Raw genomic sequence first — 57,671 nt, 5'->3', positions numbered from 1 at the left:
ACCTATTATTCGCTCTCTTGTCATAACTGCCCTGATGTTGTTCAGGCATTAAACTTAATGGCGATTTTAAATCCGAAGATCACACATACTGCGATCGACGGAGGCATGTTCCAAAATGAAATTCAGGAACGTAATATTATGGGCGTTCCTGCTGTATTCTTAAATGGTAACGAGTTTGGTCAAGGTCGTATGACTTTAGCTGAAATTGTTAACAAAGTAGACAGCAATGCAGAAAAACGTACTGCGGAATTGTTAAACCAAAAAGATGCATTTGATGTATTAATTGTGGGGAGTGGTCCTGCGGGTGCATCAGCAGCTGTTTATTCAGCTCGTAAAGGTTTAAATACAGGCCTTATTGGCGAACGTTTTGGTGGTCAAGTTCTTGATACTGTTGATATTGAAAACTACATCTCAGTACCGAAAACTGAAGGTGCAAAACTTGCAGGTGCATTAAAAGCTCACGTTGATGATTACCAAGTGGACGTGATTGATAGTCAAACTGTTAGTCGTTTAATTCCGGGCGCATCAGAAGGGGCGTTACATCAAATTGAAACAGCATCAGGCGCAATTTTAAAAACCCGTAGCCTAATTATTGCAACAGGTGCTCGCTGGAGAAATATGAATGTTCCCGGTGAAAATGAATACCGTACTCGAGGTGTAACTTATTGTCCACACTGTGATGGCCCACTGTTTAAAGGCAAAAGAGTCGCTGTTATTGGTGGCGGTAACTCCGGTGTTGAAGCTGCGATTGACTTAGCGGGTTTAGTTGAACACGTAACAGTATTAGAATTCGCTCCAGAAATGAGAGCTGATGCGGTATTACAGAAAAAATTACGTAGCTTAAGCAATGTAGAAGTTATCTTAAATGCGCAAACGACAGAAGTATATGGTGATGGCACTAAGTTAACCGGTTTAAAATATAAAGATCGTACTAATGATTCTATGCATGATATTGCATTAGCAGGTATTTTTGTTCAAATCGGTTTATTACCAAATACACAGTGGTTAGAAGGTACTGTTGAGCGTAATAAGATCGGTGAAATTGTTGTTGATGCCCGTGGTGAAACTAATATCAAAGGTGTGTTTGCTGCAGGTGACTGTACAACCGTTCCTTATAAGCAAATCATTATCGCTGCCGGTGAAGGAGCAAAAGCCTCACTTAGCGCTTTCGATTACTTGATTCGCACAACGGCAAAATAAGCAAATCAAAGATAATCAATAGGTTATAGAGAAAGGCATCTTTTTTAAGATGCCTTTTTTTGTACATAAAATCATCAAAAAGGGCTGAAAAGTGCCCTTAAGTGTTCAAGTGTGGACAATATGTGGACACTCTAAACCAGTAATTCTGTGCTACCTTTCAAAGGGTTATATTGAATGGCATCTTGTAAGAAGTCTGGCGCGAAGTGTGCATAGGTCAACGTTTGTTGCAAATTAGTGTGTCCTAAGATGCGTTGTAACGTAATAATACTTCCGCCGTTCATCATAAAATGGGTGGCGAATGTATGGCGCAATGCGTGGGTTGCCTGACCTAATGCCATACTGGGCTTCACTTTTTTAATTGCTCTACGAAACATGTGATAAGACGTTTCAGTAAAGAGCAATCCTGATTTCTTTGTACAAATACAATGTGTTGTCTTTAGCCGCGGGCGACTTGGTAAACCTGAGTGTGCAGGTGATTAATTTTTTATTACCGAAGTCGGTTATGCCCGATTCCCAAGCGAATTAACCACCAATGAACTGGCGGCAGATATTGCCGTCATTTTTCATTGGTCACCGGCAGATACCGGCAAAATGAGCCTTTCAGAATTATTGTCATGGCGCTATCAAGCGGCGAAACGGTGCGGACAACAGGATGAGTAATAACTTAAAATTACAAGTTGTACTGAGTGCGGTTGATAAATTAACCGCACCGTTTCGCAGTGCACAAGAAAGTAATAAACGATTGGCGTCCGCTGTGCGCCAGTCACGTGACTCGTTAAAAACCCTTAATCAGCAAGCCTCACAAATTGACGGCTTTCGTAAAATTAAACAGCAGTTAACCTCCACACAGCAAGCGTACCAATCCGCCACGCAACGTGTTGCCACTCTCGCCAAAGAAATTACCAACAGTGAAAACCCTACTAAAAAACAGTTAGAGGCGTTTAAAAAAGCGCAACGGGAAGCGGGACAACTCAAAACCAAATATGAGCAATTACAGCAGTCGGCACAGCGACAGCGCTCGGCATTACAAGCCAATGGCATTTCTACTAATCAACTCGGTCAAGCGCAACGGCGACTTAATGGTGATATTGAACGCACCACGCAACAACTCCGCCGGCAAGAAAACCAGTTAAGGCGCAGTGCCGAACAAGAGCGTCGCATGGCGGCGGCTAAATCGCAGTATCAAAAGACACTTGATGTGCGAAATAAAATGGCGGGAGCCGGTGCTACCATGACAGCAACTGGTGCCGGTATGTTGTATTCCGCGAAACAAACCTTAATGCCGGGGTATGAGTTTAATGTCGGTATGTCAAAAGTGCAGGCATTAACGCGCTTAGATAAAAACTCCGATGAATTTAAGATGTTGCGTGAGCAAGCGCGAGAACTGGGCGCAACCACGGCATTTACCGCCAACCAAGTGGCGCAAGGTCAGGCATTCTACGCAATGGCGGGTTTTAAGCCTGAGCAAATTAAAAATGCCATGCCCGGAACGCTGGCAATGTCACTGGCGGGTGATATTGATTTAGGTACCACGGCAGATATCGGTTCTAATATTTTAACCGGCTTTAAGCTCGACTCGGATCAGATGGGGCGAGTGAGTGATGTGTTAGTCGGTGCCTTTACCCGTTCAAATACCAGTCTGACTATGCTTGGCGACACGATGAAATACATTGCACCGGTGGCGTCAGGGTTAGGCGTTGATTTAGAAACGGCTGCCGCCGCAACGGGTAAGTTAGGGGATGCGGGTATTCAAGGCTCAATGGCGGGTACGTCATTACGAGCTATCTTAGGGCGTCTTGCTGAACCGCCGAAAATGGCCGCCAAAGCATTAGAAGAACTTGGCATTAAAACACGAGATGCAAAAGGAAACTTACGCGACTTTCCTGAGTTATTAGCCGAATTGGATAAGAAAACCGCCAATATGGGTAATGCGCAGCGGGCAGGATTCTTTAAACATATTGCCGGTGAAGAAGCCTTCTCCGCGTTATCGGTGCTTGCCGAACAAGCAGGAAAAGGAGAATTACAGAAGTTTGTAGATGAATTAAAAAAAGCTAAAGGCGAAGCCCAAAATGTCGCGGGTACTATGACGGATAACCTTGATGGTGATATGAAAAATCTAACATCAGCGTGGGAAGCTTTAGGCATAAAAATATTTGATGGAATTGATAAGCCATTACGTCAAATTTCTCAAAGTATTACAAAGGCAATATCAAAGGTTGAATCATGGGTAAAGGCTAACCCTGAACTGGCTAAAACGCTGACTATGGTTGGCTTAGCGATAGCCGGCATTATTACCACGCTCGGTATTCTCTCGTTATCCATTGCTGCCATGTTGGGGCCATTAGCCGCCGCGAAATTAAGCCTATCAATTTTAGGCATTAAAGGCGGTGGCGCGTTAACACTGTTATTAAAACCCATTAAATTATTAGGCAGTGCATTTTTAGGATTGGGTAAAGCCATGTTAGCTAACCCTATTTTGTTGGCTATTGCTGTTATTGCGGGTGCTATTTATCTGATTTATAAAAATTGGGATAAGATTGAGCCGTATGTCACCAAGGTGTGGGAGTCTGTTAAACAGCGCACCGCTATTGCATGGCAAGCATTGAAAGACACCATTTTAAAAGTATGGGAAGGGATTAAATACATCTTCTTTAACTGGGCGATACCGGGCTTAATTGCAAAACATTGGGATAGTATTGTCGGCTATACCAAAACCGCATGGGCGTCTGTTAAATCTGTAATTTCAGGTATCTGGGAAGGAATAAAAACCTTTTTCATGACACAAACTTTACCGGGGATTATTTATAGCAATTGGGATCAAATTGTTAAGTACACCCAAGAAAAATGGGAGTTCCTTAAAACAACGATTTCCACTAAATGGGATGAAATTGTCGAAGACACCAAAGCGTTACCGGCTAAATTTTTACAGTTCGGTAGTGACCTGATTGATTCCATTATTCAGGGAATAAAAAACAAATGGACGGACTTTAAAAATAGTATTGGTGAATTGGCAACCGCCGCGAAAGAAGCACTGACCCCTGAGTTTGCTAAAACCTCCGATCCGAAAGTGCAGTCTGCATTAGATTCTTACAATAGCAACTTTGCCGGAATGTATGATTCAGGCGGTTATATCCCGCGTGGTCAGTTTGGTATTGTCGGCGAAAATGGCCCTGAAATTGTTGAAGGCCCTGCGAACATCACCAGTCGTAAACATACTGCCATGTTAGCAACAGCTGCATTATCGTTAGGCAGTGCCTTTTCATTACAGGCACAAAATGCCCCGTTGCACCCGCACAGTTTGCCGGTTGAAAACTATCGCCCGGCACCGGCTAACGTGAACATTCAACAACAGCGTTATCAAGGCGCGCCGGCACATTATGAAATTAATATTCATCCTCAACCGAATCAATCTGCGCAAGATATCGCACAGCTTGTTATCGCGGAAATCGAACGCCGTGAGCGTGACAAGAAAGCACGATTAAATAGCCGTTATCAAGACAGTGAGGTGTGGTAATGATGGCAGCACTTGGGGTATTTGTGTTTGAGTTACGCACCGTACCTTATCAATCCCTACAAAAACAACAAACGTGGCGACATGGTTTTACTCAACGTGTCGCACGCCGACCGGCACAACAATTTATTGGCCCTGATACTGATGTGATCACTTTATCGGGAGCGCTTTATCCCTCATTAACCGGCGGTAAAGTGTCGTTGCTGGCTCTAGAGTTAATGGCGGATAGTGGTAAAGCGTGGTCGTTTATTGATGGTACGGGCACCATTCACGGCATGTTTGTGATCACCGATTTACAACGCACCCATACCGAATTTTTCCAAGACGGCGCCGCCAGAAAAATTGATTTCTCTCTGACATTAAAACGGGTGGATGACTCCATCAGTCAGATGTTGGGAGATTTAAGCGACCAATTAGGCATGATGGCCAATGGTGCCGGTGAAGCGATAAAAGGGGTTTTATCATAATGTTACCAGAAATGCTCACCGGTAAAAGTAGCACGCCAGCTTTCGTGTTAATTGCCGGTGATGAAGATATCAGCACCAAAATTCAAGGGCGATTAATTTCACTTTCATTAACGGACAATCGGGGCTTTGAAGCTGACCGGCTTGATATTGAGTTAGATGATTCTGACGGCGCATTAATGATGCCAAAGCGGGGTGAGGTGTTAACCTTACATCTTGGTTGGCAGGGTGAAAATCTTATTCATAAAGGCTCGTTTACGGTCGATGAGATAGAGCATTCAGGTGTACCGGATAAAATGACATTGCGCGCTCGTAGTGCGGATTTTAGGGCAACACTCAATGTTCGCCGTGAAATGTCTTACCATCAAAAAACATTAGGGGATATCGTCAGAACCATTGCAGGGCGTAATAATGTCACGGCGGTGGTTGATCCTGGTCTTGATACGGTGAAGATTGAACATATCGACCAGACCAATGAGTCAGACGGCAGTTTTTTAACGCGCTTAGGGCAATTAAACGGTGCCACCGCTTGTGTTAAAAACGGCAATTTGCTGTTTATGGTGCAAGGGGGCAATACCACCGCCAGTGGTCAAGCATTACCTTTAGTGCAAATCACTCGTAGTGTGGGGGATGGGCACCGTTTTTCATTGGTAGATAGAGGCGCTTATACTGGCGTGACAGCCAATTATTTAAACACTCGTAAACCGCAAGAGAAAACACAATCACAAATTCGTCGTAGAAAACCCACTACTGATAAACCGAAAAAAGAAGAAGAGAAACAAGGGGAGTACCTCGTCGGTGAAGAGGGTAATGTGATGGTGTTGTCTCATACTTACGCGAGTAAAACCAATGTCGAACGTGCTGCTAAAGCCGCATGGGAAAAAATACAGCGAGGCGTTGCTTCATTTAGTATTACGCTAGCGAAAGGGCGCGCGGATCTCTTTCCTGAATTGCCAGTACAAGTGAGCGGATTTAAGCCAGAGATTGATAATGCCTATTGGACGTTGGTCACGGTGAGCCATTCCCTGAACAATAGCGGATTTACCACCTCGTTAGAATTAGAAGTCAAAAGCAGTGAGATAGATATGGATAAGGAATAGTGCCTGTGTATAATTACAGGTAATTTCCACATCATAAAGAGGTAACCCGTTTATGATGATTTGTCCTGTTTGTGGTCATGCCGCGCATACTCGTAGTAGTCAGCAAATATCTTCCGATACCAAAGAACGTTATAACCAGTGCCAGAATATCAATTGTGGCGCGACGTTCGTCAGCCATGAAACCGTAACGCGGTTTATTTCAAAGCCTCAATTGATTGAACGGGTAGAGCCACATCTTGATAAATATTGCCAACAGGCATTAGCGATTTAATGAAAGCTTGGAAAGATACGGAAATAGGTAGCAATCTAAGATATTTGGTTATGTAGTTATGTTAGACTACATAGAATCTAGCATTAATATGTAAAAATTCTACCGTCATAGTTAAAAATAATTTATTTAAATTAGTAAGATATATAATTTAAATAATATTTGTGTGCTATTGAAAATAAGAGACAATATAGATGCCTTTTTTAGAATATATATCAGATGAAAATTTAATCAGAGAAGTCAAATATCTTTTAGATAAAGCGGTACAGAAAAGACAAGATGCTGAAAAATCATTTAACAAAAATGTTATAGATCCATTTGGTGCTTTGTTTGAAGCTTCTGATTTCAAAAGTCATGAAGAATGGCGTAACTCTGAAATGGCACGCCAATGCCAAAAAACTATTCAAAACCATGTAGGAACTTTCCATCAACGCGTATTAGGTTATGTAGATGGTTGGGAAGATATGGGCACTGGTGGTATTGTTGATTTGGTTAACCGTGAAAAGAAAATTATTGCTGAATCAAAAAATAAATTTAATACAGTAACTGGGGGTAGCCTTTCTGGTGTATATCATTCACTAGATGCTCAAGTCTCTCCTAAACATAGTCAATTCAAAGGTTTTACTGCATATTTTGTCAATATTATTCCTAAAAAACCTATTCGTTATAATGATCCTTTTACCCCATCAAATAAAGATACAGGAGCAAAATGCCCTGAAAATCCTCTAATTAGAATTATTGATGGTGCAAGCTTTTATCATATCGTAACTGAACGAGTTGATGCGTTAAAAGAGCTACATAAAGTATTGCCTAAAGTTATTGAACATGTGTATCAAGAATATTATGGGAAAAAAGATTTTGTAATTCCAGATATTGATATGTTTATGAGCTATTTTTCTGTTGCGTATGAAAAATAACCATGATCAACGTTTGACATTTAATATGACTATATATACAGTTGTAACCATGATCAAGATTATCAGGAATTATGAATATGCTACAAGATGAATTTTCTATCGCTGAAGTTGCAGATTTGCTAGGTGTAACAAAAGAAACATTAAGGCGCTGGGATTCTACTAAAAAATTAAAATCCAAACGTAATCCTGATAATAATTATCGTTACTACGAGAAAGAACAGCTTATGCAATTTGAAGAAATCCAAGCACTTTATAAAAGTAATTGGGAAACTGAATTGCAAACTAAACCAATAAAAAAATTTACTGTGTTGGAGCTATTTGCTGGTGCCGGTGGTATGGCATTAGGTTTAGAAAAAGCGGGTTTGTCTGCTGTCATGTTAAATGAAATAGATAAGCATGCTTGTAATACGTTACGTTTAAACAGACCAAAATGGAATGTTATTGAAGGGGATGTTGCTGGTATCGATTTTTCTGAATATAAAGGTAAAGTTGATGTTTTAGCAGGCGGTTTCCCCTGTCAGGCTTTTTCTTACGCGGGAAAAAAAATGGGGTTTGAAGATACACGAGGAACTCTATTTTTTGAATTTGCAAGAGCAGTACAGGAAGTACAACCTAAAATATTATTAGCAGAAAATGTTCGAGGTTTACTCAATCATGATGATGGTAAAACGTTAGAAACCATAGCTAACATAATTGACGAGATTGGATATTCTCTTATAACACCAAAGGTATTGAAGGCTATTTTCTACCAAGTACCTCAAAAAAGAGAGCGGTTAATACTAATTGCGATCCGTAAAGATTTAGTTAATTCAATAAATTATACTTGGCCATCACCTTATCATAAAGTGATGACAATGCGTGATGCGTTGAAAGCTGGAGAATTATTTGAAACAGATGTTCCTAAATCTGAAGGGCAAAAATACCCTAAGAGAAAACAAGAAATTTTATCTTTGGTGCCTCAAGGTGGATATTGGCGTGATCTTCCTGAAGAGCTTCAGAAAGAATATATGCAAAAAAGCTATTATTTAGGTGGTGGTAAAACGGGCATGGCAAGACGTTTATCATGGGATGAACCAAGTTTAACATTGACTTGTGCCCCAGCTCAAAAACAAACTGAACGCTGTCATCCAGAAGAAACTCGCCCCTTGGCGGTAAGGGAATATGCTCGTATCCAAACATTCCCAGATGATTGGGAATTTTCAGGACCGATTACCGCTAAATATAAGCAAATAGGTAATGCTGTTCCTGTTAATCTTTCTTATGCTATCGGACGTTCTTTAGTTCGTGTTCTTAATGAGTTAGAGCAAAAAGAAACAAAAGGTTATAACGGAAACGAGCTTCTTTCTGCATAATATATAGATTATTGATAATTCATATGCCGCCATTAAATATGGCGGTATTTTTTTATTCTCATGTTATTTGTTAAAGATAATAAATTTAAGGATTAAATCATTTTTATAAAAAGCCTCTCTTTCAAGAGGCTTTCCGAAATGTGGTCAATATGTGGACATTGACACTAATCAAATCCTTTTATATCAGTATGTTAGGTTGATCTTAAAAGCCTCATTAAGCGCATTTGATTACTTAATTCGCACGACTACAAAATAAATAAATTATTGTTAAAAAGATTAATTATTTTATGTTGTTTAAAGCATCTCAATCGAGATGCTTTTTTTTCTGCATTAGTTCCTACTTACCTTAAAATCCTATTCATCACCCCAAAACAACCTATGCTATTATCACGCAAAATTAATAACCTATAGGGAAGTTGATATGAATATAAATAAAATGTGTTTTAGACAAGTTGTTCCTGCGCTATTTTTTTCCCTGCTATGTGCGAGTTCTTTTTCTGTCAACGCAGATATTGAAGTTCGTGATGAAACTTTATATGAAGCGCATCAGCGCTTTAAAACCGAAATTATAAACGACAGTTTTGATAATATTGATCCGCCTTGGGAAGCACCACCTGAAATATTCAATGTGATTAAATATCCGGCAAAACCGGGAGATATGTATGCCTATTTAACACCACCTCCAACAAATAAAAAAACGAAATTACCTGCTGTGATCTGGTTAAATGGGGGCTACGGCGGAATTGGTGGTGATGACTATTTTTGGCAACCTAAACCAGTTGATAATGACCAAACGGGAGCTACTTTTCGTGATCCCAATATGGTGTTGATGATCCCATCCTTTCGAGGTGAAAATACTAATCCTGGTCGTTATGAAATGTTTTATGGCGAATTAGAAGATTTAGAATCAGCGAGAGAATATTTAGCATCACTGCCTTATATTGACTCCAAACGTATCTATGTCGTTGGACATAGTACGGGGGGAACTAGAGCATTATTAGCGAGTGAATATAGTGATAAATTTAGAGCTATTTTCTCCTTGGGTGGAATACCTGATCTTAAATTAAGAGCTGAAGGGGATATGATAGTTGAATTGCCTTTTGATAGAAATAAAGAAGAAGAATTTAATGTTCGTTCTTTTTATCGTTATATTAAATCAATAAAAACACCAACGTTCTATTTTGAAGGTCGAGATTATTTTTGGAGTGAGTTTAATGAATTACGTGGTGTTGCAATGGTGCATGATATTCCATTAAAAATATACAGTATTAAAAATGGGGACCATTTCAATATTATTGTTCCTGTCAGTAAATTAATTAAAGATAAAATCTTGTTAGATACCGATACGACAAAAGAAAGTAATATTCGATTCACTAATGAAGAGATTAAATGGATCAATAAGCAGGTTAGATAATTATTGATGGTTTTATTTTCCTTTTAAGTGAAGTATTTTAATAATGATATCTGCTCTTTTATTTAATCGATAAAAGAGTGGTTTTTTCATTTTAAAACTAACACATTATTTTGAGAAAGATATTAATTGTATTATGATAAAAAGATGACCATTTAAAAAATGAAGGGATTTATTATGCAAGCTAAACTTGCTTATCAATGGAAACAACAAAGACGTGGGAGACTCTCTTTTTTAGGCTTAGAAGTTGCTTGGTCAATTTTCTTTTTTATTGCAGAAAATTTAGCAGATCGATGGTACATGGAACTTTATCCTGAAAAAACAGAGTTAATTGCTGAAAGTTATTTTTACTATCAATTTTCTTTTACATCATATGGTCTAATGGAAATAGTGTTTTTAATAGTACAAGTCTATATATTTACACTTATTTTATCTCAACGAATAAGAGATATAGGTATAGGTTATCCTGTTATTATTTCACTTATTTTAACGGCTAGTCCTATTTTATTAACACCATACTTGTTATTTAATGCACCATCCATGTTCATAGTGTTGATTTCTATTTTATTAATAACTGGGCTGATCGCCTTACTTGCACCATCAGCCAATAAAGTCGATATCAATAAAGGCTCAAAATAGAAAGAAAATAATAATAAAATAATCAGTTAAAAAGTGAGTAAATTAAGCAGAAAAAGCATCTTTTAGATGTTTTTTCTGCTTAATAGGCATTATTTATCTAATAATCAAGATAAGATCTCTATAATACCTTTTTGTCCATTCTTTAATATATTTAGGACATTACGTACACCCATTACTGTGGGTAATCCTAATTCTCTAGCAGTAACCGCACCATGAGATAATGGTCCACCACTTTCTGTAATAATGCCAGATGCACGATAAAAGAGAACGGTCCAAGCAGGGTTAGTTGTTCTTGCTACTAAAATGGCATTCTGCGGAAATTCGGCAAAATTCTCTGGACCATAAACCAGATAAACTTCACCTTCAACAATACCAGCACTACCCGCAAGCCCCTTTAATTGATATTCATTTGTATTTAGTGTATTACAACTATCCTCACCATAGATCCATTGTGGTGTGACTGATTTTGCTTTTAGATATCCCGCCTTATTTTGATATATATGATGGCGTAACTGATTCCAGTCAGTGGGATTATCTGCAAGAATTGCATCAGCTAAAGGTTTTTCATTAGCAAAATAAATATCCATTGGGCAATCTAATACGCTACGAATAACCAATCGTTCTCCTAATGCTTTTAATCCGCGACGCATAATGTGTATTTTTAGCTTGAGATCCACTATGGTAAATAAGTGAAATTTTGGAAAAGTAGATTTCTCTAATTGTACTAGAGATAAATTGATAATAAAAAGGAAGTGGAGACCCCGCAACAAAAGAGGCGTTTTTTTTATTGGTGAAGGTAATATTGAATTAGGCATAAGATTTCCTTACATTATTCCTTCTTCAAAAACATATCACGGTCTTAAAAAAGTGACACTAAAAAATTAAAATTTAAAAAGTATTATTAGAATAAATTATTTCACTAACTTGAGGCTCTTAATTCTACTGAATAAGATGAAAATGAGTATGATTCAACTTAGACTCGCTGAACCACAGGAAGCTAAAAGGTTGTGGTATTTACGAAATCAAGCACTGCGATTTGGTTGTGAGAATGTTTATCCATCAGAGATTTTAGCCGCTTGGACTCCTGATGAGATGCCTGAGGGGTATCGGCAAGCTATTATTGATAATCCATTTTATGTGATTGATTATCAAGAATACAATATTCCTGTTGCTTCGGGTTTTTTAGATGTTAAAACAGGTTTTGCTGAAGCCATTTTTACATTACCTGAATACATGGGAAAAGGATATGCCGGATTAATTTTAAAGCAGCTGAAACATGAGGCAATTAAGAGAGGGCAATCCAAATTGTTTTTAGATGCAACACCCAATGCCGTATTATTTTATTTAAAACAGGGTTTTAAAGCATTAGAAGAACGTGATTATTATTCTGATTTAGCGAAATCAAATTTGCATTGTTACCGCATGTGCATTGATTTAGATTAATTGTTTGTATTTTAACCATCTTAAAAGATGTTTTTTATAATAGATAAAGAATAAAAAAGCTATTCTTAAAATGCGGTATAGATTTATTTTTATCATTTTTTGAATTAGCTTTTATATTAATAGTATAAAATAGCAATTCACAGGATGTTGCGATATTGTGAAGTATCGCGATATCTCTAGGATAAATATTATGCAAAATGTGTTATTAACGTTATGGCCATTATTTGCGTTAATTGCGCTAGGTGCAATTTTAAGAAGAAACAAAACATTTGAACCCGCATTTTGGGTAGGGGCTGAAAAGCTTAACTATTTTTTACTTTTTCCTGCCTTATTGATTAATAGTTTGGCAAATGCACCTTTATCTGATCCTCAATTACCCCACCTAGCTGGGGCTATTTTTTCTGTAGTCATTATTATCACTATCTTGTGTGTTATTTTGAAAAAAATAACAGGTTGGTCTTCTGGTCGTTTTGGAGCGATCGTTCAAGGCAATATTCGATTTAACACTTATTTAGGTTTAGCCATTGTCGCTGATTTATTTGGAGTTGAAGGTTTGGGAATCGCCGCTTTGATATTAGCAACACTCGTTCCTCTATCAAATGTGACTTCAGTGCTTTGTTTAACCGCTGGGCAAAATGTAACTTTGCGTCAACTCATACTACCTATCATAAAAAACCCTTTAATTCTCTCTTGTGTTATTGGGATCATAATAAATCTGTCAGGAATTGGGCTTCCTTTCGGTAGCGATCAATTTCTTAAATTGTTAGCTGCAACTAGTTTACCTTTGGGACTGATTTGCATTGGTGCTGCATTACATTTATCAACACTAAAAGCAGAAAGTAAAATGATTAGTATTAATACGGTTACTCGTTTACTTATTGTGCCAACAACCGCCTATAGTGTTGCCTATTTTTTAGGTTTATCACCACTTGTTACAATACTTCTCGTTATTTTCTTTTCTATTCCAACTGCGCCAACTTCATATATTTTAACCCGACAATTAGGGGGCGATTCTGAACTAATGGCAGGGATCATTACTTCCCAAACCATGTTTGCAGCTATTACTTTGCCGATCATATTAGGTTTTTTAATTCCATAAATTTAAAGGAAATACGACTAATATGATTTATATTGGGTGATTTTTTATAGAATAGTTTCAATAAAAATGTTCTTCTCTTAAATATAATTTTAATTATTATATAGTTGATTTAAGAGGAAGTTATGATGAGTGTGAAAATTGATCGAAATGATATTTCTACTTCACAAATATTAAAAATATCACAAGGAAAAAAAACAAAAGATGTTATGTCATTATGGGCTAAAATAAAAGATTGGTTCCAATCAAACAAAAGAGAAAAAGCACTAAAAATAATTGAGAATATTGTATCTAAAGAGCAAATTGATGATAAAAATCATTTTGAAATGGCATATCATGTTTTAATGCTAAAATCTATGGCCTCAGATGCATATAAAGAAAGAATAAAAATTACTATTGATGATAGTTTAGGCAATCCGAATAATAAAGATATTACGATTTTAATCGATGATTATAATATTTTTATGAAGGATATAGACAATAAACAGCTTAATAAAATATCAACAATAATTAATGTGTTTAATCGACATTCATCAGTTTTTTCCAATGAAACCGCATTAAAATGTCTATATGAAAAGCTAGAACAAAATGAGAGCAAAAGTAATGATCTGCTTTTTGCTGAGTTATATCTTGAATTAGATAAGAAAATAAGTTCTGGTGAAATAGACTTAGAGCTGAATAAAAGTAACTTTAATCAAGTTGACTTTTATGCAATAAGCCAGCGCGTAAACGAGGCTGTAGATGAAAGTAATACTAATTTAGATATAAAAAGGGCACTAAGAAAAGATATAAATAGAGATACTTATATTGTTAATGGTGAAAAAATAAAAAGTAAAAATCAAGAAGAGGCAATGCAACAATTTGAATCTTTGATCAAAGATCTCTCAGAGAAAAATAAAAAGGCAATCTACTATTTACTCAATCAAGAAGGTATCACCTTAATTAAATCATATAATAATGCTTTTGATTACTACACATTGACAACATCTTTTTCAGGCGACAATATTGTTAAGCAAGAAAAAATTTATAGTATAAAGAGCCTTTCAGATGCTTTAATTGAAGTAAAGATAAAATACTTCAAAAAAAGTAGCGATAAAATAAATCATGATATTACTTTGGCTAGACCATTTGAAAGTAAGTTATATAATTTTATGTATGACATGGTGGTGACTAATAATAATCTCGAACTAAATGATGATAAAAACTTAAATAAAAAGATCAAAGAGATAAAAAAACACCTAGATGAGAAAGAACCAAATCTAGGTGATAAGTTTCTCGATCTATTGTATAGAGATAAAATCATTAATGAAGATAATATTGATATTACGTTAAAACTAAATAAAGGAGAATTAGTCTCATTAGATGGAGAATGTTCATATAGATTTTATTAATCTTATCCTTTGGTCAAAACAGAGCTTCTTGCTATGATATAAAAAATGAGAATAAGTAAGGGGCTCTTTTATGTCACAACCTCACAACCCAGAAATTCAAAAAATTATTAATGAGTTAAAGCAGCAATATCAAAATGCTGTTGATGCATTACGCAATGCAATTATTGATTATGCCCAAGATGGAAAATTACCAGATATAAAACAAAGAGCTGAAGGTATATTTGCTTATCCTCAATTAACTGTACATTGGTATGGTGAAGTTAAAACAGAAGATAAAACACGCGCTTATGGTCGATTATCAAAATCAGGTAATTATTCTACCACGATTACTAATCCTGCCTTATTTGAAGATTACTTATCAGAACAACTGCAACTTATTGCTGATGCTTATCATGCCACGTTTGAAGTAACCGCTTCAAAACAAGAAATTCCTTATCCTTTTGTGATTGATGGAACCGGTATCGGCTTTGATAGAAAGATGAGTGCCTCTTTAGCAAAATATTTTCCTACTACTGATTTATCTAAAATCGGTGATGAAATTACCGACGGTTTAATTTGTGATAGGGAAATATTGCCACTTTCTCATTTTGATGCATTACGTACTGATTTCTCATTAGCACGTTTAAAACATTATACGGGTACATTACCTGAAGACGTTCAGCCCTATATTTTATATACGAATTATAATCGTTATGTTGATGAGTTTGTTCGTTGGGCTTGCGATCAAGTTGCGGATAAAAATAGTCCATATTGTGCACTTTCTTGTGCTGGGTTTCAGCGAATTACAGCAGAAACCGTTGATCCTGAAAAGTTAATATCTGATTTAACTTGGAAGAAATATCAAATGCCGGCCTATCATTTAATTGCTAAAGAAGGTCCCGGAATAACATTAGTTAATATTGGTGTTGGCCCTTCAAATGCAAAAACAATCTGCGATCACTTAGCGGTTCTACGCCCACATGTTTGGTTAATGATTGGTCATTGTGGCGGATTACGTGAAAGCCAACAACTTGGTGATTATGTTTTGGCGCATGCTTATTTACGTGATGATCATATTTTAGATGACGTTTTACCTCCTGATATTCCTATCCCAAATATTGCTGAAGTACAACGTGCACTTTATGATGCTACGAAAATGATCAGCGGTAAACCAGGGCATGAAATAAAACAAAGGTTAAGAACAGGAACGGTTGTTACGACGGATGATCGTAACTGGGAATTACGGTTTTCGGTTTCAGCAAGAAGATTTAACTTAAGTCGTGCTGTCGCTGTTGATATGGAAAGTGCCACAATTGCTGCTCAAGGTTATCGTTTTCGCGTCCCTTATGGCACTTTATTGTGTGTATCAGATAAACCATTACATGGTGAAATTAAATTACCCGGTCAGGCTAATCATTTTTATGAAGGTGCAGTATCAGAACATCTGCAAATTGGTATTCAAGCGATTGAGCTATTAAAAGAAGAAGAAGATAAATTGCATTCTCGCAAGTTAAGAACGTTTAATGAACCACCTTTCAGATAAACTACAATAAAATAACAGCAAAATAGCATGTTTAAAAAATAAGCTTAATTTAAATACCCAATTTAATTTATTAAATTGGGTATTTTTCAGAATAGAAACTTAAAAACGTAAATGTCTCGCTGCTTTTCTTAAACGATCATCTCCACGTCTATCATAACGTTGAGTCGTCATAATACTGGCATGTCCCATTGCATCTTTTACCGTGACAATATCTTCACCATTATCAAGCATAGCAGAGGCAAATGTTCTTCTTAGATCATGAGGCGCAAATCTATCAATACCACTTTCTTGTTGTCGGTTTTCCAAAATATAGTAAATGGCCTGATCAGTGATCCGTTCATCCGTGACATCATCAAATCGACGAATGCGAGTGAAAAGAGGACCATCTTGTGTGCCTCTTATTTCATCAATCCATAATTGAACACGATCCCAAGTATCATCAGGCATATAAGACATTCGTTCTTTATTACCTTTACCTCTCACAAGAAAAGCTTGATCGCGAAATTGAATATGTTCGTAATTAATAGCCACTATTTCTGAGCGACGTAATCCACAACCCAATAACACACTTAATATTGCGGCATCTCTTAAACCTTTCGATGAATTGTCTTTTTCACAACTACGAAATAGAGCACGAATTTCACTTCCTGTTAATGCACGACCTTTGGGTAATCGGCTACCTCTTACTGATTTTACTTGGCGGATATGCTGATAACTTTCAGTATCCATTTGTTTCATTGCCCATGCTTCTAATGCAACACCTTTTAATGCAGCAAGATAAGTATTGATCGTTGCAGGGGCTTTATTGGCATCAGATAACATATCAATAATAGCTTGAATATGATGACGACGAAGTGCTCCCCATTGACAATTTTTAAGCGAAGAAAAACCGATCATCTTAGCAACAATAGTGAGAAATGATCCCATTGTTTGACGACTACGTTTTGAACCTAAACTCATTAAATATGCCATTGCAGGATTAGTGTGAGTCGGCGAGGTGAATGTTGCATTCAGATCCAATATTGCTTGTTTTTCAGGCAAGACTAACGATGTTTCAGGTGTTAGATCCTGATCGTCGTGGTGAAGTTCCACTGTGATTTCCTTATTAAATCAACATAACCATGATGAATATTCTAACAGATCCAAAAAAGAAAAAAGCTACTTTTTCAAAGGATCATTTTAATAAGTAGAAGCGATCTTGTCTGTTTTATCATCGAAAGGGTTGTTTTATGCGCTTTTTTAGGGCGAATAACAGCCAAGTCCAGTTAAGGAAAAATGAGGTAAATCGCGCTAAGAAAAAGAGTAGAGAATAAGAAGAAAAGGAAAAGGGCATTTATATCGTTTTCGCACCCATGATTTTGACCTTTTATCATCTTAAAAATAACGAAGATAACGGCAAAATTTGGGTGCGAAATAATCAATAGTTATTTAAATTACTCTTTATAAATTGCGACAATAGGTTTTCCATCATTACCAATAGTGCCTCGATACATGCCTTCAGAATTAAAACTCATTGTGTAGTTACCTGTTTTATCCAATACGATAACTCCGCCACTACCGTTAATCGCTTTAACTTCATCAAGTGCATTTTGAGCTGCTTCTTCTAAAGATAAATTTTTATATTTAACTTGGGCTGCGATATTGAAAGCGGTTAATGTTCTGATAAACATTTCGCCAGATCCAGTTGCAGATACAGCAACGGTTTCATTATCAGCATAATTACCCGCACCAATAATTGGTGAATCCCCAACTCGGCCATAACGTTTGTTTGTCATTCCTCCCGTAGAAGTTCCCGCTGCCAAGTTGCCATGCTGGTCAAGAGCAACGGCACCCACAGTGCCATATTTATAATCATACATCATAGGATCAACAAAAAGAGCGGCTGTTTTACCATCATGGTCTAAAACGACTTGTTCTTTTTCTATTGCTTTTTGAAGCTGCTGCCAACGATGTTCAGTTTTAAAATAGGAGGGATCAACAATAGTAAGTCCTTGTTCTTTAGCAAAAAGATCAGCACCATTAGAAACCATCATAACATGTGGGCTTTTTTCCATCACAGCAATGGCGGCGTTAATTGGATTTTTAACCGTAGTTACACCCGCAACCGCGCCAGCTTTACGGGTTTTGCCATCCATAATAGAAGCATCAAGTTCATTACGACCATCATGGGTAAAAACGGCACCTTTTCCCGCATTAAATAAAGGAGAATCTTCCATGACATTAATGGATTTTTGAACTGCTTCTATGCTGGTGCCTCCACTATTTAAAACAGCATATCCAGCATTTAATGCTTCGGTTAGTTTTTCTTTATATTCTTTTTCTTGTTCTGGCGTGATGGTGTCTTTAGTGATTGTTCCTGCACCACCATGAATGACAAGGCGAATAGGGGAATTAGTATTTGCGAAAACCGAGGTGGCAAACAGAGTGCAAAGTGTCATTGTGGCGAGTTTATACTTAATATTATTCATATAACCCTTCTTGTTTTTAATTAAAATTGATGTGGTATTATCATATGGATTTTACGATCTTGAACTTAAATTCTAATTAATTACATCAACGTACTTTGATAACTAACTGCAATAATCACTATATAAAAAGTTTAAGGTATAAGTGGTCTGAACACCCAGTTTTCTTTTTAATTTATCGATCTTCATCATGTAATCGTCTGTTTCTATTATTTTATTGTTTTTATCTTTAAACAATAGAAAAATCAAAGCATTGTATGTTTTTAATATTTCTGGGTTTAATAAAGAGAATAAATAAAAAATGTAGCTAATCGTATTTTTTTAAAAACAAAAATAATAATGCTATTTTTACTTTTTGTTTTTATTTTATATGATTAAATTTAAAATATTAATTTTATTAAATTATAGAGTAAATACAATTTTTGATGATTTTTAAATTATGGAATAACTTAATTATGAATTGAGTTTTTTATCAAAAAATTAAGTGAGGCGTTAATATTGATATTATTTTATAACTCTTTGTTATTATTTCATTTGTATTTTAATGTAACGAAAACGGGTTTTCTATATACAATTTGTGTGTTTCCTCGAATAATCAAAAATAGATGGTGGATTATGTGATAAAAGTACTACATTAATTTGAGTTAAGGCTCTATTATAATAACATAACATTTATAATTCATAAGGTTAGCATCTAATATTTTGTTTTTTTATAGTGAGTGCATTAGCTTTATCAATACAAATGAACTATTTTTAAATAGATATAAAATAAAAATTAATACGCTTCATTATTTAACTATTTTCTTACATACAGCGGATAAACATATTTTTGGTATTCTTTTATGGCGAAAGGAAGGTTAAATAATTTATATGAAAAATCAAAAAAAGAGTCGTTTTTTTGTTTATAGCATTATTCTCGTCGCGGTTGCTGCAGCGGGAATTTTTTGGTGGAAATCTCAAGCACCGACACTTCCTTCAGGATTTGCTCAAAGTAATGGGAGAATAGAAGCAACAGAAATTGATATTTCAACGAAGAGTCCAGGAAGAATAGACTCAATTTTAGTTCAAGAAGGTGATTTTGTTAAAGCGGGTGAAGTATTAGCAAACATGGACACTCGAACCCTTAAAGAACAACTTCATGAAGTTCAAGCTCAATTAAACCAAGCAAAAAGCAGTGTGGTCACTGCACAATCTGCATTATCACAGCGTAAAAGTGAACAGCTTGCAGCCCAAGCCGTTGTTCGTCAACGTATTGCTGAACTTGATGCTGCACAAAAAAGACTTAATCGTTCTCGTGCATTAGTAAAAACTAATGCCATTTCTATTCAACAATTAGATGATGATATTGCAAGAACAGAAGGAGCTAGAGCGGCAGTTGAAGCGGCTAAAGCTCAAGAAACCGCAACCATCGCAGCAATAGAATCAGCTAAAGCGGGGATCATTCAAGCGAATACCAAAGTGGATGCAGCAACGGCAACCGAAAGACGCATTTTGGCGGAATTGGATGACAGCATTTTAAAAGCGCCGCGTAATGGTCGCGTTCAGTATCGTGTCGCAGAGCCCGGTGAAGTTTTAGGTGCTGGCGGTCGTGTATTAAATATGGTCGATCTCAGTGATGTTTATATGACTTTCTTTTTACCAACAGAAGCTGCTGGTAAAGCTGCATTAGGAAGTGACGTTCATATTATTTTAGATGCGGCACCTCATATCGTTATTCCTGCCAAAACAACCTACGTTGCGAGTGTCGCTCAATTTACTCCCAAAACGGTTGAAACTGATAATGAACGATTAAAACTTATGTTCCGTGTAAGAGCGCGTATTGCACCTGAATTACTTGAAAAACATCTTGAATATGTAAAAACAGGTTTGCCGGGTCGTGCTTATATTCGCTTAGATAACAACCAATCTTGGCCAACTGATTTAGAGGTGAAATTACCGCAATGAGTCAAACAATGAGAACGCAAAACCATTCTCATATCATTGAATTGACTCATGTATCCCAACATTATGGCGATACCAAAGCGCTTGATGATGTGACATTGGCTATTCCAGCTGGAAAAATGGTCGGATTAATTGGCCCTGATGGTGTAGGGAAATCGAGCTTGATCTCGCTTATTTCTGGCGCAAGAGAAATCCAAACTGGGCAAGTAATTGTTTTAAATGGTGATATGAATGATGTCGAACACCGAAGAGCCGTTTGTCCTCGCATTGCTTATATGCCTCAAGGATTAGGTAAAAACCTTTATCACACACTTTCTGTTTTTGAAAACGTTGACTTCTTTGGCCGTTTATTTGGTCAATCAAAACAAGAGCGGGCAGAACGCATACATGATTTACTTGAAAGTACCGGTTTAGCTCCATTCCGTGATAGACCTGCGGGTAAACTTTCTGGAGGAATGAAACAAAAACTGGGTTTATGTTGTGCGCTTATTCATGATCCAGAATTACTTATTCTTGATGAACCTACTACAGGGGTTGACCCATTATCACGAGCACAATTTTGGGAATTAATTAATCGTATACGTAAGCGTCAAAAAAATATGAGTGTATTAGTGGCGACCGCTTATATGGAAGAAGCTGAGCGTTTTGATTGGTTAGTGGCTATGGATGCAGGAAAAATATTAGCAACAGGTCACGCTGATGAATTAAAAGTCCAAACTCATACTGATGAACTCGAAGCTGCTTTTATCGAGTTATTGCCAGAAGAGAAAAAGAAAGATCACCAAAAAGTGATTATCCCACCAAGAGACAAAAGTGACGATGATACTATCGCCATTGAAGCACAAGATTTAACCATGCGTTTTGGGCAATTTGTTGCCGTAGACCATGTAAGCTTTCGTATTCCTAAAGGAGAAATTTTTGGATTCTTAGGATCGAATGGTTGTGGTAAATCAACCACCATGAAAATGCTAACAGGTTTACTCGAAGCGAGTGAAGGGCGTGCTTGGTTATTTGGTCAAGAGGTTGATCCTAAAGATATCGAAACTCGTCGTCGTGTTGGCTATATGTCTCAGGCATTTTCACTTTATAGTGAATTGACTGTACGACAAAACCTTGAATTACACGCTAAGCTTTTTCATATTCCAGAAGAGGAAATTCCTCAACGTGTTAAGGAAATGAGTGAGCGTTTTAATTTAACTGATGTTGAAGAAATGATGCCCGATGGTTTGCCATTAGGTATTCGTCAGCGTTTGTCGCTCGCAGTCGCGGTTATTCATAAACCTGAAATGTTGATATTAGATGAACCAACTTCAGGGGTTGACCCCATTGCGCGAGATATGTTCTGGAACTTGATGGTTGACCTATCGAGACGTGACGGTGTCACTATTTTTATCTCAACTCACTTTATGAATGAAGCGGCACGTTGTGATCGAATGTCACTGATGCATGCTGGTAAAGTATTAGTCACAGATACCCCTGCAAATTTAGTTAAAAATAGCCAATTTGATACGCTTGAAGAAGTCTTTATTGATTATCTTAAAAAGGCATCTGGTGAACAAGAAGCACCTGAACTTGATGAAAAAAGTCTACAACTTCCTGTATCTAGTGGTGAAAGTGCGGAAAAAGCGTTAAAACAACGATTTAGTTTACGGCGTTTATTTAGTTATAGTATTCGTGAAGGTATGGAATTACGCCGAGATCCAGTACGTCTTACGTTAGCGCTATTAGGTACAGTGATCCTGATGTTTATTATGGGTTACGGTATTAGTTTGGATGTCGAGAATTTACGCTTTGGTATTATGGATAGAGATAATACAGGGTTAAGTCAGGCATATAGCCAAAACCTTTCAGGCTCTCGTTATTTTATTGAAAAGGCACCCATCACAGATTATGACCAACTGGAAAAGCGGCTGCGTAGTGGTGATATTACAGTTGCGATTGAAATTCCACCTAACTTTGCGCGGGATGTTGCCAAAGGCCACACTGTAAAAATCGGTGTTTGGATTGATGGTGCAATGCCTAATCGGGCTGAAACTGTTCGAGGTTATATTCAGGCAATGCATTTAACATGGATGCTTGACATGGCTATGCGTCAACCCACTAATGTGGTTGATAAATTGTCACCTATTAATATAGAAACCCGCTATCGTTATAATCCAGATGTAAAAAGTTTACCCGCCATTGTACCTGCAGTTATTCCTCTTTTACTCATGATGATCCCCGCAATGTTAAGTGCGTTAAGCGTCGTTCGTGAAAAAGAGTTGGGTTCTATTATCAACCTTTATGTTACACCTGTCACCAAAGCAGAGTTTTTGTTAGGTAAGCAATTTCCTTATATCTTATTGGGTATGTTTAACTTTTTTATGCTCTGCGCGCTTTCGGTCTTTGTGTTTGGGGTGAGTTTTAAAGGAAGTATGTTAACGCTTTCATTAGGCGCATTACTCTATATCACTATTGCCACTGGCATGGGATTACTCATCTCTTGCTTTATGAAAAGCCAGATTGCCGCTATTTTTGGGACTTCAATTATTACCTTAATTCCAGCAACACAATTTTCAGGAATGATTGACCCTGTTTCGTCACTGGAAGGTATAGGTAAATGGATAGGGCATATTTATCCTACATCGCATTTTTTAACTATCACAAGAGGGACATTCTCTAAGGGATTAAACCTTTTTGATTTACCTTGGTCTTTTATTCCTTTGCTTATCACAATCCCAATTGTTATTGGGTTGAGTGTCTTTTTCTTGAAAAAGCAGGAGGCTTAAATGTGGCAAACAATCCAAAATGTATTTAATTTAGGTGTAAAAGAGCTACGCAGTCTCTCTCGTGATAAAGCGATGTTGGCGTTAATTGTGTTTGCTTTTACGATATCAATTTACTCATCAGCGACTGTTACACCCGGCTCGTTACATCACGCACCGATAGCCGTGGCTGATCAGGATAAATCACAGTTATCTGCACGTATTGTAAATAGTTTTTATATGCCTTATTTCTTACCTCCTGCCGATATTACTCCTGAACAAATTGATGGTTTTTTAGATAGAGGAACTTATACCTTTGCACTTGATATTCCGCCTAATTTTCAGCGTGATCTCTTAGCGGGTCGAAAACCTGAAATACAAGTTAATATTGATGCAACGAGAATGAGCCAAGCTTTCTTAGGTAATAGCTATATTCAAAATATTGTAATGGGTGAAGCAAAAACCTTTTTGGCGAAAAATAGAACCAACGATCCACTGCCTGTTGATTTGGAAGTTAGAATGAGTTTTAACCCGAATCTGACACAATCTTGGTTTGGTTCTGTTATGGCAATTATCAATAATATCACTATGTTAGCGATAGTATTAACAGGGGCTGCATTAATAAGAGAGCGAGAGCATGGCACTATTGAGCACTTATTGGTTATGCCTGTAACTCCCTTTGAAATAATGCTTTCTAAGATATGGTCAATGGGATTGGTTGTATTATTGGCATCAGCCATGTCATTGATATTAGTCGTGAAATCTTTACTTCATGTGCCTATTGAAGGTTCTATTTTATTGTTTATGTGTGGTGTTGCTTTAAGCTTATTTGCGACAACCTCGATAGGCATTTTTTTAGGAACAATGGCTCGTTCAATGCCTCAATTTGGTTTATTGATGATTATGGTATTGTTACCATTAATTATGTTATCAGGAGGGATGACATCACGAGAAAGTATGCCTCAGTTTGTGCAGGATGTAATGCAAACAATGCCAACTACACACTTTGTTAGTTTAGCTCAAGCTATTTTATATCGTGGTGCTGACTTCTCGATTGTGTGGCCACAATTCATTGTCTTGATTGTTATTGGCTCGGTGTTTTTTTCATTAGCACTATTACGTTTTAGAAAGACTATTTCGGCGATGGCTTAATGTTATAGAAAATATCAAGGCATAAATCGATAGCCGATCCCCGTTTCTGTCATTAAATGCACTGGACATGCGGGATCGGTTTCTAGTTTTTGGCGTAAATGTCCCATATAAATGCGCAAATAATGACTATGTTCAACGAAATTAGGTCCCCAAACATGTTGCATCAAATGCCGTTGAGTAAGCACCTTTCCGCTGTTATTAACCAATTCGCTTAGCAAACGAAATTCAGTTGGCGTTAAATGAACAGGTTCATTTTGACGAGTAACAATACGATTAACCCAATCAATCGTAATATCGCCAAACGTAAATTGTGTACTCTGCGTTTCTTGTTTAACAAAACGGCGTAGTGATGCTCTGACTCTGGCTAGAAGTTCACTAATACCAAAGGGTTTAGTCAGATAGTCATCCGCGCCTGCATCAAGCGCTTTTACTTTATCTTGTTCTGAGTCTCGTGCTGAAAGTACGATAATGGGCGTACTACTCCATTGGCGAAAGTCTTGAATAAAATAGAGACCATCTTTATCCGGCAAACCAAGGTCAAGAATAACTAAATCAGGTTTTCTTGATGCGGCTTCAATTAATCCTCGTTGGCATTCATTGGCTTCATAAACACGAAATCCTTCGTTCTCTAAAGCAAGCCGAACAAAGCGTAAGATCTCTTTTTCATCTTCAATAATTAAAATGTTGTATGGAGTCACTATTTTATTTCAATCTCATCAATATCAGGGAGTGATTTTAAAGGTAAAACAAAGTGGAAACTTGCTCCACCTTTTTTATGGTTTTCAGAAAAATTATTGTTTTCAGACAAATTAAGGTTTTCAGCCCAAATTTCACCTTCATGTAAGCGAATAATCGCGCTACATATTGCTAGACCTAATCCAACACCAGGAATTGCGGATTCTTTTACTGCGCGTGAAAATTTATTAAAAATAAGTTGTAGTTGATCCGTTGGAATACCATTGCCTTCATCCCACACTTCAACATGAATTTTAGGGGCGTCAACATAGGCTCTTACTCCGATTTTTGTGCTTGATGTCGTATATTTCACTGCGTTTTCAAGTAAGTTTGTGATAACTCGTTCAATTAAATTACCATCGCAATAAACCAATAAATCAGCGGAAATATCAATTTGTAATGGATGTTTATCAAGTAAATAAGAGAGAGAACGAATAGCATTTCCTGTCATTTCTTGTAGCGAATTCCATTGTAAATTTACTTGAATGCCGCCAGATTGAATACGTGCCATATCAAGCAAATTATTGACTAACCGTGAGGTTGTAAGGATCTGTTGTCGAATTTGGTTAACTTGTTCTGTATGGGATGAACCTTCCTCGCTTAAATCGAGAAGTAAAATTTCTGATTGTCCAAAAAGCACAGTAAGCGGTGTTTTTAAATCATGAGAAAGTGCGGCTAATAGTGCATTTCTTAATTGTTCTCGTTCGATATTAATTCGAGATTGTTCTGCAATTTCGGCCTGTTGTAATCGCTCAAGCGCATTAGCAATTAAACCGTTAAAAGTTTGCAATAGCTGCTGTTGCTCAGGGATAAGCAGTTGGCGAAGATTATTTGGTTCAATCGCTAAAATTGCTAAAACTTGTTGAGAGGCGGTAATCGGATGTAACTGGTAAGGCACACTTGGCAGAGTATCTGTGCCTGCACCAGCAATTTGGTCTTTATCACAACACCAGCGTGCAATCGCATTATCAATAGGTAAATGCCCCATACCTTGCGCATGAAAAGGCGTTAACTCACTTTGTTTGTTGGGAAGCAATAAGCAAACTTTGGCATCAAATGCACTTGATAAAAAATGGTAACTGGTACGCACAACATCTTGTAGCGTTACTGCGCGGCCTAGTTCTCTCGTCATTTCAAATAAGTGGCGAGTGCGTTGCTCTCGATAACGGGCGACGCGAGTTTGATAACGCATGCCCGCAGTTAAATTACCGACCACTAACCCTACAATAAGCATGACTGTAAAAGTGATCAAATATTGCATGTCGAGTACGGCGAGCGAAAAGTGCGGCTGTACAAAAAATAAGTCAAAACTAATAACATTGATTAATGCCGCAAAAATAGAAGGGCGACGGCCAAAAAAGAGTGCAATTAATACAACACCCAGTAAATAAAGTGTCACTAAATTGGCTTTATCAAGTGCTAATAGAAATGTGCGAGAGAATAAGGTGATCGCTAAACATAATCCAATCGCGGTGAAATAGCCTTTTATCTCTTGTCGCCATTTATCATTTTGCAGTGGTGCTGTTTTGGTTTTATAACGAATGTCCTCATCATTGAGAGCAACACTGATAACATGGAGTTCGGGCGCATAGCGTGCTAATTTTTCTGCAAAACGCATCCGTATCCAGCGTTTTAACCATTGCCATTTTTGGTAAGCTCGTTGACCAATAATCACTTTCCCAAGATTATGTTCTCTTGCATAACGGATCACCGCCTTTTCAGCTTGGTTATCAGAAAGGATCGCGGTTCTTGCCCCTAGATGTTGTGCCAGTTTTAGTGAGTGCAAAATAGTTCGGCGTTTATGCTCTCCAATTTGATGAAGCTTAGGCGTTTCAACATAAATAGCATGCCATTGGCAACCAAAGGCGGCAGCATAACGCGCTGCCGTGCGAACTAATTTATCGTTACCGCCATGAGCGCCAAGGCATACCATCAGACTATCTGTGGTGTGCCAAACCGGCGCCGTTCCTTGGCTATCACGAAACTCTTTAACTTGTGTATCAACTCTGTCTGCCATACGGCGTAAAGCTAATTCGCGTAATGCGATTAAATTCCCTTTACGAAAAAAATGTTCGATGGCGCGTTCTGCTTGTCCGGCTAGATATACTTTGCCTTCATGCAAACGCTGTTGTAGATCATCGGGTGGTAAATCCACCATAACCACTTCATCAGCACTATCAAAAATATAGTCGGGGATCGTCTCTTGAACACGAATTCCTGTAATGCTTCCCACGATATCATTAAGGCTTTCAATGTGTTGTACATTTATTGTGGCAAGTACATCAATACCGGCATCCAACAGTTCTTCCACATCTTGCCAACGTTTAGGATGCCGGCATTTATGAGGATTACTAAATGCCAATTCATCCATTAAGATCACCGCCGGATGTCTGGCTAATGCGGCATCTAAATCAAACGCGACCAGCTTTCTACCATGATGATGAATACGTTGTGGCGGTAATAACGGTAATCCGTGAAGTAACGCCGTTGTTTCTTGCCTTTGGTGCGTTTCAACAACACCCGCAAGCACATCAATACCTTGCTGGTGGAGGCGTTGAGCTTCTTGCAACATGGCGTAAGTTTTCCCCACACCCGCACAAGCACCAAAAAATATTTTTAGTCGCCCACGCGTTGTTGTTCGCGTTGAAGCGAGTAAATCATCGGGTGAGGGGCGTTGCCATTGCTGATCGAGTTCCATTTTATTGAGTGCTCACTTTTTGCTGTTTTTCTGCACTTAATTTATCAAGTGCCTGATTTAGCATAAACACATTCACAACAGGTTCACCCATAAATGACATTAGTGGTGATGTTGTATTGTCTTTTATTAATTGCTCAATTTCATTTTTAGTGAGTTGGCGAGAATATGCAATATTTTCAATTTGATAATAAGCGGCTTGTAATGAAATATGAGGATCAAGCCCGCTCCCTGACGCGGTCACTAAATCAACAGGAACAACATGTTGATTGTGCGTTATTTTTTTCCATATTTGGATCCGTTTAGTTATCTCATTAAGAAGTAATGGATTTGATGTTGCTAGTTGGCTAGCACCTGACGCCATGCTGTTATAGGGCATTTCTGATGTTACTGATGGACGACTTTTAAAATAATCATTCCGCGTAAATTGTTGCCCAATCAGTTCAGATCCAATAAGTTTATTATCTTGATAAATTCGTGAACCGTTCGCTTGCCATGGAAAAATCAGGTTGGCTAATCCTGTTACAAGTAAAGGATAGGCAAGACCAGTTATTAGTGTGAGTAATAATAACATTACTAATGATGAGCGAAATAGATGCATATAGAACTCCTTAAAACCCAATAAACGCTAAGATCATATCGATGATTTTAATACCAATAAAAGGCACTAATAATCCGCTAATCCCGTATAAAGAGAGGTTCCGGCGCAATAATGAGTGTGCGGATACAGGGCGATAATGAACACCTTTAAGGGCAAGAGGGATCAAAAAGACAATAATTAAGGCATTAAAAATAACCGCAGATAGCATTGCTGATGCGGGTGAATGTAAGTTCATGACATTAAGCATGTTGAGTTGCGGGTAAGTGACAGCGAAAGCGGCAGGAATAATGGCAAAGTATTTAGCAATATCGTTGGAAATACTAAAGGTCGTTAAAGCCCCTCGAGTCATTAGCATTTGTTTACCAATATGCACAACTTCGATTAATTTAGTTGGATTAGAGTCTAAATCGACCATATTTCCCGCTTCTTTGGCAGCCTGAGTACCTGAATTCATCGCAACAGCGACATCGGCTTGCGCCAATGCTGGAGCATCATTAGTACCGTCACCCGTCATTGCGACTAATCGACCTTCTGATTGATATTGACGAATTAATGCTAGTTTTGCTTCAGGTGTTGCTTCAGCCAGAAAATCATCAACACCAGATTCTGCTGCGATAGCCGCCGCCGTAAGATGATTATCACCCGTGATCATGACGGTTTTTATACCCATTTGGCGAAGTTGAGCAAAGCGCTCTTTAATTCCACCTTTCACAATATCTTTAAGTTCAACAACACCTAAGATTTTCTGATTTTCAACCACCACCAGCGGTGTTCCTCCCGTTCTAGCGACTTGCTCAACTATCGCGGTGACTTCATCAGGAAAATGGCCGTGACTGACTTCAATATGGCGGCGAATAGCATCAACAGAGCCTTTGCGGATCAATCGCTCACCTAAATTGACACCACTCATTCTTGTCATTGCAGAGAAGGGAATAAAAGAAGCCCCAATTGATGCTAAATCACGTTCGCGCAAATTAAAACGTTGTTTAGCGAGGATCACAATGCTTCTGCCTTCAGGCGTTTCATCTGCAAGGGAGCTTAACTGTGCGGCATCTGCAAGCTGTTTTTCACTAATACCCGAAAGAGGGATAAAACGAGAAGCTTGACGATTACCGAGCGTAATTGTGCCTGTTTTATCAAGAAGTAAGACATCCACATCACCGGCAGCTTCAACAGCACGTCCACTGGTTGCAATCACATTGGCATCAAGCATTCGGCTCATACCCGCCACTCCAATTGATGAAAGTAAGCCGCCAATTGTTGTGGGAATAAGGCACACCAACAAAGCAATTAACGTCACAACTGAAATCACATCGCCATGCCCTTGAAATTCGACAGCAAACACACTGAATGGATAAAGGGTAATGCAAGCCAAGAAGAAAATAAGTGTCAGAGCGGTTAATAAGATAGTTAAAGCAACTTCATTCGGCGTCTTTCTACGTTTTGCGCCTTCTACCATTCCAATCATGCGGTCGAGAAATGAATTGCCAGCTTCAGCAGTACAACGAATAATCAGCCAATCTGACAATACTCGAGTTCCACCAGTTACAGAAGAAAAGTCACCACCTGATTCACGGATCACGGGGGCTGATTCACCCGTAATCGCGCTTTCATCAACAGAGGCGCCACCTTCAATGACGTCTCCATCACAAGGAATAACGTCGCCTGCATTGACTAAAACGATATCACCTTTATGTAATGAGAAAGAGTCAACGATTTCTTTCGGGGCATTAATGTCTGCGTGATGTAAACGCATCGCTTTGGATTGTTGCTTAGCTCCACGTAAGCTAGCCGCTTGTGCTTTGCTTCTGCTTTCTGCTAATGATTCCGCGAAATTGGCAAATAGCAATGTCACCCACAACCAAAACATCACCTGTGAAGTAAAGTGATTATCATCAGGAAGATAACCGAACAGCGAAGCAATCCAAATTCCGGTCGTTAAAAGCGCACCAATATAAACAATAAACATGACGGGATTACGCCATTGTGCTTGAGGCGTACATTTTTTTATCGCATCAAAGAAAGCCGATATCATCGTTTTTCTGTCAAATAATTGGGTTGTTTTCATGATACGTTTCCTTATTTAGCCCAAAACAGCTGTAAGTGTTCTGCAATAGGGCCAAGTGCTAATGCCGGAACAAAAGTCAAAGCGCCGATCATTAATACAGTGAGGATCAATAACAAAATAAATAGTGGTGAAGTGGTAGAGAGAGTTGCCAAGCTTTCTGGCTGACGCTTTTTCACGGCTAAACTACCTGCGATAGCTAAAACAGGTAACATGACACCAAAGCGACCAATCAACATGGAAAGCCCTAATAATAGATTGTAAAAAAGTGAGCTGGCGTTAAGCCCAGCAAAAGCACTACCGTTATTATTAGCAGCAGAAGTAAAGGCATATAACACTTCGCTAAAGCCATGAGGGCCAGGGTTTAAAATAGCTTCACGACCAACATCAGTAAATAAAGCAAGGGTTGTACCTAATAAAATAACGGTAGGAGAAATTAAAATAGCAACGGCTACCCATTTCATTTCGGCAACACCAATCTTTTTACCAAGATATTCAGGTGCTCGACCAACCATTAATCCAGCGATAAACACAGCTAATAATACATAGAGGATCATGCCGTAAAACCCTGATCCCACACCGCCAAATACCACTTCTCCTGTTTGCATTAACCACATTGGCACCATACCGCCTAAAGCGGTTAATGAGTCATGCATGGCATTAACAGCACCACAAGATGCCGCGGTTGTGACCGCAACAAAAATAGCGCTACCGATTATGCCAAAGCGCGTTTCTTTGCCTTCCATATTCAGCGAGCTATCCGTACCCGCAAAGATAAATTCAGGGTTTCCTTGCCATTCAGCCCAAGTGATCACAGAAACTGCAACAATGAAAATTAATGTCATGGACCAAAGTAAGGTATGACCTTGGCGTTGCGTTCCACTTAAACGACCAAAGGCAAAACATAAGGCGGTAGGAATAAGAAATATGGCAAGTATCTGTAAGAAATTACTTAATGATGTTGGGTTTTCGTAAGGATGGGCAGAGTTTGCCGCAAAATAGCCACCGCCATTTGTACCCAATAGCTTTATTGCTTCTTGAGACGCCACTGGCCCCATTGGTAACCATTGTTGTTGACCATCAAGACCTTGGCTTAATACTGCGGGATGAAAGTTTTGTATTACCCCTTGGCTGACAAATAACAGTGACCACACAATTGATAAAGGGAGTAAGACATATAATGTAATGCGCCCGATATCGATCCATGCATTCCCTAATGAGGTACAAGAGGATTGTGTTAGCGCTCTAATTAAAACAAAAGCGACAGCAATACCGGTTGTTGCAGATAAGAAGTTTTGTACTGCAAGCCCCGTCATTTGGCTTAAATAACTCACTGCGGTTTCACCACTATAAGCTTGCCAATTCGTATTAGTGATAAAGCTAATTGTGGTATTTAACGCTAAATCCCAACTCATATTAGGGGCAAGTTGAGGATTTAAGGGTAAATAGCCTTGGTTGAGCAATATGACAAATAATAGAATTGCGCCCATTAAATTAAACATAAGTAAGGCGAGCATATAGTGATACCAGCTCATCGGTTGGATAGTTTTTCCTGCGGGCTTAAAACCACAACAACGCCAAATAACATGTTCGGATTGAGTAACCCAATGAGGTAAATCACCTTCGATAAGGCGAGCTAAATAATGCCCAAGCATTTTCCCCATCACAAATAATGTGATCAGAAAAACAGCAAGATAGATCAACATCGTTGTTGCCATTTTTAAAATGCCTCTGCGTTAAATAACACATAGATAAGATAAGCCGTGAGCAAAACAATTAACGTCACAGCACCAAATATCAGCATCAGAATAATCCTTTTACTATTTAGATTGAGTGAGCGTACTGAATGGGCTGTAAAGATGTTGATAAAAGAGACGTGATAAGTGTAAAAAAAGTATAAAAATGCAGGTATAACAATGATATAGAAAAGAAATTATCACAAATGAATTTTAATAATTCACTTAATATAAAATTATGGATAATTAACAATTAACTGGGCGTTATTAGATAAAAGAGATTATAAAGATACAATGTGTAAACTTGTCTGTATGGCGGAGTGTTTTTCCTCTGACACTGTTCTTTTTTCAGTATTTATGTAAAAGATACTAATATGGAAAGTGTTGGGGCAATATGAATTTAACTATAATCTGAAATAATATCATAAAAAAACCAGCCATTAAGGCTGGTCTATTAATCACGCTATTTTGTTATTCGCAAAACAGTTATTAGCAAAACAATTGCTTTTCAGCGGGGGTGACATTTAACAAAGATTGCCAGTTTTTTAATGTTAATGTCGCCAGCATGGCTAAACCTTCATAATAAGGAAATGCACCTTGCAGAGATAACTTTTCTAAATAACGATAAGCCCACGGCAGAAGATGTTCTGCTAATAGCTCATTTAATTTTTCAGGGCGAGTTTCTGCAATCCATGCCACCATCATCACCATTAAACCAAAGTGATCTTCTGGCTCATTTTGAGTTAACGCAATATCAATGCCATTCTCTAGCATCCATTCACGTAAATCTAATGTTGAGTTACCGAATAATACATTTTCATGATCAAGGTAAACAGAGCCCCAAGGCGGCGCAGGTAGTGCGTAAGGGCCGACAAATAAACGTTGATATGCCTGTGCTAAAGTTTCTTCTGCTAATGTGGTTTGTGAAAGAAGGCTAGCAATACGTTGCTTTTCTTCATCACTGCCATAAGGCCATTCTTCAACCCACTTTTGACTAGACAGCAGCTCGACAATGTCACTTTTCTCAGTCGGTGCGTAATAAAACGCAGCGCCTAAAATACGGGCAGTGAGAGAAATATCAATAATAAGTTGTTGTTCCATAATATTTTTATAATCCGCTTAGATTTATTGTCTTTACTATATGCGATTTTCTATCTAAACATAATGACGAAGATTAAAAAAGAGCGATACCGTAATATAAAAGGAAAACCGCCATAACAGATAAAAAGAGTGAGCTTTTTAACTATTACAGCGGTTTAGAAGGGTGAGACGTTAATTAACCAACGACTGCCATGCCGACCGTCATATGTAAACCATAGAACACACCGCGTCCTATAAACTCACCCGCAAACACTAAAATAAAGCCTAATGCTAACAAAGCAACAGAAGGGTTATTTTTGCGTAACAGTGGCACAATCCAGCAACTTAAGCCTAGGACTAAAGTCACTAATTTAATTCCCATTAAAGCACCATAATTAGGAACTAAATCCACCGCTTTTTGTACAGAGGTTTGAATAGAGCCTAATTCAAAACCTTGTGACGTTGCCACAATAGCACTCACAACAACGGCGATAACACTAAGTAATGGTAATGCACTCACGCAGTTGAGGTTAAAGCCGGCAATACGCATTAAGAGTGCCGCTAGAATCGGGCCACCGATAAAGGCTGTCAGTACAAAATTAAATGTGGTATAGCCGTTATACCAAGTCGGAACAGTATCAATTTGGTATACACGAGAGATCGCCGTAATAAATAATGCGGCTAATACCATAACCAGTGCGATCCATAATTTGCCTAATGCAGCAGGCATTTTATTAAGTACAGCCAGTAACCAGTAAATCCCCCCCAGCGCAAAGAAAATTGAACCACTGGCAATTTCATTACTTAGTGATGAGTGACCAAGACGAAGTAATGAGTTAAAGGCGCGTAATGGGGTTCCCATATGCATCATGGATAATAAGAAACCAATTCCCATTAATGCCCAGAGTCCAAACATGCTGTAATGCACTTTTCGGTTCATTTCTGCAGACAGCTTACCCGAAAGAATAGCGCATCCCATAATAATAAAGGCGCCAGCAACACTTTGACCGATAACGGTAAAAAACATTAGTGGCCATTCATGCAATCCCACCATCTTACACCTCCTCTGGGTTTGCCAGATGACCAGTGGTATCACCCACAGGACGGCTATTGGCATTTAATTTAAGGACAATATTTGGCTTGGTGTATTTTGCTGAAGGAAGTGGGGCGATTTCAGCTAAATCACCATATTTAGCGCGTAACTCTTCAATCGGTGCCATATCTAATGCACGCAGTGGGCAAGATTCGACACAAATTGGTTTTTTGCCTTCGGCAACACGCTCATAGCAACCATCACATTTGGTCATATGACCTTTAACTTCATCAAATTGCGGTGCGCCATAAGGACAAGCCATATGACAATAACGACAACCAATACAAATATCTTCATTAACAACGACAAAGCCGTCTTCACGTTTATGCATTGCACCACTTGGGCAAACTTTGGCACAAGCCGGATCGTCACAGTGGTTACATGAAATAGATAAGTAATAAGCAAAAACGTTCTGTGTATAAACGCCATCTTGCTCAGTCCAATCGCCACCTGCATATTCATAAATACGACGGAAATTGACTTCAGGGGATAAATTTTTAAAATCCTTGCACGCCAGTTCACAGGTTTTGCAGCCGGTGCAACGACTTGAATCAATATAAAAACCATATTGCGTTGACATAACCAGACTCCTTACGCCTTGACGACTTCAACAAGATTACTGTGAGAAGGATTACCCTTAGCGAGAGGTGAAGGGCGTTGTGTCGTTAACACGTTAATACTACCTGCGTGATCAATACGGTTGCTATCTGGGTTATACCAAGCACCTTCACTTAAACCGACAACGCCCGGTAAAATGCGAGGTGTGACTTTCGCATTAATCCGAACTTCACCACGATCGTTATAAATACGCACTAAATCACCGTGTTTGATGCCGCGTTTAGAAGCATCCACAGGGTTAATCCACATTTCTTGAGGGCAAGCGGCTTTTAAGACATCCACGTTGCCATACGTTGAGTGAGTGCGTGATTTATAGTGGAATCCAGTCATTTGTAATGGGTATTTTTCCATTGCCGGATCGCCATAGCTTTCAAAGCCAGCGGAATAGATTGGCAGTGGATCAATTACATCGTCAGACGCGAGTTCCCATGTTGCTTTAATGTCGGCAAGTTGAGAAGAATAAATCTCAATTTTACCTGATGGTGTTGTTAATGGGTTGTTTTCAGGATCTTCGCGGAATTTGCGATAAGCAACGTGATGGCCTTCAGGGTCGCGTTTTTTGAAGATACCTTGAGCACGGAATTCTTCAAAAGTCGGCAATTCAGGTAAGTTTTGACGAGATTGTTCGTAAAGATGACGTAGCCACTCTTCTTGAGTGCGGTTTTCAGTGAATTTTTCACCCACACCCATACGTTTTGCTATTTCGCTTGTCATTTCATAGATATTACGGCTTTCAAAGCGAGGTTTGATTGCCTGATCAGCAAAAATAACGTAAGCCATATTACCTGCGGATGCATCCATACAGAAATCCATCTGCTCTGATGCTGTGCAATCAGGCAGTAGAATATCGGCATATTTAGCAGAGGCTGTCATATGGTTATCGATCACCACAATCATTTCGCATTTTTTATCGTCTTGCAAAATGTCATGGGTACGATTGATTTCAGAATGTTGGTTTACTAAGCAGTTGCCCGCGTAGTTCCATACCATTTTGATGGGGACATCAAGTTTGTCTTTACCACGAACACCATCACGAGTTGCCGTCATTTCTGGACCACGTAAAATGGCATCCGTCCACATAAACATAGAAATGCTGGTGGTGACTGGGTTAGTTAGAGTTGGCATACGAACAAAAGGAATACTGTAAGAGCCTTCACGAGCACCAGTATTACCGCCGTTAATGCCCACATTACCCGTTAAAATAGAGAGCATTGCAATAGCACGAGAAGTAAGCTCACCGTTAGAACGACGTTGAGGGCCCCAGCCTTGTGTAATATAAGCGGGTTTCGCTGTTGCGATTTCACGAGCTAATTTAACAATGTGGGAAGCAGGAATACCGGTGATCTGCGCTGCCCATTCAGGCGTTTTGGGCTGACCATCTGCACCATTACCTAAAATATAGGCTTTATAGTGACCATTTTTTGGCGCACCCTCTGGCAGAGTGGTTTCATCGTAACCAACACAATATTTATCTAAGAAAGGCTTATCAACTAAGTCTTCTTTGATCATGACATAAGCTAATGCATTAACTAATGCAGCATCTGTTCCTGGGCGAATTGGGATCCATTCATCTTCACGACCCGCACCCGTATCGGTATAGCGAGGATCGATAATAATCATTCGTGCATCAGATTTTTCACGCGCTTGTTCAACGTAATAGGTGACACCGCCACCACTCATACGGGTTTCACCCGGATTATTACCGAACATCACGACAAGTTTGGTGTTTTCAATATCTGAAGGGCTATTACCATCTGCCCAACCACCATAAGTATAATTTAAGCCCGCTGCGATTTGCGCCGTACTATAGTCACCATAGTGATTAAGATAACCACCACAACAATTCATTAAACGTGCAATTAATGTTGCACCCGGTGGCCAAGACTTCGTCATTGTGCCACCTAATGTACCCGTACCATAGTTTAGATAAATAGATTCATTGCCATAATCTTTTATTAAACGTTTCATGGTATCTGAAATCGTATCAAACGCTTCATCCCATGAAATACGTTCAAATTTACCTTCACCACGTTTACCTACACGCTTCATTGGGTAACGTAAACGGTCTGGATTGTAAACACGGCGACGCATAGAACGACCACGTAAACAGGCTCGAACTTGGTGTAATTCTTCGTAGACATCATTGCCCGTGTTGTCAGTTTCAACGTACTTAATTTCGCCATCAACCACATGCATTCGTAATGGGCAACGACTACCGCAGTTTACCGTACAGGCGCTCCACACGACTTTTTCACTATTGGTTGTTGGTTTTGTTTCTGAGGCAACGGCTTGATGAAAGGGGAGTGATAATCCACCTGCGGTTATCGCTAAACCACCCGCTGCACCTGTTTTTACAAAACGACGGCGAGATAAGGGAGTGGAAAGTAACGCCATCTCTTTGATGTTTTTCATACATTACTCACTTGATTATTTACATTTTAAGAAAAAACAGAAGCTAACAAGCTTATAAAGAAATAATTATTGTTATCGTTGTTAAAAAATAAGCACTTTAACGTAGGTAATAAGACCCAACTGTTAATGTGGATACTACGTATTTTCTAAAAGTTGTAGTTGCTTTACATCAAAGAAAAGTGATTTATTACAAGTGTTATCAGTTTTTAAGCCCATCTTAAGTTTTTGTATTGGTTGAATTTAATCATTTGATTAAATGCTTTATATAAATAAATATATAACGATTGGTTAAGTGTTTTGATGTTATCAGTAACATTTTTTGAGCCTGTTTACTTGTATCTATCTATATGATTTTGTTAGTTCAATAGTTATTTTTATTAATACTTAACTGTCATTTTTAGAAGCTATAATTATCTAACAACTGATTAACGCGTTAAGCTAAACAAAAAATTAAACTTTGTTTAGCTTGTCGTTATTTTTAATTATTTAAACAGTCAAAATATGATTAATAAATGTGCTTTTTTGTAATTAAGATCACAATTAAGCGCCCTTTATCTGCGTTTTTATTGCTATCTTGAACTGATTTTTATTTAATCTAATTGTTAGCTAAACCGGTTTAGTTTGTGTAATTAAACTAAATACTCGCTACATAAATAAAAAAGAATGACAGAGGCTATGATGAATATTGAAAAAATTGCTCACCAGCTTGTGCCTTTATTAGGTGGTGCAGAAAACATCGCAAGTGCAGCACATTGCGCTACGCGTTTAAGACTTGTTCTTGTTGATGATTCAAAAGCAGATAAAGAAGCAATAAACAAATTAGAGGGTGTAAAAGGGTGTTTTAGTAATGCAGGTCAAATTCAGGTTATCTTTGGTACTGGATTAGTCAATAAAGTACATGCCGCATTTATTGCTGCAGCGGGTATTGGTGAATCAAGCAAATCTGAAGCAGCCAATATTGCAGCGAAAAAACTCAATCCATTTCAGCGAATAGCAAGACTACTTTCTAATATTTTTGTACCCATTATTCCTGCCATTGTGGCGTCAGGTCTATTAATGGGATTATTGGGATTAATGAAAACTAACCAGTGGGTAAGTCCTGATAATGCACTCTATATCATGCTGGATATGTGTAGCTCCGCAGCATTTATTATTTTACCTATATTAATTGGCTTTACTGCGGCAAAAGAGTTTGGTGGAAACCCTTATCTTGGTGCGACACTCGGCGGTATTTTAACTCACCCAGCATTAACTAATGCATGGGGTGTTGCTGCTGGCTTTAACACCATGAATTTCTTTGGATTAGAAGTTGCCATGATTGGTTATCAAGGCACTGTTTTCCCTGTGTTACTTGCCGTTTGGTTTATGAGTGTACTGGAAAAACAATTACGTAAAGTTGTTCCTAATGCCCTTGATCTAATTATAACGCCATTTTTAACCGTTATTATTTCAGGTTTTGTCGCGTTATTAGTAATAGGCCCTGTCGGGCGTCTTTTAGGTGATGGTATTTCATTAATACTCAGTACGTTAATTACACAAGCAGGTTGGATTGCAGGACTTATTTTTGGTGGGCTTTATTCTGTGATTGTTATTACAGGAATACATCATAGTTTCCATGCGGTCGAAGCGGGATTATTAGGTAATCCGAATATTGGGGTTAATTTCTTATTGCCCATTTGGGCAATGGCTAATATTGCTCAAGGTGGTGCTTGTATGGCTGTTTGGTTTAAAACCAACGATGCGAAAATTAAAGCGATCACGATCCCATCGGGTTTCTCTGCAATGTTAGGTATCACAGAAGCGGCAATTTTCGGGATTAATTTACGTTATGGAAAACCTTTCATTGCTGCATTAATTGGAGGTGCGGCTGGAGGCGCTTGGGTTGTGGGCTCTCATGTTTATATGACAGCCGTTGGTCTTACCGCGATCCCAGGTATCGCGATTGTACAAGCGGGTTCAATTATTAATTATATTATTGGTTTAGTGATTGCATTTTTAACCGCTTTTGTTCTTTCTCTTTTACTGAAGTATAAAGTGGAGTCTGCATAAATGACAAAAAGCGAAGGGTTGTCTGCAATTTTACACGCGGTTATGTGTAATAGTGCTAAAGCTGTAAAAGATAAATACTATCCATGTTGGCATTTAGCACCAGTAACGGGATTATTAAATGATCCCAATGGGTTTTGCTTTGATGGTGAATATTATCATCTATTTTATCAGTGGAACCCTTTGTCTTGTGAGCATAAAAATAAATGTTGGGGGCACTGGCGCTCAAAAGATCTTATTACTTGGCAACATCAGCCCATTGCTTTATTGCCTGATGAATTTTATGACAAAGATGGCTGTTATTCTGGCAGTGCAGTGATCTATCAAGGACAATTAACCCTCTGTTATACCGGTAATGTAAAATTCCAAGATGGGACTCGTACGGCTTGGCAATGTTTAGCCGTAGAAAATAAGCAGGGTGGTTTTGATAAATTAGGGCCTGTTTTAGGGCTTCCTGAAGGTTACAGTGGCCATGTTCGTGATCCCAAAATCTGGCAACACAACGATATATGGTACATGGTGTTAGGCGCACAAACTTTAGATAAACAAGGTAAGGTTTTACTCTATCGCGCATCTCACTTATATCAGTGGCAATCAGTGGGTGAGTTAGCCGGAAGTCATTTAGGTGGCTTAAATGATGCGGGTTATATGTGGGAATGCCCAGATCTCTTTGAACTTGATGGACACTTTATCTTATTAGCTTGTCCTCAAGGCATAAAAAAGGAGCAACATCGATTTTTAAATTCGCATCCTAGCGCTTATTTAATAGGAAGTTTTGATTATTCAACCTTGCAATTCCAACATGGTGATTTAATTGAGCTTGATGCAGGCTTTGAATTTTATGCGCCTCAAACAACATTAGCTAATGGCAGACGTTTATTATTTGGTTGGATGGGAGTTCCTGATGGAGAGGAAATGTATCAACCGACCATTGCTAATGATTGGATACATCAAATGACATGCCCTCGTGAATTACACATAAAAGAAAATAAGCTTTATCAACAACCGGTAAAAGAATTACAACAACTCAGACAAAAGCCCGTATATTGGCAAGGTTTGGCTGATGATGCACCAGACATTAACGGATTTTCGTTTGAACTTGAAGTAGAGCTATTCGGCTCTCTGGCTATTCATTTTTCTGATACTCTTGCTTTAATCATTGAAAATAACCAAGCCGAGTTAAAACGCCTTAGTGTTAAGAACGGGGAGTGGCAATCACGTTTCTGGTCTGGTGATATAACACATCTTCAAATATTATGTGATAACTCGAGTGTGGAGATTTTCTTTAATGGTGGTGCTGGTGTAATGAGCAGCCGTTTTTTCTCTTCAGAAAACCAGACTATCTATTTCTTGGGGAAAGACCCAATAAACCTCACAACTTGGCAATTAAAGAATGCATTGCCAAGTTAAATAAGATTATATAAATAATAAAATCGTTTCAGTTCAGCGAACGTGACATTAAGTAGAATAACAGTGAAAAAACAAAAACGTATCACGATCACCGATATTGCAAAATTAGCAGGGGTTTCAAAAACAACGGCAAGTTTGGTGTTAAATGGCCGAGGCAAAGAGATGCGCGTTTCTGATGATACTATTGCGCGTATTACGACCCTTGCTGAACAATATCAATATCAACCCAATATTCATGCTCGCTCTTTACGTGATAATCGTAGCTATGCGTTGGGATTAGTTATTCCTGATATTACTAACTATGGTTTTGCTTCCGTCGCTTATGAGCTAGAAATATTATGTAGAGAAGCGGGTATTCAGTTACTTATTTCCTGCACTGATGAAAATGCAGCGCAAGAAACACTGGCAATAGAACATCTATTATCACGACAAATAGACGGTTTGATTGTCGCCTCGTGTTTACAAAGTGATGCTGAATATCAGCGTTTGAGTCAACAAATTCCAGTTGTGCTATTTGACCGTTATTTTGAAGGAACAACCCTGCCTTTTGTTGTCACAGATTCAACAACCTCCACACAACAACTTATTGCAGAGATTGCTTCCACAAAAAGCATTGATGAGTTTTACTTTTTAGGTGGACAATCAACGCTTTCCCCCACCAAAGATCGTCTTTTAGGTTTCACGCAGGGGCTTTCACAAGCGAATATCAATCTGAAATCAGAGTGGATCATTCATGGGCATTATCACCCTAGTTCTGGCTATGAAATGTTCGGTTCTTTGTGTGCGTCTTTAGGCCGAGCACCTACATTTGTTTTTACTTCCGCCTGTGGCTTATTAGAAGGGGTATTGCGCTATTTAAGTCAAAATAAACATATACAAAATGAAGTCTATTTAGCGGGCTTTGATGATCACTATCTTTATGATTCATTATTAATACCAATAGATACTGTTGCTCAAAATAACCCTGAATTAGCTTCACACTGTTTCCGACTGATTATGGGATTAATTAACCAGACAAATTTAGGATCTCATCAAATTTTTGTTCCAGCCAAAATTCATCAGCGACATGTGTAGGGGTAGCGCTTAAAATACGAAATACCTTAATCGTGGTTTTACTCACATTAGTGGGTTTTTATCTGCTTAATGCCTTGTTAAATTAAATATCAAAGTGATTTTATTTAACATGATATTTACATTTTAATATTATCATTTCTGTAATAATCTAAGTTGTTATTTTATCAGCCGTCTCTGAACGGCTGATCCTATCTCTCTTTTCTCAGTCATCATGCTTTATTCGACTTGTTTCATCTCTCATTTTTAACGTATACCAATTGATGTTGTGTTAAAAAAATGTGTTCTAAATTGCTTCGATTTGGTTTTGCTTTTGGTTTTTTGTTTTGACTGCGGTAAATTGAGATAATGCATTTATTGCACCACGAAATTTAAATGCACCCATTCGCTTGAAAGTTTTTGAGAGTAATGCCCGCCAGGTGAAGAGAGTGCTGCAATATTTTGTTGTATAAGATGTGAGGCCATGGTGCTTTCCTATTTCACTTAAGTTAGATAAAATGTACATTTATTTATACATAACGTCTAACCTTAGATCAATAGTTTATTTTATATAAAAAGCGAGTGTAAATGAATATATCTTAGAAGGCGCAAGACGTTGTGCTTATCGCATTAAAATCTAATTTTATTCAGGATTGAACGGTAAAAGCAAAAACCGCGCAATAAAGCGCGGTTACTGTTCTATCCTTAGAAAATTAGCTTAGTTTTTACAATGTAATCGCAGAAGCTTTCCAAATTCGTTGCATATATTCTGTTACCGCACGATCCGCAGAAAAATAGCCCATTTGGCAGATATTTAACGCAGATTTTTTCAACCAAGCATCTTCATTTTGATAAAGAATATCAACACTATCTTGCGTATCAACATAGCTACGATAATCGGCTAATACCTGATAATGATCACCAAACTCAATTAAGCTATCAAAAATTGATTTGTACTTATCAGGATAAGTTGGATTAAAGAAACCATTAGCGATTTGATTAAGCACAGTATGTAACTCAATATCTTCATCGTAATAACGACGAGGGGAATAACGCTGTCTTAATTCTGCCACTTCTTGTGCATTGTGACCAAAGATAAACATATTATCAAAACCAACATGTTCACCAATTTCAATATTAGCACCATCAAGTGTACCGATGGTTAATGCACCATTTAGGGCAAATTTCATATTCCCTGTACCAGAAGCTTCTGTTCCTGCTAATGATATTTGCTCAGATAAATCTGTCGCTGGGATAATGTGTTGCGCTAAACTTACGCCATAATTAGGAATAAAGATCACTTTTAATTTATCTTTAATACGCTCGTCATTATTAATCTTACTTGCAATGTCATTGATAAGATTGATAATTTTCTTCGCATTATAATAAGCTGATGCCGCCTTACCGCCAAAAATAAATACACGAGGTACCCAGTTTTTTTCTGGGTTTTCTAAAATGCGATTATAACGAGTGATAATGCCTAACACATTGAGAAGTTGACGTTTATATTCATGAATACGTTTGATTTGTACATCAAACAGCGCATCAGGATTAATATCAATATTTAAATCTTCCTTAATGATCTGCGCAAGATTTTGTTTATTGATACGTTTTGAATCTTTTAATTGATACAAGAAATTTTTATCTTTTACCAATGGCATTAATTCACCCAATTGCTCTAAATTGGTTCGCCAATTTTTACCAATATGGCTATCAATTGTTTTAGAGAGAGAAGGATTTGCTAATGCCAACCAACGACGTGGCGTGATCCCATTAGTAATATTGCAGAATTTCTTAGGATAGATCATCGCAAAATCAGCAAATAAAGATTGCACCATTAATTGGCTATGAAGTTCAGAAACACCATTAACCTGATGACTAATAATAACCGCTAACCATGCCATACGAACATTACGGCCATTTTCTTCATCGATAATAGAAACACGACGCAATAAGTCGTTATCGTTAGGGAATTGTGCGCTAACTTGTTTCAAGAATTTATCATTGATTTGAAAAATGATTTGTAAATGGCGAGGAAGCGAACGACCTAGCATGTCAACAGGCCATGTTTCTAATGCTTCACCCATTAATGTATGGTTAGTGTATGAGAAGATGCAGATTGTTTGTTCCCATGCTTCATCCCAGCTAAATCCATGATTATCAATTAGTTGACGCATTAACTCAGGAATAGCAAGAACAGGGTGAGTATCATTAAGATGAATTGCAATAAAATCTTTGAGATTATCAAAGCGTTGATGCAGATGATAATGACGTTGCAAAATATCTTGAACAGAAGCGCTCACTAAAAAATATTCTTGCTGTAAACGTAATATTTTACCTGATATTGTTGAATCATCAGGGTAAAGAATACGAGAGATATTTTCAGAGCGATCTTTTGCTTCTGTTGCCTCTAGATATTCACCTTTATTAAATTTACCTAAGTTAAACGCCACATTTGATTTGGCTGACCACAAACGAATAGTATCTGTCGCTTGTGTGTTATAACCCGGAACAATAGAGTCATAAGGTTGTGCCATAACACTAAAGGTATCAACCCAATAATTTTTCTCACCTTCTTGCTGTAAACGTCCGCCAAAATCCACTTCAAATTGCAGATCATGACGGGGGAATTCCCAAGGATTGCCTTTTTCAAGCCAGTTATCCGCAACTTCATATTGTTCGCCATTTTGAATTTGTTGGCGGAACATTCCGTATTCATAACGAATACCATAACCTGTAACGGGATAACCTAGTGTGGCACAAGAATCAAGGAAGCAAGCCGCTAAACGCCCTAGACCACCATTACCTAACCCTGGATCGGGTTCAAGTTCGATTTGTTTTTCCAGATCAAGACCTAACTCTTTTAACGCCTCTTTGACTTCGTGGTAAACACCTAAAGAGAGCATGGCGTTTGTTAAAAAACGCCCCATAAGAAACTCCATCGAAATGTAATAAACCTGTTTTACTTTCGGTGAAAGCTCCGCTTTGGTCGATTTTAACCAACGCTCTACTAACCGGTCTCTAATAGCGTAAGAGGTTGCACTTAACCAATCTGTTGGTGTTGCATACTTTGGCGACGTACCAACAATAAACATCAGTTTATAAACAATAGAACGCTTTAATGACTCAATATCCTTATCGGGTGATAGATAATCAAATTCACATAAACTTTTCATTATAAATCTCTTTTTGTGATCCACTGGTTCAAATAGACGTCATGTCTATAAATGTTGATACAGTGTTGCATACGTTTTTGCCGCGGTTTCCCAACTAAAAATAGTTTGATTCATGCCATCAATTTGAGCTTGTTGCCACTGTTTAGGCATACTCCATAAGGTAAAGGCACGATTTATAGCCTGACGTAGAGAGTTAGCCGTCGCTTCATAGAAAACAAAACCCGTCGCTTGATGCTGCGCTAAATTTTCTAATGAACAATCATTCACCGTATCGGCTAATCCACCCGTGTGTCTCACTAAAGGTAGGGCACCATATTTCAAACCATATAACTGAGTTAACCCACAGGGTTCAAAACGACTAGGTACCATAATCACATCAGCACCCGCGACAACTTGGTGTGAAAAACTTTCGTCATAGCCAATATGAACCGCTACATTTTGCGGATATTGTTGTTGTGCATGTAAAAATGCCGCTTCAAGGTGACTATCGCCTGTACCTAATAAAATAAACTGACCACCTTGTTCAACGATATCAGGGAGCGTTTCAATCACTAAATCGAGCCCTTTTTGCGAAGTTAAACGACTTACTACTGCAAAAAGAGGGGCATTATTGTTGACGGGCAAACCACATTTTTTCTGTAATGCAGCTTTGTTTTCTAAACGCTTATTCAGGTTTTTAACATCATAACGACGCGTAATTAAGCTATCTGTTGTAGGATCCCAAACCGCTTCATCAATACCATTTAAGATGCCACTTAATCGCTGTTCATAAGCGCGTTGACATAATAGTCCCTCTAAACCGTAACCAAACTCGTGAGTCGTTATCTCTTTGGCATAAGTTGGGCTGACTGTCGTAATGTGGTTAGCATAAAAGAGGCCTGCTTTTAGGAATGAAATTTGTCCGTAATATTCCAATCCATTAATTGAAAAACTGCCATCAGGTAATTCAAGTTGATGCAGATGATAAGGTGAAAATTCACCTTTATAAGCCAAATTATGAACAGTAAAAACAGATTTTGCGGCGTAATGTTTAACTTCGAGATAAGCACAAGCGAGTCCTGCATGCCAATCATGGGCGTGAACAACATCCGCTCGCCATAAGGGATCTAATCCCGCAGATAGCTCACTTGCCACCCAACCTAATAGGGCAAAACGAAAAACATTATCACCATAAGCATGTTGATGTTGATCGTGATAAGGACTACCTGTACGTTGATAAAGATGAGGTGCATCAATAAGATAAATATCAACACCTTGGTATTGCCCGTAAAGCAGAGAAACATGACCTGCAAACGTATCAATATTAGTCACTAATTTGAGATCAGGAATATTATCTTTGATCGCCGGAAACGCAGGAATAACAACCCGCGCATCTAAACCTATCTTCTTTTGAGCTAAAGGCAAAGAGCCCATAACATCAGCTAATCCCCCCGTTTTTAGTAGAGGGAATAATTCAGAACAACAGTGAAGGACATTCACGAAAATGCCTCCTCATTTTGAGGTTTTTGTTCAGCACTTGTCTCTGTTGGATTTTCTTTACATGCTAATTGTTCAAGCATTTCTCTTGTTACAAGTACGATACCTTCTTCAGTGCGGTGGAAACGTGCAGCATCTTCTTCTGCATTCATCCCAATAACGGTACCTTCTGGAATTGTACAGCTACGTTCAATAATACAGCGCTTTAAGTAGCAATGATGACTGACTGTTACATCCGGTAAAATCACCGAATCTTCAATATGGCAGAAAGATTCAACGCGCACTAATGGGAATAGAATAGATGAATAGAGCGTTGAACCATTGATAATACAACCGTCAGCAATCAGCGAGTTCATCATTTGTCCATGTTCACCATGGTTATCTTGAACAAACTTGGCTGGTGGCAACGGTGTCATAAAGGTGCGGATTGGCCAATCTTTTGCATACATATCAAGCTCTGGTGTTACAGAAGCTAAATCGAGGTTAGCCGCCCAATATGCTTCAATGGTTCCTACATCGCGCCAGTATGGTGGTACTGAAGGATCAGAGCTGACACAAGAGAGTTCAAATGGGTGAGCAAGAACATCACCACGTTCCGTGATTTTAGGAATGATATCTTGGCCAAAGTCATGGTGTGAGTTTGGATCACGGCTATCTTCTTCTAATAAATCAAAAAGATAATCTCTATCAACCACATAAATTCCCATACTTGCTAATGCGTGCTCAGGATCATCAGGAATACAAGGTGGATTTGATGGTTTTTCTAAGAAATTGAGTACTCTACGATTTTCATCGATATCCATAATACCGAATTGGAATGCATCTTCTTTAGGAACACGAATACAAGCGACGGTGAATTTTGATTTGTTTTCAACGTGATCAAGTAATAAACGCGCATAGTTCATTTTATAAATATGGTCACCCGCTAAAATCACGACATATTTTGCTTTGTAGCTACGAAGAATATCGAGGTTTTGATAGATCGCATCAGCGGTACCCATATACCAATGTTCGGTATTACGGCGTTGCTGAGCCGGTAATAAATCAACGAACTCATTCATATCTTCGTTGAAGAATGACCAACCACGCTGAATATGTTGAACTAAAGAGTGCGACTGATATTGCGTGATTACACCAATACGACGGATCCCTGAGTTAAGACAGTTTGATAGCGTAAAGTCGATAATTCGAAATTTCCCACCAAAGAAAACCGCCGGTTTTGCACGTTTTGAAGTCAATGCTTTTAAGCGTGTACCACGACCTCCCGCTAAAACGAGTGCAATTGCCTCTTTAGGAAGTTGTTGTGCCAACATTAATTTTTGGCCTTGTTCTGTTGTCATCATAGTTATAGCACTCCAATCAAATTACTTAACTTGGGAGGAAATAATGGGTAATTTTTCAGTAGAAGACTGAGTATAAAAAACGCTATTTCGCCAAAGGGTGATACTGTTAGGTTGTATTTCACAATGTTGGGATTGTGTTGGGTGACAATCAGGCCAGCTAGCCGTATCAAGCAAGCAAGACCAAGACCCTTCAGGTAAAGAAAAAACAGCGCTGTTTCTTAATGGGTTAAACATTAAGATCCATTGTTGCGCTAAAAGAAGTTGTAATGGTGAGGGGGGAAGTTGTTGCCAATCTTCATGACTCATAGGTTGAGCATTCTGATTTAACCAAATGATATTTTGGCTATCTTCTTCCCACCATTTAAGCGAACTTAAAGGTGTAATTTGGTGACGTAATTCAATAAGGTGGCGAATGTAATCAGTTAAGTTGTAAGGCTGTTGAAACCATTTGATCCAACTGACTTTATTATCCTGACAATAAGCGTTGTTGTTACCATATTGCGTATTACCCACTTCATCACCGGCGAGTAAATGAGGTGTTCCTCTAGAAAGCAGTAAAGTTGCCAGCATGTTCCTTGTTGCAAGCAATCTGTATTGACTTATTTTTTCGTTAACGATCAAACCTTCTTCACCAAAATTCACACTGTAATTGGTGTTATGTCCATCTAGGTTTGATTCTCCATTCTCCTCGTTATGTTTGTTCTGATAACTCACTAAATCCCGTAATGTAAAGCCGTCATGGCTCGTTATCATATTAACGCTAGAATAGGGCGGCCTGTCATTTTTGTGATACCGCTTTGCAGAGCCCGTAATATTGTCTGCAAATGTCGCAATAGAGACATCACGCCATAACCAAAAACGACGAATAACATCGCGATAGCCATCATTCCATTCTGTAAATGGAACAGGGAAATTACCAACTTGATAACCATCAGAGCCTAAGTCCCAAGGCTCTGCGATAAGTTTGATACGTGACAGTAATGGATCTTGTCGTATCGCTGTCAGTAGTGGTGATTGAGTATCAAAATAAGGAACTCGACCAAGACTTGTCGCTAAATCAAAACGAAAACCATCAATATGAAATTCTGTCACCCAATAACGCAGGCAATCCATAACCCACTGCACTGTTTCAGGGCGATTTAAATTGAGTGTATTACCACACCCCGTCCAATTTTGAGCTTTATTTTCGTCGTTTAGCCAATAATAGCTTTGGTTATCAATACCACGTTGCGAAACAATATAACCTTCAAATTGATCACTTAACTCCGCAGTATGGTTAAATACCACATCTAAAATTACTTCAATATTGGCTTTATGTAGGCTTCTTACCGCTTCTCGAAATTCATCAATAATATTCCGACCTGAATTAGAATAATATTGAGTCGATAAAGCAAAAGGCGCTAATACGTTATAACCCCAATAGTTTTTTAAACCGATTTTATGGAGATGTGGCTCTGTTAAATGATATTGAATAGGCAGTAATTCTAATGCCGTAATACCTAATTTTTTCAGATGTGAAATAAAAGCAGGGTGCCCTAATGCGGCATAAGTACCCCGTAATTTTTCTGGTATTTCAAGATGTAGCTTTGTCAGTCCTTTTACATGCCCTTCGTAAATAATGGTTTCTGACCACGGCGTATTTAAGCGCGGATAAGAGTTTTTTTCTTTATAAGAATGGCTATCATCTGTAATAACTGCTTTCGGTGTAATTGCACTATCATCGCGCTCTAATGCATTAAAAACAGGGGAGGTGTAAGGTAATGTATTATCAACAATACCTGTCACCTGTTTTGCATAAGGATCTAATAATAGTTGCTGAGGTTGATAGAACAATCCTTGCTCTGGATCCCATTCACCTTCTACACGATAACCATAATGCAAACCAGGGCCTGCGCCGGGCAAATACCCGTGCCAAATTGCACCTGTTTTACCTGGTAACGGGTAGCGGATCTCTTTGCCAGCTTTATCAAACAGGCAAAGAATGACTTTAGTGGCATTTTCACTAAAGAGTGTAAAATTGACTCCATAGCCATCATAATGACTGCCCATAGGAAAAGGGCGACCATAATCTAAAGACATATTAATCCTTCAATCTTAAATACAGCGTCGCAAGCGGAGGTAGCGACAATGACAAGGCGTGAGGCTTGCCATTAAATGCACTGGCGGTTGTCTCTATTTCACCTAAATTTCCTACATTGCTGCCGTTATAAAACTCAGAATCACTGTTGAGAATTTCCTGATAAGCGCCGGCTTTGTTTACACCGACAACGTAATTGTGATGAACAACGGGAGTGAAATTACTGATAACAATGATTTCATTGCCTTGTACATCTTTACGGCAAAAAGCAAAGACCGAGTTATCGTGATCATCAACGGTAAGCCACTCAAAACCTTCGCGTTCAAAATCACATTCATAAAGTGGAGCATTAGCTCGATAGGAAAGATTCAAATCTCGTACAAAGTGTTGAACACCTTGATGTGGGCTATTTGGCTCTTCAAGAAGATGCCAATCTAAACTACTGTCGTGGTTCCATTCACGCCATTGTGCAAACTCACATCCCATAAATAGCAGCTTTTTGCCGGGGTAAGCCCACATAAAGCCGAGATATGCACGTAAATTGGCAAACTTTTGCCAATCATCACCCACCATGCGACCAATCAACGAACCTTTACCATGCACAAATTCATCGTGAGAAAGAGGCAGAACAAAGTTTTCGTTATAGGCATAGAGCATGCCAAAGGTCATCTGATTATGGTGAAATTTACGATAAATAGGATCACGTTGCATATAAGCTAACGTGTCATGCATCCATCCCATATTCCATTTATAATTAAAACCTAAGCCCCCCTCATCAGGCGGTAAAGTAACACCCGGGAAATCGGTGGATTCTTCAGCGATTGTGATAGTATTGGGGCAAGTTGTACCCAGTAATTTGTTGGTATGACGAATAAAATCAATGGCTTCTAAATTCTCACGTCCACCATGTTTGTTTGGGATCCATTCGCCGTCTTTTCGGCTGTAATCGCGATAAAGCATTGATGCAACCGCATCGAAACGAAAACCATCTAGCGCAAAATGCTCATGCCAATACAATAAATTACCAGAAAGATAATTCAGCACTTCATTGCGCCCATAGTTATAAATCAAAGTATTCCAATCGGGATGAAAACCTTCACGTCTATCTGCATACTCATAGAGTGATGTGCCATCAAAATTACGTAAACCGTAATCATCTTCTGGGAAATGACCGGGAACCCAATCTAAAATGACGTTAATTTCTGCTTGATGTGCCGCTTCAATAAAATCGCGGAAATCCATCGGAGAGCCAAAACGGCGAGTTGGTGAATATAACCCTAACGGTTGATACCCCCATGAACCATCAAAAGGATGTTCATTAATAGGGAGCAACTCAATATGAGTAAATCCCATCTCTTTAACATATGGAATTAACTGTTCTGCTAATTCACGATAACTTAACCAACTTTGATCGTCAGTATGCCTACGCCATGAACCTAAATGAACTTCATAAATAGAGATAGGTGCATTGCGTTGATTCGCTTGCTGACGCGATAATGGCATTGGTTTGATTGGTGGTAATGTATTGATAATTGACGCAGTTTCAGGACGTATTTGTGCTTCAAAAGCATAAGGATCAGCTTTTAATCGACGTTCACCATTCGCATCAAGAATAGAATATTTATAGCAATCACCAAGATGAGCTTGTGGAAGGAAAAGTTCCCATATTCCACTTTCACGACGTAATCGCATTGGAAAACGTCGTTCATCCCAGAATGAGAAATCGCCTACAACACTTACACTTTTTGCGTTGGGGGCCCATACAGCAAAAGTAATACCATCGATATCACCTAGTTTTACAGGGTGTGCACCTAAGCATTGGTAAGGGCGTGAGTGATGACCTTGCGCTAAAAGCCAAATATCCATTTCTTGCAATAAAATGCCAAATTGATAGGGATCATCAACGACACCTTGTGCATTTTCCCACGTTACATCTAAACAATAACTAAAACGACGTTTACGTCGAGGGATGGCGCCACAGAAAAAACCACTAGGATGTTTACGCTCTAGTGTGGCCACTTTTCGGCCATTCTTTCTATCGATGACACTGACTGCAACTGCACCTGGCAAAAAAGCACGAACCTCTAAACCCGCCGATGTTTCATGCATACCAAGAAGTGCAAAAGGATCAGACTCATACCCATTAATTAGTTTTTCTATTGTTTTTTTTGTCACAGCTACAGACATCTCATCGTCCTTCGTTGTCAGCAAATAAATTAATAAATTTTATATATAAACATCAGCATAGAACGTTAATTTAAGTTAAACAATAAGTGTTTATAACTGATTATTTAAAATAAAAATAATTTACATAGGTTAATGTACTTGTTTGATGATTTTAATGAATTGAATTTAAATAAGTTTAAGGGGTGGGGTAGAGAAAGATCGCGAATTATAAAAACAGCACAATTAGCGTTTTTACCTATTCATAAAAGGAAGATTATCATTAGATATTTTTAATAAAATAACGGGTAAGTCGTTTTAAAAAGTTTAATTAATAGGATTAAAATCGTCATTTCCATGAAAAATAATCACTTATTTCATTAGTGAAATTAACTTTTCTGTTGAGTAAGCCATTGTTCAAAATCAAGATGTGTTTTAGTTTTTTGTACACCTAATGGCGTTAAAGCGTAGTAACTCATCGGTGCAATTTGGATATCTGGAAATAACACTTTTAACGTACCGCTGTTTATTTCATTCGATAAAATTGAAACAGGGCCAATGCCGAGGCCTAATCCTTCAATAATAGCTTGAAGAGAAATATGAAAGTGATCAAAGCGATAGTGACGTGAGAATGAGCGCTGTGTATTGAGATGAGTTGCCATTAACCATTGCTGCCAATGCCCAGGACGAGTTAGCGTATCGATAACAGGACTGTCAAAAATGTCTTCATATTTAGTGACACTGTAACGTTTTAAGAATTTTTCAGAAGCAATTAAACAATGTTTATCTGCTAAAAAAACAACAGATGAATACTCTTGTTGCTGAGGTTGAGGGCGAATAATCAGATCATCATGGCTAATCAGATGAAATCGCTCGCTATTTGCAGAAGCAATTTGGATATTCGCAGTAGGATATTGAAGGTAAAAATCCTCCATTCGTGGAATAAGCCATTTTAAACAAAGTGTTGTCGGAACACTGATATTTAAAATATCATTTTTTCCACCATTACCATAACGGAAACCAATATCATTTAATTTATCAAAAACGTCACTTAACTCTTGTGCCAGAGTCAATGCATAAGGAGTCGGTACTCGGCGTAAACCTTGTTTATTGAATAAAGTGACACCAAACCATTTCTCTATAACTTGGATATGGCGACTAATCGCACCATGAGTGACACATAATGTCTGTGCGGCTTCAGTATAACTTTGGCTATGGCAAGCGACTAAGAAAGCACGCAATGAAGGTAATGGAGGAAGATTTCTCATCATAATTTTCTCATTATAGTTTATTCATCATAAATAAAGCGGCTTTCTGATTAAAACTCACAATACTGTGACATTTTATCACAGGTAAAAATAAAGAAGGCAGGTATGATACTGCGTCTTTAACGTATTGAACTTAAAGGATGATAATGAGTTTTATCGCAGTTATTTTATTGGCAGTATTGTCTGGGGTAATCAGTGGCGTAGTGGGAACGGGCTCTTCTATTTTATTAATTCCCGCTTTGACCTATGTGTTTGGTGCTAAGGAAGCAGTACCTATTATGGCATTAGCTTCAGTGATGGGAAATTTATCGCGTATTTATTTATGGCGTCACAGTATTCATTTTAAACCACTATTTTATTATCTGTTACTCGGTATTCCAGCCGTTGTTCTTGGCGCGAATACATTATGGATAATGCCTGAAAAATGGCTAAATATTGGTATGGGGCTGTTTTTTATCTTGATGATCCCCATGATCCACTTATTACGCAAACATCAAATCAAAATGAAAACCTACCAAGTTATTATTGCTGGTGCAGTTATCGGGTATTTAACGGGAGTAGTGTTTTCCACTGGGCCATTAACTATTCCCATATTCTCTGCATATGGTCTGACATTAGGACCATTACTTGCGACTGAAGCTGCTGCCTCATTTGTTATTTATCTCACCAAAGCCCTGACATTTAGCCAACTTGGTGCAGTTAATAGCTTTATCTTAATTAGCGGGGCGTTAGTAGGTTGTGGCTTAACTGTAGGAAATTACCTTGGTAAAAAACTGGTATTAAAACTGACACCAAAACTTTTTCAATGGCTATTAGATGCCATGCTGATTTTTGCTGGTGGTTCACTGCTATTTAATGGCATTTATGCTTAATAAAATGCAAGCTGCACTTAATGGACTTAAAAATACCGTTAATTTAAGTTAATTAACGCTAGAATAAGGAAATAAATATTGATGTTTATCTAAACTATTTTATTTCAAACTCGGAGCATCACAATGACAGAATACGAAAAAATGGTATCTGGTTATCTTTACCATGCCAGTAAAGATAATAGTTTAGAGCCACTTAGAGTAAAAGCGCGTGAAATTATTTATGATTTTAATATGACGCGTCCTTCTGACGTTGAAAAGAGAAAATCATATTTAAAACAGCTTTTAGGAAAAACCGGCGATAATTTTACTATCGAGCCGCCATTTCATTGTGACTATGGTCAGTTAATTGAAATTGGTGAAGCGTTTTACGCTAATTTTAATTTAACGATATTAGATTGTGCACCAGTAAAAATTGGACACAATGTGATGTGTGCGCCTAATGTCAGTCTTTTAACTGCAACTCATCCGATTGATCCTGAAATACGTGGCAGTGAACTTGAATATGCATTACCTATTACTATTGGTAATTCAGTATGGTTAGGTGCAGGGTGTATAATTTTACCTGGTGTAACTATTGGTGATAATTGCGTTATAGGTGCAGGCAGTGTAGTAACAAAATCTATTCCGGCTAATTGTGTCGCTGTTGGAAATCCTTGTCGTGTGATAAGACAAATTAGCGATAAAGATAAACAAGATGCTGAGAAAAGAATGAGTCTTTATTAATATTTAAAAAATAGGCTCAACAAGCATGATTGAGCCTATTCATATTGCTGCTTTTATTCTTTAATAAAACTGAGATAGTTAAAGAGCGATTTAAAACCAAACTTACGATAAAGTGCTAAACCATCTGCGGATGCATCTAAGAAGCAACGTTCAACGCCTTGTTCACGGCAAAACTCTAAAACATGCTTAATCAAATGTGTCGCATAACCATTACCTTGATAGGCAACATCAGTCCCAATATCATCAAAACGCGCTAATTTATCGTGTATTGTTAACGTCAATGAAGAGACTGGCTGACCATCAACTAATAGCGCGTAATGGAAAATAGCTGCGCCATTATTTAATGCTTTCTGGTGATAACGAATATATTCATTAACAATTGTATCATCACTATCATCTCCCACTGGGAACGCCGTTTTTAATGGATGCGCCCACTGTTCAAGATTGTGATTGGTTAAAATAATATCACAAGGATTATTGCGGTAAGATGGAAATACCGCCTCCGATAATGTTAAATACATTGCGGTTGTCATGCCATCACCAGTATAACCTGCATTTTTTATTATTTCTTCAAACTCAGGCAATAATGACTCTGGTAATACCAAAATATGATCTTTTTTCTGCGAAGTAAAAAGGGTACTGGCTTGCTGGAATGAGCTTTCTGTTGCACCTTGGCGCAAATAAATAAAGTTAAAAATGGCAGCATCCATTGGTGTCATAAAGCAGTGAGTATGATCACCAATACGAATATTATTTTCACAAATTTCTGACCAAAAGGCTTTTTCTACTATTTTAAATTCTTTATACAGTTGTGCATCCATAATGGTTCTCTAGCTGAATCGTGATATGCGATAAGGCGTTAATAGAGGTTCTGCTTTCTCGTAAATGAGTTCTTGTGCAACTAATTCACATAATAAAGGTGACAATGTCACGGCAGCGTGCATAGTAACAAGATATAATCCCTGATAAGGAGATATTTCTCCAATAATTGGCATTTCATCTTTAGGTATAGATCTTTCACCAACCATAAACGGTTCAATCGTTAGTTTACCTGTTTGCGTAAAATTATCATAAAAAGTCGCTTGTGCATGTCATGCAATGTGCTCAGGGTGATGTTCATCACTATTATCAATGTAATCTTCAGTTGCAATAATCTCATTTTGAGTAAAGTGACGTACAAGATAAAAATAAAAAACAACACAGAATAATGGTTTTGGTAAATATAATCTTTTTTATTCCCTCTCTTTTTGTGCTAATTGACTCGCTAAATACCAATAAAAAATACTTATTTTTCATAAAATTAATGAGTTGGGCTGTTTTAAATTTAAAAGTCACATATCGTTCAAGATCACAAAAAGAATAATGAACCATAACAAAAAACAAACAATAGGATATTGAATTTTAAATCATGCAAAAATGCAGTTTTTAACTCCATTAAAGTTGGTTTGTATGGATATTAAATCTGTATAAAATTTAATTTCAGCATCATACTATAACCAATGTTTAAACTGGTTTTTAAATCTAAACTTATATACAAAAAAAGACCTATAAACTGCTTTTTATATTAAAAAGCAGAGTAATTAACTTATCTTTATCCAGTATTAAGATTATTGTTTTACAAAAAAATTATTGTGGATATGATAGCTCACATATTCAGCATGTTATTTTTTAAAAAAAGGCGTCGTATGTTAGAAAGTATCGGTATTTCAAATATTTGGACATACCTTTTAGGCGTTATTTTTATTACTTTAGTTCCAGGTCCAAACTCGATTTTCGTCCTTACTTCCAGTGCGAAGCATGGCGTAAAAGGGGGGTATAAAGCCGCTCTTGGTGTTTTTACGGGTGATGCATTATTAATCTTTTTGGCATTTTTGGGGGTTGCTTCATTAGTCAAGACTTCACCCGTCTTCTTTATTGTCATTAAATATGCTGGTGCTCTTTACTTAACCTACTTAGGGTTGAAAACGTTATATGCAACGTTCCAAAAGAAAAAAGAGACGCCAGAGCAAGTATCTGAAGTAACTGTAAAAGCAAAAGATGGTCTTTATGTTAAGGCGTTATTTTTGAGTATGCTTAACCCAAAAATGATTATTTTTTATGTTTCTTTCTTTATTCAGTTTATCGATCCTAAGTATGAAAATGCAGGTGTTCCATTCTTTGTATTAGGTGCGATTTTAGAAACATGCAGTATGCTTTATTTATCAGTTCTTATTTTTGGCGGTGTTGCTATTACTAATAAAGTAAAACATAACAAACGGTTAGCTTCATTATCAAATAGTTGTATTGGTGCAGTATTCTTGCTTTTTGGGGCCAAACTGGCGTTAACTGCATAATCTTTTTTTAGCTTAAAAAGCCACTTTTAAAAGTGGCTTTTCTTTGTTACAAACAAGTAACTATCTTAATAGGTTATTTTATA

At 38.0% G+C, this 57,671-nt stretch carries 44 protein-coding genes and 1 pseudogene (2 of these 45 running past the window's edge); 23 read left to right on the top strand and 22 right to left on the bottom strand.

Going from position 1 to position 57,671, the window contains the following annotated elements; translation table 11 throughout:
• Positions 1-1,200 carry the 3' portion of an alkyl hydroperoxide reductase subunit F gene (gene ahpF / locus B6258_RS11870; RefSeq protein WP_099075428.1) on the top strand. Its footprint begins 366 nt before the window's first position, so only the last 1,200 of its 1,566 coding nucleotides appear in the window; its start codon lies beyond the left edge, outside the window; its stop codon occupies positions 1,198-1,200.
• 131 nt (positions 1,201-1,331) lie between these two features.
• Here the strand turns inward: ahpF and B6258_RS11865 are convergent.
• Positions 1,332-1,622: pseudogene (locus B6258_RS11865) on the bottom strand (tyrosine-type recombinase/integrase); the annotation flags it as partial.
• A gap of 64 nt (positions 1,623-1,686) precedes the next feature.
• Here B6258_RS11865 and B6258_RS18570 point away from each other — a divergent pair.
• The 9 genes from B6258_RS18570 to B6258_RS11815 all read left to right on the top strand — a co-directional run bounded on the left by B6258_RS18570 (position 1,687) and on the right by B6258_RS11815 (position 10,862).
• Positions 1,687-1,860, top strand: coding sequence for a GpE family phage tail protein (locus tag B6258_RS18570; protein ID WP_420820596.1), 174 nt, complete (start codon positions 1,687-1,689; stop codon positions 1,858-1,860).
• Positions 1,853-4,714 carry a phage tail tape measure protein gene (locus tag B6258_RS11850; RefSeq protein WP_099075427.1) on the top strand — a complete coding sequence of 954 codons (2,862 nt, stop codon included), beginning with the start codon at positions 1,853-1,855 and terminating at the stop codon, positions 4,712-4,714. Before B6258_RS18570 ends, B6258_RS11850 begins: the two co-directional genes overlap by 8 nt.
• Positions 4,714-5,178, top strand: coding sequence for a phage tail protein (locus B6258_RS11845; protein ID WP_099075426.1), 465 nt, complete (start codon positions 4,714-4,716; stop codon positions 5,176-5,178). The genes B6258_RS11850 and B6258_RS11845 overlap by 1 nt, the downstream gene beginning before the upstream one ends.
• Complete coding sequence (locus tag B6258_RS11840; protein WP_099075425.1) at positions 5,178-6,275, top strand: phage late control D family protein; 1,098 nt, start codon at positions 5,178-5,180, stop codon at positions 6,273-6,275. The genes B6258_RS11845 and B6258_RS11840 overlap by 1 nt, the downstream gene beginning before the upstream one ends.
• Positions 6,276-6,327: 52 nt before the next feature.
• Positions 6,328-6,546, top strand: a complete 219-nt coding sequence (locus tag B6258_RS11835) for an ogr/Delta-like zinc finger family protein (protein WP_071233994.1) — start codon at positions 6,328-6,330, stop codon at positions 6,544-6,546.
• Between the two features lie 191 nt (positions 6,547-6,737).
• Complete coding sequence (locus B6258_RS11830) at positions 6,738-7,460, top strand: Eco47II family restriction endonuclease (protein ID WP_099075424.1); 723 nt, start codon at positions 6,738-6,740, stop codon at positions 7,458-7,460.
• Positions 7,461-7,537: 77 nt separating this feature from the next.
• On the top strand, positions 7,538-8,812 hold the full coding sequence (dcm, locus tag B6258_RS11825) for a DNA (cytosine-5-)-methyltransferase (RefSeq protein ID WP_099075423.1): 1,275 nt from the start codon (positions 7,538-7,540) through the stop codon (positions 8,810-8,812).
• Between the two features lie 421 nt (positions 8,813-9,233).
• Positions 9,234-10,226 carry an alpha/beta hydrolase family protein gene (locus B6258_RS11820; RefSeq protein WP_099075422.1) on the top strand — a complete coding sequence of 331 codons (993 nt, stop codon included), beginning with the start codon at positions 9,234-9,236 and terminating at the stop codon, positions 10,224-10,226.
• Positions 10,227-10,400: 174 nt separating this feature from the next.
• A complete protein-coding gene (locus tag B6258_RS11815; RefSeq protein WP_240531576.1) occupies positions 10,401-10,862 on the top strand; it encodes a hypothetical protein in 462 nt (153 codons plus the stop codon).
• Positions 10,863-10,966: 104 nt separating this feature from the next.
• Here B6258_RS11815 and B6258_RS11810 read toward each other — a convergent pair whose 3' ends face one another.
• The gene (locus tag B6258_RS11810) at positions 10,967-11,512 is read right to left on the bottom strand and encodes a PEP-utilizing enzyme (protein WP_240531575.1); all 546 of its coding nucleotides are present in this window, start codon (positions 11,510-11,512) and stop codon (positions 10,967-10,969) included.
• A gap of 307 nt (positions 11,513-11,819) precedes the next feature.
• On the opposite strand from B6258_RS11810, the gene B6258_RS11805 reads away from it, so the two are divergent.
• The 4 genes from B6258_RS11805 to B6258_RS11790 all read left to right on the top strand — a co-directional run bounded on the left by B6258_RS11805 (position 11,820) and on the right by B6258_RS11790 (position 16,314).
• The gene (locus B6258_RS11805; RefSeq protein WP_099075419.1) at positions 11,820-12,305 is read left to right on the top strand and encodes a GNAT family N-acetyltransferase; all 486 of its coding nucleotides are present in this window, start codon (positions 11,820-11,822) and stop codon (positions 12,303-12,305) included.
• Positions 12,306-12,495: 190 nt separating this feature from the next.
• Positions 12,496-13,404 carry an AEC family transporter gene (locus B6258_RS11800; RefSeq protein WP_099075418.1) on the top strand — a complete coding sequence of 303 codons (909 nt, stop codon included), beginning with the start codon at positions 12,496-12,498 and terminating at the stop codon, positions 13,402-13,404.
• A 125-nt stretch (positions 13,405-13,529) separates the two neighbouring features.
• Complete coding sequence (locus tag B6258_RS11795) at positions 13,530-14,792, top strand: hypothetical protein (protein ID WP_240531574.1); 1,263 nt, start codon at positions 13,530-13,532, stop codon at positions 14,790-14,792.
• Between the two features lie 70 nt (positions 14,793-14,862).
• Positions 14,863-16,314, top strand: coding sequence for an AMP nucleosidase (locus B6258_RS11790; RefSeq protein ID WP_099075416.1), 1,452 nt, complete (start codon positions 14,863-14,865; stop codon positions 16,312-16,314).
• A 99-nt stretch (positions 16,315-16,413) separates the two neighbouring features.
• On the opposite strand, the gene B6258_RS11785 is transcribed toward B6258_RS11790, so the two are convergent.
• Positions 16,414-17,406: a tyrosine-type recombinase/integrase gene (locus tag B6258_RS11785; protein WP_099075415.1), complete on the bottom strand. Its 993-nt coding sequence runs from the start codon at positions 17,404-17,406 to the stop codon at positions 16,414-16,416.
• A 341-nt stretch (positions 17,407-17,747) separates the two neighbouring features.
• Positions 17,748-18,782 (bottom strand): isoaspartyl peptidase/L-asparaginase family protein, encoded by a 1,035-nt coding sequence (locus B6258_RS11780; protein WP_099075414.1) that lies wholly within the window; start codon positions 18,780-18,782, stop codon positions 17,748-17,750.
• Positions 18,783-19,649: 867 nt separating this feature from the next.
• Here B6258_RS11780 and B6258_RS11775 point away from each other — a divergent pair.
• From B6258_RS11775 to B6258_RS11765, 3 genes are read left to right on the top strand one after another with little or no spacing between them, the layout of a single operon-like run.
• Positions 19,650-20,723 carry an HlyD family secretion protein gene (locus B6258_RS11775; protein ID WP_099075413.1) on the top strand — a complete coding sequence of 358 codons (1,074 nt, stop codon included), beginning with the start codon at positions 19,650-19,652 and terminating at the stop codon, positions 20,721-20,723.
• A complete protein-coding gene (rbbA, locus tag B6258_RS11770) occupies positions 20,720-23,488 on the top strand; it encodes a ribosome-associated ATPase/putative transporter RbbA (protein ID WP_099075412.1) in 2,769 nt (922 codons plus the stop codon). The genes B6258_RS11775 and rbbA overlap by 4 nt, the downstream gene beginning before the upstream one ends.
• Positions 23,489-24,616: an ABC transporter permease gene (locus B6258_RS11765; protein ID WP_099075411.1), complete on the top strand. Its 1,128-nt coding sequence runs from the start codon at positions 23,489-23,491 to the stop codon at positions 24,614-24,616.
• A 14-nt stretch (positions 24,617-24,630) separates the two neighbouring features.
• Here the strand turns inward: B6258_RS11765 and kdpE are convergent, their stop codons facing one another.
• From kdpE to dmsA, 9 genes are all read right to left on the bottom strand, one after another.
• Positions 24,631-25,314: a two-component system response regulator KdpE gene (gene kdpE / locus B6258_RS11760; protein ID WP_099075410.1), complete on the bottom strand. Its 684-nt coding sequence runs from the start codon at positions 25,312-25,314 to the stop codon at positions 24,631-24,633.
• Positions 25,314-28,049, bottom strand: coding sequence for a two-component system sensor histidine kinase KdpD (gene kdpD / locus B6258_RS11755; protein ID WP_099075409.1), 2,736 nt, complete (start codon positions 28,047-28,049; stop codon positions 25,314-25,316). The genes kdpE and kdpD overlap by 1 nt, the downstream gene beginning before the upstream one ends.
• 1 nt (position 28,050) lies before the next feature.
• Positions 28,051-28,647 carry a potassium-transporting ATPase subunit KdpC gene (gene kdpC / locus B6258_RS11750; RefSeq protein ID WP_099075408.1) on the bottom strand — a complete coding sequence of 199 codons (597 nt, stop codon included), beginning with the start codon at positions 28,645-28,647 and terminating at the stop codon, positions 28,051-28,053.
• Between the two features lie 10 nt (positions 28,648-28,657).
• Positions 28,658-30,715, bottom strand: coding sequence for a potassium-transporting ATPase subunit KdpB (gene kdpB, locus B6258_RS11745; RefSeq protein WP_099075407.1), 2,058 nt, complete (start codon positions 30,713-30,715; stop codon positions 28,658-28,660).
• 11 nt (positions 30,716-30,726) lie between these two features.
• Positions 30,727-32,430: a potassium-transporting ATPase subunit KdpA gene (gene kdpA, locus B6258_RS11740; protein WP_099075406.1), complete on the bottom strand. Its 1,704-nt coding sequence runs from the start codon at positions 32,428-32,430 to the stop codon at positions 30,727-30,729.
• A gap of 507 nt (positions 32,431-32,937) precedes the next feature.
• Entirely contained in the window at positions 32,938-33,549 is a 612-nt protein-coding gene (gene dmsD, locus B6258_RS11735) for a Tat proofreading chaperone DmsD (RefSeq protein ID WP_099075405.1), read from the bottom strand.
• 175 nt (positions 33,550-33,724) lie between these two features.
• Entirely contained in the window at positions 33,725-34,582 is an 858-nt protein-coding gene (locus tag B6258_RS11730; RefSeq protein WP_099075404.1) for a DmsC/YnfH family molybdoenzyme membrane anchor subunit, read from the bottom strand.
• 1 nt (position 34,583) lies between these two features.
• Entirely contained in the window at positions 34,584-35,201 is a 618-nt protein-coding gene (locus B6258_RS11725) for a DMSO/selenate family reductase complex B subunit (RefSeq protein ID WP_023582154.1), read from the bottom strand.
• An 11-nt stretch (positions 35,202-35,212) separates the two neighbouring features.
• Complete coding sequence (dmsA, locus tag B6258_RS11720) at positions 35,213-37,651, bottom strand: dimethylsulfoxide reductase subunit A (RefSeq protein ID WP_099075403.1); 2,439 nt, start codon at positions 37,649-37,651, stop codon at positions 35,213-35,215.
• A 678-nt stretch (positions 37,652-38,329) separates the two neighbouring features.
• Here dmsA and B6258_RS11715 point away from each other — a divergent pair.
• From B6258_RS11715 to B6258_RS11705, 3 genes are all read left to right on the top strand, one after another.
• Positions 38,330-39,700: a sucrose-specific PTS transporter subunit IIBC gene (locus B6258_RS11715; protein WP_099075402.1), complete on the top strand. Its 1,371-nt coding sequence runs from the start codon at positions 38,330-38,332 to the stop codon at positions 39,698-39,700.
• Positions 39,701-41,107 (top strand): sucrose-6-phosphate hydrolase, encoded by a 1,407-nt coding sequence (locus B6258_RS11710; RefSeq protein ID WP_099075401.1) that lies wholly within the window; start codon positions 39,701-39,703, stop codon positions 41,105-41,107.
• 63 nt (positions 41,108-41,170) lie between these two features.
• Positions 41,171-42,181, top strand: a complete 1,011-nt coding sequence (locus B6258_RS11705) for a LacI family DNA-binding transcriptional regulator (RefSeq protein ID WP_099075400.1) — start codon at positions 41,171-41,173, stop codon at positions 42,179-42,181.
• Positions 42,182-42,882: 701 nt separating this feature from the next.
• On the opposite strand, the gene glgP is transcribed toward B6258_RS11705, so the two are convergent.
• The 6 genes from glgP to B6258_RS11670 form a co-directional block, all read right to left on the bottom strand.
• Positions 42,883-45,333, bottom strand: coding sequence for a glycogen/starch/alpha-glucan family phosphorylase (gene glgP, locus B6258_RS11695; RefSeq protein ID WP_099075399.1), 2,451 nt, complete (start codon positions 45,331-45,333; stop codon positions 42,883-42,885).
• 45 nt (positions 45,334-45,378) lie between these two features.
• Positions 45,379-46,812: a glycogen synthase GlgA gene (glgA, locus tag B6258_RS11690; RefSeq protein ID WP_099075398.1), complete on the bottom strand. Its 1,434-nt coding sequence runs from the start codon at positions 46,810-46,812 to the stop codon at positions 45,379-45,381.
• A complete protein-coding gene (glgC, locus tag B6258_RS11685; protein WP_099075397.1) occupies positions 46,809-48,152 on the bottom strand; it encodes a glucose-1-phosphate adenylyltransferase in 1,344 nt (447 codons plus the stop codon). The genes glgA and glgC overlap by 4 nt, the downstream gene beginning before the upstream one ends.
• A 21-nt stretch (positions 48,153-48,173) precedes the next feature.
• Positions 48,174-50,231 (bottom strand): glycogen debranching protein GlgX, encoded by a 2,058-nt coding sequence (gene glgX / locus B6258_RS11680; protein ID WP_099075396.1) that lies wholly within the window; start codon positions 50,229-50,231, stop codon positions 48,174-48,176.
• Position 50,232: 1 nt separating this feature from the next.
• On the bottom strand, positions 50,233-52,416 hold the full coding sequence (gene glgB, locus B6258_RS11675) for a 1,4-alpha-glucan branching protein GlgB (protein WP_099075395.1): 2,184 nt from the start codon (positions 52,414-52,416) through the stop codon (positions 50,233-50,235).
• 365 nt (positions 52,417-52,781) lie between these two features.
• Positions 52,782-53,663 carry a LysR substrate-binding domain-containing protein gene (locus tag B6258_RS11670; protein ID WP_099075394.1) on the bottom strand — a complete coding sequence of 294 codons (882 nt, stop codon included), beginning with the start codon at positions 53,661-53,663 and terminating at the stop codon, positions 52,782-52,784.
• 143 nt (positions 53,664-53,806) lie between these two features.
• Here B6258_RS11670 and B6258_RS11665 point away from each other — a divergent pair, with 143 nt between their 5' ends.
• Together B6258_RS11665 and B6258_RS11660 are read left to right on the top strand one after the other, a co-directional pair.
• A complete protein-coding gene (locus B6258_RS11665; RefSeq protein ID WP_164996163.1) occupies positions 53,807-54,532 on the top strand; it encodes a TSUP family transporter in 726 nt (241 codons plus the stop codon).
• 123 nt (positions 54,533-54,655) lie between these two features.
• Positions 54,656-55,255 carry a sugar O-acetyltransferase gene (locus B6258_RS11660; RefSeq protein WP_099075392.1) on the top strand — a complete coding sequence of 200 codons (600 nt, stop codon included), beginning with the start codon at positions 54,656-54,658 and terminating at the stop codon, positions 55,253-55,255.
• A gap of 53 nt (positions 55,256-55,308) precedes the next feature.
• Here the strand turns inward: B6258_RS11660 and B6258_RS11655 are convergent, their stop codons facing one another.
• Positions 55,309-56,076 carry a GNAT family N-acetyltransferase gene (locus B6258_RS11655; RefSeq protein ID WP_099075391.1) on the bottom strand — a complete coding sequence of 256 codons (768 nt, stop codon included), beginning with the start codon at positions 56,074-56,076 and terminating at the stop codon, positions 55,309-55,311.
• A 9-nt stretch (positions 56,077-56,085) separates the two neighbouring features.
• Positions 56,086-56,283 carry an FAD-binding oxidoreductase gene (locus B6258_RS11650; RefSeq protein ID WP_099075390.1) on the bottom strand — a complete coding sequence of 66 codons (198 nt, stop codon included), beginning with the start codon at positions 56,281-56,283 and terminating at the stop codon, positions 56,086-56,088.
• A gap of 657 nt (positions 56,284-56,940) precedes the next feature.
• Here B6258_RS11650 and leuE point away from each other — a divergent pair.
• The gene (gene leuE, locus B6258_RS11645) at positions 56,941-57,588 is read left to right on the top strand and encodes a leucine efflux protein LeuE (RefSeq protein WP_099075389.1); all 648 of its coding nucleotides are present in this window, start codon (positions 56,941-56,943) and stop codon (positions 57,586-57,588) included.
• A gap of 73 nt (positions 57,589-57,661) precedes the next feature.
• Here the strand turns inward: leuE and B6258_RS11640 are convergent, their stop codons facing one another.
• A protein-coding gene (locus tag B6258_RS11640) for an ArsR family transcriptional regulator (protein ID WP_240531573.1) crosses the window boundary here: on the bottom strand, positions 57,662-57,671 show its end. Its footprint extends 1,010 nt past the window's final position; only the last 10 of its 1,020 coding nucleotides appear in the window; its start codon lies beyond the right edge, outside the window — the gene reads right to left on this strand; the stop codon is at positions 57,662-57,664.

The sequence above is a fragment of the Proteus alimentorum genome (assembly GCF_002607735.1).
GTDB classification, from domain to species: domain Bacteria; phylum Pseudomonadota; class Gammaproteobacteria; order Enterobacterales; family Enterobacteriaceae; genus Proteus; species Proteus alimentorum.
The sequence above is the reverse complement of the archived record's forward strand: the minus strand, read 5'-3'. Positions and strand labels throughout refer to the sequence as shown.

Coding starts and splice junctions, on each gene's coding strand:
- rbbA (WP_099075412.1), top strand. CDS start 20,720: ATGAGTCAAACAATGAGAACGCAAAACCATTCTCATATCATTGAATTG.
- B6258_RS11780 (WP_099075414.1), bottom strand. CDS start 18,782: ATGAATAATATTAAGTATAAACTCGCCACAATGACACTTTGCACTCTG.
- B6258_RS11800 (WP_099075418.1), top strand. CDS start 12,496: ATGCAAAATGTGTTATTAACGTTATGGCCATTATTTGCGTTAATTGCG.
- B6258_RS11775 (WP_099075413.1), top strand. CDS start 19,650: ATGAAAAATCAAAAAAAGAGTCGTTTTTTTGTTTATAGCATTATTCTC.
- B6258_RS11820 (WP_099075422.1), top strand. CDS start 9,234: ATGAATATAAATAAAATGTGTTTTAGACAAGTTGTTCCTGCGCTATTT.
- B6258_RS11655 (WP_099075391.1), bottom strand. CDS start 56,076: ATGGATGCACAACTGTATAAAGAATTTAAAATAGTAGAAAAAGCCTTT.
- B6258_RS11725 (WP_023582154.1), bottom strand. CDS start 35,201: ATGTCAACGCAATATGGTTTTTATATTGATTCAAGTCGTTGCACCGGC.
- B6258_RS11845 (WP_099075426.1), top strand. CDS start 4,714: ATGATGGCAGCACTTGGGGTATTTGTGTTTGAGTTACGCACCGTACCT.
- kdpC (WP_099075408.1), bottom strand. CDS start 28,647: ATGCATCTATTTCGCTCATCATTAGTAATGTTATTATTACTCACACTA.
- leuE (WP_099075389.1), top strand. CDS start 56,941: ATGTTAGAAAGTATCGGTATTTCAAATATTTGGACATACCTTTTAGGC.
- B6258_RS11850 (WP_099075427.1), top strand. CDS start 1,853: ATGAGTAATAACTTAAAATTACAAGTTGTACTGAGTGCGGTTGATAAA.
- dmsA (WP_099075403.1), bottom strand. CDS start 37,651: ATGAAAAACATCAAAGAGATGGCGTTACTTTCCACTCCCTTATCTCGC.
- B6258_RS11730 (WP_099075404.1), bottom strand. CDS start 34,582: ATGGTGGGATTGCATGAATGGCCACTAATGTTTTTTACCGTTATCGGT.
- B6258_RS11765 (WP_099075411.1), top strand. CDS start 23,489: ATGTGGCAAACAATCCAAAATGTATTTAATTTAGGTGTAAAAGAGCTA.
- B6258_RS11835 (WP_071233994.1), top strand. CDS start 6,328: ATGATGATTTGTCCTGTTTGTGGTCATGCCGCGCATACTCGTAGTAGT.
- kdpD (WP_099075409.1), bottom strand. CDS start 28,049: ATGGAACTCGATCAGCAATGGCAACGCCCCTCACCCGATGATTTACTC.
- glgP (WP_099075399.1), bottom strand. CDS start 45,333: ATGAAAAGTTTATGTGAATTTGATTATCTATCACCCGATAAGGATATT.
- B6258_RS11660 (WP_099075392.1), top strand. CDS start 54,656: ATGACAGAATACGAAAAAATGGTATCTGGTTATCTTTACCATGCCAGT.
- dcm (WP_099075423.1), top strand. CDS start 7,538: ATGCTACAAGATGAATTTTCTATCGCTGAAGTTGCAGATTTGCTAGGT.
- B6258_RS11650 (WP_099075390.1), bottom strand. CDS start 56,283: ATGGTTGGTGAAAGATCTATACCTAAAGATGAAATGCCAATTATTGGA.
- B6258_RS11795 (WP_240531574.1), top strand. CDS start 13,530: ATGAGTGTGAAAATTGATCGAAATGATATTTCTACTTCACAAATATTA.
- B6258_RS11670 (WP_099075394.1), bottom strand. CDS start 53,663: ATGATGAGAAATCTTCCTCCATTACCTTCATTGCGTGCTTTCTTAGTC.
- dmsD (WP_099075405.1), bottom strand. CDS start 33,549: ATGGAACAACAACTTATTATTGATATTTCTCTCACTGCCCGTATTTTA.
- B6258_RS11665 (WP_164996163.1), top strand. CDS start 53,807: ATGAGTTTTATCGCAGTTATTTTATTGGCAGTATTGTCTGGGGTAATC.
- B6258_RS11815 (WP_240531576.1), top strand. CDS start 10,401: ATGCAAGCTAAACTTGCTTATCAATGGAAACAACAAAGACGTGGGAGA.
- B6258_RS11715 (WP_099075402.1), top strand. CDS start 38,330: ATGAATATTGAAAAAATTGCTCACCAGCTTGTGCCTTTATTAGGTGGT.
- B6258_RS11710 (WP_099075401.1), top strand. CDS start 39,701: ATGACAAAAAGCGAAGGGTTGTCTGCAATTTTACACGCGGTTATGTGT.
- glgC (WP_099075397.1), bottom strand. CDS start 48,152: ATGATGACAACAGAACAAGGCCAAAAATTAATGTTGGCACAACAACTT.
- B6258_RS11810 (WP_240531575.1), bottom strand. CDS start 11,512: ATGCGTCGCGGATTAAAAGCATTAGGAGAACGATTGGTTATTCGTAGC.
- kdpB (WP_099075407.1), bottom strand. CDS start 30,715: ATGAAAACAACCCAATTATTTGACAGAAAAACGATGATATCGGCTTTC.
- B6258_RS11805 (WP_099075419.1), top strand. CDS start 11,820: ATGAGTATGATTCAACTTAGACTCGCTGAACCACAGGAAGCTAAAAGG.
- B6258_RS11790 (WP_099075416.1), top strand. CDS start 14,863: ATGTCACAACCTCACAACCCAGAAATTCAAAAAATTATTAATGAGTTA.
- kdpA (WP_099075406.1), bottom strand. CDS start 32,430: ATGGCAACAACGATGTTGATCTATCTTGCTGTTTTTCTGATCACATTA.
- glgB (WP_099075395.1), bottom strand. CDS start 52,416: ATGTCTGTAGCTGTGACAAAAAAAACAATAGAAAAACTAATTAATGGG.
- B6258_RS11840 (WP_099075425.1), top strand. CDS start 5,178: ATGTTACCAGAAATGCTCACCGGTAAAAGTAGCACGCCAGCTTTCGTG.
- B6258_RS11830 (WP_099075424.1), top strand. CDS start 6,738: ATGCCTTTTTTAGAATATATATCAGATGAAAATTTAATCAGAGAAGTC.
- glgX (WP_099075396.1), bottom strand. CDS start 50,231: ATGTCTTTAGATTATGGTCGCCCTTTTCCTATGGGCAGTCATTATGAT.